At 58.2% G+C, this 42286-nt stretch carries 44 protein-coding genes (1 of these 44 cut by a window edge); 10 read left to right on the top strand and 34 right to left on the bottom strand.

Translation table 11 applies throughout. The annotated features are described in order from the left end of the window. Positions 1-144: 144 nt before the first annotated feature. Genes AAHA39_RS17850 through AAHA39_RS17825 form a run of 6 tightly spaced genes read right to left on the bottom strand, consistent with a single transcriptional unit; the run spans position 145 to position 4975 of the window. Complete coding sequence (locus AAHA39_RS17850) at positions 145-1323, bottom strand: hypothetical protein (RefSeq protein WP_320656724.1); 1179 nt, start codon at positions 1321-1323, stop codon at positions 145-147. Positions 1324-1325: 2 nt separating this feature from the next. Then, positions 1326-1988 (bottom strand): energy transducer TonB, encoded by a 663-nt coding sequence (locus AAHA39_RS17845; protein ID WP_215806402.1) that lies wholly within the window; start codon positions 1986-1988, stop codon positions 1326-1328. Then, a complete protein-coding gene (locus AAHA39_RS17840; RefSeq protein WP_320656725.1) occupies positions 1985-2386 on the bottom strand; it encodes an ExbD/TolR family protein in 402 nt (133 codons plus the stop codon). The genes AAHA39_RS17845 and AAHA39_RS17840 overlap by 4 nt, the downstream gene beginning before the upstream one ends. Next, positions 2383-2913, bottom strand: a complete 531-nt coding sequence (locus AAHA39_RS17835) for a MotA/TolQ/ExbB proton channel family protein (protein WP_320656726.1) — start codon at positions 2911-2913, stop codon at positions 2383-2385. Before AAHA39_RS17835 ends, AAHA39_RS17840 begins: the two co-directional genes overlap by 4 nt. Next, positions 2910-4217, bottom strand: a complete 1308-nt coding sequence (locus AAHA39_RS17830; RefSeq protein WP_320656727.1) for a MotA/TolQ/ExbB proton channel family protein — start codon at positions 4215-4217, stop codon at positions 2910-2912. Before AAHA39_RS17830 ends, AAHA39_RS17835 begins: the two co-directional genes overlap by 4 nt. Further along, the gene (locus tag AAHA39_RS17825) at positions 4214-4975 is read right to left on the bottom strand and encodes a DUF3450 domain-containing protein (protein ID WP_320656728.1); all 762 of its coding nucleotides are present in this window, start codon (positions 4973-4975) and stop codon (positions 4214-4216) included. The genes AAHA39_RS17830 and AAHA39_RS17825 overlap by 4 nt, the downstream gene beginning before the upstream one ends. A gap of 210 nt (positions 4976-5185) precedes the next feature. Here AAHA39_RS17825 and AAHA39_RS17820 point away from each other — a divergent pair, with 210 nt between their 5' ends. Continuing rightward, positions 5186-5962 (top strand): helix-turn-helix transcriptional regulator, encoded by a 777-nt coding sequence (locus AAHA39_RS17820; protein WP_033115220.1) that lies wholly within the window; start codon positions 5186-5188, stop codon positions 5960-5962. A gap of 60 nt (positions 5963-6022) precedes the next feature. Here AAHA39_RS17820 and glmS read toward each other — a convergent pair whose 3' ends face one another. Further along, positions 6023-7855 carry a glutamine--fructose-6-phosphate transaminase (isomerizing) gene (gene glmS / locus AAHA39_RS17815; RefSeq protein ID WP_320656729.1) on the bottom strand — a complete coding sequence of 611 codons (1833 nt, stop codon included), beginning with the start codon at positions 7853-7855 and terminating at the stop codon, positions 6023-6025. A gap of 56 nt (positions 7856-7911) precedes the next feature. Further along, entirely contained in the window at positions 7912-8685 is a 774-nt protein-coding gene (locus AAHA39_RS17810) for a DeoR/GlpR family DNA-binding transcription regulator (protein WP_041210464.1), read from the bottom strand. A gap of 122 nt (positions 8686-8807) precedes the next feature. On the opposite strand from AAHA39_RS17810, the gene blrA reads away from it, so the two are divergent. The 5 genes from blrA to creD all read left to right on the top strand — a co-directional run bounded on the left by blrA (position 8808) and on the right by creD (position 13849). Further along, entirely contained in the window at positions 8808-9479 is a 672-nt protein-coding gene (blrA, locus tag AAHA39_RS17805; protein ID WP_041210465.1) for a beta-lactam response regulator transcription factor BlrA, read from the top strand. Next, positions 9476-10897 (top strand): beta-lactam sensor histidine kinase BlrB, encoded by a 1422-nt coding sequence (gene blrB, locus AAHA39_RS17800; protein WP_320656730.1) that lies wholly within the window; start codon positions 9476-9478, stop codon positions 10895-10897. Before blrA ends, blrB begins: the two co-directional genes overlap by 4 nt. Before the next feature lie 78 nt (positions 10898-10975). Then, complete coding sequence (gene blaOXA / locus AAHA39_RS17795) at positions 10976-11770, top strand: OXA-12 family class D beta-lactamase (RefSeq protein WP_320656731.1); 795 nt, start codon at positions 10976-10978, stop codon at positions 11768-11770. A 112-nt stretch (positions 11771-11882) separates the two neighbouring features. Further along, positions 11883-12362 carry an Lcl C-terminal domain-containing protein gene (locus AAHA39_RS17790; RefSeq protein WP_320656732.1) on the top strand — a complete coding sequence of 160 codons (480 nt, stop codon included), beginning with the start codon at positions 11883-11885 and terminating at the stop codon, positions 12360-12362. Positions 12363-12478: 116 nt separating this feature from the next. Then, entirely contained in the window at positions 12479-13849 is a 1371-nt protein-coding gene (creD, locus tag AAHA39_RS17785) for a cell envelope integrity protein CreD (protein WP_320656733.1), read from the top strand. Between the two features lie 49 nt (positions 13850-13898). Here creD and glmU read toward each other — a convergent pair whose 3' ends face one another. The 23 genes from glmU to AAHA39_RS17670 all read right to left on the bottom strand — a co-directional run bounded on the left by glmU (position 13899) and on the right by AAHA39_RS17670 (position 34377). Next, positions 13899-15260, bottom strand: coding sequence for a bifunctional UDP-N-acetylglucosamine diphosphorylase/glucosamine-1-phosphate N-acetyltransferase GlmU (gene glmU, locus AAHA39_RS17780; RefSeq protein ID WP_041210470.1), 1362 nt, complete (start codon positions 15258-15260; stop codon positions 13899-13901). A gap of 94 nt (positions 15261-15354) precedes the next feature. Next, positions 15355-15783 carry a F0F1 ATP synthase subunit epsilon gene (locus AAHA39_RS17775; RefSeq protein WP_033115239.1) on the bottom strand — a complete coding sequence of 143 codons (429 nt, stop codon included), beginning with the start codon at positions 15781-15783 and terminating at the stop codon, positions 15355-15357. 18 nt (positions 15784-15801) lie between these two features. After that, positions 15802-17190 (bottom strand): F0F1 ATP synthase subunit beta, encoded by a 1389-nt coding sequence (gene atpD, locus AAHA39_RS17770; protein WP_026455856.1) that lies wholly within the window; start codon positions 17188-17190, stop codon positions 15802-15804. A gap of 33 nt (positions 17191-17223) precedes the next feature. Continuing rightward, positions 17224-18090 carry a F0F1 ATP synthase subunit gamma gene (gene atpG / locus AAHA39_RS17765; protein WP_041210471.1) on the bottom strand — a complete coding sequence of 289 codons (867 nt, stop codon included), beginning with the start codon at positions 18088-18090 and terminating at the stop codon, positions 17224-17226. A gap of 42 nt (positions 18091-18132) precedes the next feature. Then, entirely contained in the window at positions 18133-19674 is a 1542-nt protein-coding gene (gene atpA, locus AAHA39_RS17760) for a F0F1 ATP synthase subunit alpha (protein WP_042031086.1), read from the bottom strand. A 15-nt stretch (positions 19675-19689) separates the two neighbouring features. After that, the gene (atpH, locus tag AAHA39_RS17755; RefSeq protein WP_033115241.1) at positions 19690-20223 is read right to left on the bottom strand and encodes a F0F1 ATP synthase subunit delta; all 534 of its coding nucleotides are present in this window, start codon (positions 20221-20223) and stop codon (positions 19690-19692) included. A gap of 13 nt (positions 20224-20236) precedes the next feature. After that, entirely contained in the window at positions 20237-20707 is a 471-nt protein-coding gene (atpF, locus tag AAHA39_RS17750) for a F0F1 ATP synthase subunit B (RefSeq protein WP_005342350.1), read from the bottom strand. Positions 20708-20762: 55 nt separating this feature from the next. Continuing rightward, positions 20763-21005 (bottom strand): F0F1 ATP synthase subunit C, encoded by a 243-nt coding sequence (gene atpE / locus AAHA39_RS17745; RefSeq protein ID WP_005307205.1) that lies wholly within the window; start codon positions 21003-21005, stop codon positions 20763-20765. A 61-nt stretch (positions 21006-21066) separates the two neighbouring features. Next, positions 21067-21846 (bottom strand): F0F1 ATP synthase subunit A, encoded by a 780-nt coding sequence (atpB, locus tag AAHA39_RS17740; RefSeq protein ID WP_033115242.1) that lies wholly within the window; start codon positions 21844-21846, stop codon positions 21067-21069. Between the two features lie 8 nt (positions 21847-21854). Continuing rightward, positions 21855-22265, bottom strand: a complete 411-nt coding sequence (locus AAHA39_RS17735; protein WP_033115243.1) for an ATP synthase subunit I — start codon at positions 22263-22265, stop codon at positions 21855-21857. A 190-nt stretch (positions 22266-22455) separates the two neighbouring features. Beyond that, on the bottom strand, positions 22456-23364 hold the full coding sequence (locus AAHA39_RS17730; RefSeq protein ID WP_042031087.1) for a ParB/RepB/Spo0J family partition protein: 909 nt from the start codon (positions 23362-23364) through the stop codon (positions 22456-22458). Further along, positions 23361-24164 carry a ParA family protein gene (locus AAHA39_RS17725; protein WP_033115245.1) on the bottom strand — a complete coding sequence of 268 codons (804 nt, stop codon included), beginning with the start codon at positions 24162-24164 and terminating at the stop codon, positions 23361-23363. Before AAHA39_RS17725 ends, AAHA39_RS17730 begins: the two co-directional genes overlap by 4 nt. 26 nt (positions 24165-24190) lie before the next feature. Next, entirely contained in the window at positions 24191-24817 is a 627-nt protein-coding gene (gene rsmG, locus AAHA39_RS17720) for a 16S rRNA (guanine(527)-N(7))-methyltransferase RsmG (protein WP_033115246.1), read from the bottom strand. A 21-nt stretch (positions 24818-24838) separates the two neighbouring features. Further along, the gene (gene mnmG / locus AAHA39_RS17715; RefSeq protein WP_071914509.1) at positions 24839-26728 is read right to left on the bottom strand and encodes a tRNA uridine-5-carboxymethylaminomethyl(34) synthesis enzyme MnmG; all 1890 of its coding nucleotides are present in this window, start codon (positions 26726-26728) and stop codon (positions 24839-24841) included. Positions 26729-27236: 508 nt separating this feature from the next. Further along, a complete protein-coding gene (gene mioC, locus AAHA39_RS17710) occupies positions 27237-27686 on the bottom strand; it encodes an FMN-binding protein MioC (RefSeq protein WP_071914511.1) in 450 nt (149 codons plus the stop codon). A gap of 413 nt (positions 27687-28099) precedes the next feature. After that, entirely contained in the window at positions 28100-29461 is a 1362-nt protein-coding gene (gene mnmE, locus AAHA39_RS17705) for a tRNA uridine-5-carboxymethylaminomethyl(34) synthesis GTPase MnmE (RefSeq protein WP_320656734.1), read from the bottom strand. 110 nt (positions 29462-29571) lie between these two features. Then, the gene (gene yidC, locus AAHA39_RS17700) at positions 29572-31218 is read right to left on the bottom strand and encodes a membrane protein insertase YidC (protein WP_041210478.1); all 1647 of its coding nucleotides are present in this window, start codon (positions 31216-31218) and stop codon (positions 29572-29574) included. A 5-nt stretch (positions 31219-31223) separates the two neighbouring features. Then, positions 31224-31472 (bottom strand): membrane protein insertion efficiency factor YidD, encoded by a 249-nt coding sequence (gene yidD, locus AAHA39_RS17695; protein WP_010672280.1) that lies wholly within the window; start codon positions 31470-31472, stop codon positions 31224-31226. Beyond that, a complete protein-coding gene (gene rnpA, locus AAHA39_RS17690; RefSeq protein ID WP_005342318.1) occupies positions 31439-31798 on the bottom strand; it encodes a ribonuclease P protein component in 360 nt (119 codons plus the stop codon). The genes yidD and rnpA overlap by 34 nt, the downstream gene beginning before the upstream one ends. Beyond that, positions 31798-31932: a 50S ribosomal protein L34 gene (gene rpmH / locus AAHA39_RS17685; protein ID WP_005307156.1), complete on the bottom strand. Its 135-nt coding sequence runs from the start codon at positions 31930-31932 to the stop codon at positions 31798-31800. The genes rnpA and rpmH overlap by 1 nt, the downstream gene beginning before the upstream one ends. A gap of 270 nt (positions 31933-32202) precedes the next feature. Next, positions 32203-32937, bottom strand: coding sequence for an amino acid ABC transporter ATP-binding protein (locus tag AAHA39_RS17680; protein WP_320656735.1), 735 nt, complete (start codon positions 32935-32937; stop codon positions 32203-32205). 12 nt (positions 32938-32949) lie between these two features. Beyond that, complete coding sequence (locus AAHA39_RS17675) at positions 32950-33618, bottom strand: amino acid ABC transporter permease (protein WP_320656736.1); 669 nt, start codon at positions 33616-33618, stop codon at positions 32950-32952. Continuing rightward, the gene (locus AAHA39_RS17670) at positions 33619-34377 is read right to left on the bottom strand and encodes an amino acid ABC transporter substrate-binding protein (protein WP_033115252.1); all 759 of its coding nucleotides are present in this window, start codon (positions 34375-34377) and stop codon (positions 33619-33621) included. 311 nt (positions 34378-34688) lie between these two features. Here AAHA39_RS17670 and dnaA point away from each other — a divergent pair, with 311 nt between their 5' ends. From dnaA to gyrB, 4 genes are read left to right on the top strand one after another with little or no spacing between them, the layout of a single operon-like run. Then, entirely contained in the window at positions 34689-36065 is a 1377-nt protein-coding gene (dnaA, locus tag AAHA39_RS17665) for a chromosomal replication initiator protein DnaA (RefSeq protein WP_033115253.1), read from the top strand. 15 nt (positions 36066-36080) lie between these two features. Continuing rightward, on the top strand, positions 36081-37184 hold the full coding sequence (dnaN, locus tag AAHA39_RS17660) for a DNA polymerase III subunit beta (protein ID WP_320656737.1): 1104 nt from the start codon (positions 36081-36083) through the stop codon (positions 37182-37184). A gap of 2 nt (positions 37185-37186) precedes the next feature. Further along, the gene (recF, locus tag AAHA39_RS17655; RefSeq protein WP_320656738.1) at positions 37187-38290 is read left to right on the top strand and encodes a DNA replication/repair protein RecF; all 1104 of its coding nucleotides are present in this window, start codon (positions 37187-37189) and stop codon (positions 38288-38290) included. Then, entirely contained in the window at positions 38287-40698 is a 2412-nt protein-coding gene (gene gyrB / locus AAHA39_RS17650) for a DNA topoisomerase (ATP-hydrolyzing) subunit B (protein WP_042031093.1), read from the top strand. Before recF ends, gyrB begins: the two co-directional genes overlap by 4 nt. 68 nt (positions 40699-40766) lie before the next feature. Here the strand turns inward: gyrB and AAHA39_RS17645 are convergent, their stop codons facing one another. From AAHA39_RS17645 to AAHA39_RS17635, 3 genes are all read right to left on the bottom strand, one after another. Next, positions 40767-41531 (bottom strand): GNAT family N-acetyltransferase, encoded by a 765-nt coding sequence (locus AAHA39_RS17645; protein WP_320656739.1) that lies wholly within the window; start codon positions 41529-41531, stop codon positions 40767-40769. An 80-nt stretch (positions 41532-41611) separates the two neighbouring features. Continuing rightward, complete coding sequence (locus AAHA39_RS17640) at positions 41612-41989, bottom strand: VOC family protein (RefSeq protein ID WP_320656740.1); 378 nt, start codon at positions 41987-41989, stop codon at positions 41612-41614. Positions 41990-42055: 66 nt separating this feature from the next. Continuing rightward, positions 42056-42286, bottom strand: partial view of a helix-turn-helix transcriptional regulator gene (locus tag AAHA39_RS17635; protein ID WP_320656741.1) — the end only. 474 nt of this gene lie beyond the right edge of the window; the window shows 231 of its 705 coding nt (coding positions 475-705); its start codon lies beyond the right edge, outside the window; its stop codon occupies positions 42056-42058.

Below are 42286 nucleotides of genomic sequence, written 5' to 3'. Positions count from 1 at the left end.
GCTCATCAGGTTGGCGTGTTCCGCCGTGCTGGTAGGGGCGCATTATAGGGAGCCGCGCCGCGATGACAAGGGCTTTTTGCAAAAATGCGTTCGTTTGCTGAAAAAGCGAACTAAACGCCCCAAAACAGCCCCTTGGCACCTCTTTTACGCCGCTTTTTTGCTCAACTCTTCGCTTTGTGCCCGGATATAGTTGACCCAGCTGGTTGCCTTCTGTTGCCAGTTATCCTGCTGCTGCAGCTCACGGGCCAGTTCCAGCGCCTGGGCATACTGCTCCTTATTAAGGTGTGCCTGCACCAACAACGCTTTGGCACGATTGCCTTGCTCGCCTTTTACCGACTTGATGGCGGCAAGCTGGGTCATGGCGGCATCTGTCTTGCCCTGTTGCAGCAGCAACTCGGCGGCGCGCATGGCCGCTTTGGGCTGACCGTGCTGGTTGGCCAGCTGTTGCCAGCTATCGACCGCTTGTGACCACTCCCGGGCACCTTCCCACAATTGGGCAAGCAGTTGGCGATTTTCAGCACTTTGCTTCATCTGTCCCTTGGCCATGGCCGCTTCCAGCAGACGGGCCCCACGATAAGGTAGCCCTTGCCAGGCATAGAGGCGGATCAGCTGATTGCGGGCAGACGCGTCATCCATCAGTTTTTTGTCGATGGCGGTCTGCAGCAATGCCAACGCCTGATCGCCCCGTTTGGCGGAGAGGTTGAGCGACACCGCCTGCTGCCACCATTTGCTCTCTGTCGGTTCGTGACGGATCAGCTCGGCCGCCTGATCGGCCGCCACGCCATAACGTTGCTGAGCGGTGAGGGCAGAGAGGCGAATGATGGCAGCCTGCTTCTGCCAACCCTTTTTCAACAACTGTTCGCTCTGGCTGGCGGCGTCACCGTACTGCTTGTTGTGGTAATAGAGGCCAGCCAGACGCAGGCGCAGTGCATCGTCTTGCTTGAGCGCCAGCGCCGCCTTGTAGCTGGCGATGGCACCAGACCAATTGGATTGCTGGGCCTGAATATCGCCGCGCAGTCGCAACAGCTGGAGCTGTTGCTGCTCGGGCCACTCTTTATAGGCAAGGGCCTGTTCGACGTAGCGGCTCGCCTGGGCGGTCTGTTGCAGGTTGGCCGCCAGTGAGGCTTGCAACTGCGCCAGCCAGGCACGCTCGGCATCGCTATTTGGCTTGAGGCCGGATGCCTTGCTCTGGGCCTGTTGCCACTGACCAGACTGATAGAGCTTCATCACGGGTTCAAGCTGACGGGAGAAGTGAGGGCTGACCTCCATCGCCAGACAGGCTTGGCCAACCAGGGCCAGCAGACAGATCCAGATCCGCAACATAGTTATGACTCCAGTTTGAATTTGAGCGTGATGACTTGCACCAGCTTGTCGGTGGCGCCCGGTCTCGGCTGATAGCGCCACTTGTTGATCGCCTGAATGGCCGCCCGCTCGAACTGTCGCTTCGGCTTAGCCTCAATCACCTCGACATCCTGCACACCACCTTCAGCATTCACGCTAAAACGCAGGGTGACGAATCCTTCGATCCCTGACTGCTGGGCACGATAGGGGTAGACCGGCTCGATCCGTTGCAGCGGCATCAGCATGTCACCGACGCCAATGCCCGCCCCCTGCTGCTGGCCGTGGTAGTTGCCACTCAATACCGGCGCGGTACTGGTCGCCACACCGGGGGCATAAACCTGCACAGCGCTGAGGCTGGATACCAGATCCAGACTCGGCTCAACGGCCGCCAAGGGGGCCGCTGCGGGCATCGGCAGCGGTGTCGAGGCCAATGCGGCAGGAGGCTCTGGCAGAGGCTCAGGCTCCTGCGGCACCGGACGCTCGCGCACCTGCACCTCGGTCACCTCGTTCTGCATGTTGATGACGATGGGCTTCTGTTCGCTCGCCACCTTCTCGCCCCGGGGCGGTTCAACCAGGGTGGCCATGAACAGCAGGATCCCCAGACTGAGGGCAATCCCCAGCCCCAGGCTCATCAGCTTGTATTTCATTTCGGCGCCACCGCCACGGCGATATTGGCGATACCCGCCGCCTTGGCCTCATCCATCACCCGCACCACCTTTCCATGGGGCACTCGTTCGTCGGCCTGGATCACCAGGCTGGCATCAGGTTGCTCCGCCAGCAGACGGGCGATGCTGGCCTGTACCAGCTCCACATCGATCTGCTTTCGGTCGAGGAAGATCTGACCCTGAGCCCCGATAGCCAGCATGATGCTGGAGGATTTCTGCGCCTTGGCCTGACTGGCCTGGGGCCTGTGCACCTCGAGCCCGGCTTCACGCACGAAGGAGGTGGTGACAATAAAGAAGATCAGCATGATGAACACGATATCCAGCATGGGGGTCATGTCGATCTGCACTTCGTCACGCTGGCGTTTGGATTGCCGTCTCATTGCATTACCTTCTCTTCTCGCAGGCCGTCCCGGGTCTTGGCCAGCGCACGCTTGGCCTGACTCTCGAGCCGACTGAGTAACAACACGCCGGAGAGCGCCACCACCATGCCTGCCATGGTGGGGATGGTGGCACGAGAGATCCCGCCCGCCATGCTCTCCGGGTTAAAGCGGTTGGCCGCGGCCAACGCATCGAATACGCCTATCATGCCGGTCACAGTACCCAGCAACCCCAGCATGGGACAGAGCACCACCAGGGTGCGGATGAAGATCAGATGACGGTTCAGTTCCAGCTCGGCCTGTGCCAGCCAGCGACTGCGGATCGCCCGGGCGTGCCAGCTGTGGCGCTCGCTGCGAGCCTGCCAGCGGCCGAGCAGCTGTTGCTGCAACGGGCCGAACCCCAGATTGAGGTAGAGCAGCCGCTCGATCATCAAAACCCACATCAGCACCAGCAGGGCCAGAATGACCCAGAGCACCGGACCGCCACGGCCCATGAAGCTCTGCAGCTGTTGCCAGATGTCGAGCATCATGCTGCTCGCTCCATACCGTTGTTATTGCTCTCGGCGCGCTCAGCCAGAATGCCGGCCACCTGCTGCTCCAGTACATTGGAGAGCTCGGTGAAGCGCGATTGCAGCAGGCTGTGGGCCAGGATCAGCGGAATGGCCGCCACCAGACCCTGTACCGTGGTGACCAGCGCCATAGATATGCCGCCCGCCATGATCTTGGGATCGCCGGTGCCAAACTGGGTGATGGCCTGGAAGGTACCGATCATCCCGGTCACGGTACCGAGCAGACCCAGCATGGGGGCGATGGCCGCGATTACCTTGACCATGCCGATGCCGCGCTCCATGCGAGGAGTCTCCTGCAGGATCGCCTCATCAAGACGCAGCTCGAGGGTCTCCATGCTCAGCTCGGGGTGTTTGTCTGCCACCGTCAGCACCCGGCCGAGGGCGTTGTCGGCGTGATACTCGCCGCTCTTGAGCTGGCGGCGCACCCGACCCAGTTCGCGGGAGAGGCTCCACAGCCGTACTGCCGCAATTCCCAAACCTATGGCGGCCAGCAGCACGATAATGGCGCCGACCTGCCCACCTTGCTGTACCTGCTGCCAGAAGGTGGGTGCCTGTGCCAGCATCGCCAGCAGAGTGCCATGAGAAGGATCCAGCGGCAGCGCTTCCCCTTCCTGACCCTGATAAGCCGCAACGGCAGAGAGCACGCTACCGGGCAGACCCAGTACCGGGCTCAAGCCTTCGGCAGTCGGTTGCAGGAAGCCATCGCTCCCCAGCAGAGCAAAGCTGCCAAGCCGGGTCAGCGACTGCTCGCTGGCAGCCCCCTGGGCATCTAGCACCTTGCCGTTGAACCGGGTAATCCGGCCAGATTCGCGGATCTCCTGCAGCAGAGTGGCGGGCAACAGGGCGAGGGCGGCGCGATCCGGCACCTGTTTATCCTGTGCCATGGCTTTCAGCGGAGCGAGACGCTCCGGGTACTGACCCTCGACGGCGGATTCGCTCAGCAACTTGACCGCATCGCTGGCGCCCTGACGGGTGACCGCGAAGATCTCGTTCATATCGCCGGAGGCTTGCTCCCACCGGGCGTTAAGCTCAGTCAGCTGCTTCTCGTTGCTGGCAAACTTGCCGGCCAGCTCCTTGCTCAGGCGCTGGGCCTCGGCCAATTTGGCGCGGGCACTGTTCAGCTCTTTGGAAACAGATGCCAGATCTTGTTGAGCCTGCTGTTCGCGAGCCTGTTCCTGCTGCTGCCACTCATCAGTGGCGACAGCGGCGTTGGCACCGCAGGAGAGGGCAATAAGGAGGGGGAACCACTTCATGGTGACTGTCATGATTGGGCCTCCTGACTGCGGCTGACAGAGAGGGGGAGATTGAGCAACTGGGGAACTTTCTTGTCGGCGGCCACATCCATCGCCTCGGCGATGGGGGAGAGCCACTGGCTGTCGAGGGCTTGCCACTGCTTCGCCTCGGCAGACCAGCGCCATGCCTGACTGCGATCAGCAGTCATCGCCAGCAGGGAGACCCGACCCAGCGCCAGCACATCAACCCGACGCGGGGCACCATCCAGCTCCAGCTCGGCGGAATAGCTATCCATCCGACTGCCATATTCGACTTCGATCTGATAGGCCTGCAGCAACTGGCGGAATTTCTCCGCCTCGCTTACGTCCGCACGGGCCAAGGTCGCTTTCAACTGTTCAACCCGCGCCAGACGATCTTCCTTGCGCAGCGGGATATCGTTTTGCACCAGCTGTTCCAGGTCGGCCTGCATCTGCAGCATCAGCGGGATCAATCCCTGACGGGTCTCTTGCACCGCTTCCAGCTGCTGGCTCAATTTGCCCAGCTCATTTTGCTGATCGGCCACCAGAGATTGCATGTAGCGGTTGTAGGCTTCGAGGTCACGCAGTTGCAGCTGGGCATTTTGCAGCTCCAGTCGTGCGGCAACGGCGGCATCGGCGGCTTTTTCCACCCGCTGCTGGGAAGCTTTCCCGGCGGCTATGCTGTTCTTGAGGGCGGGAGCAACCAGCTCGTCACCGACCGCAGCAAAGTGGACTGACAGTGGCAACAGTGCCACACCCCATAACTTGTTCATGGAATCACGTCTTATTAATGATAACTATTATCATTATCTCAAATGGCGTGCGGGCTGGCAACGAGAGGATTTTCTTGGCCTTTATGCACAAAAACAGGATAATTTTTAGACACGCACGGATAAATGGCATCGAGTGCCATCTCAAAAAAACATAAATAACGAGAAAAATCTTTTCGATCAGTGTGATAGAGATCGAAAAAGGAGAAAGTCATGCTCAACGATGCTATCTGGGAACATATCGACAAGTTCACCAAGGCAACAAAAACCAGCGATATCCAGCAGCTGCTGGAGCGCTTTAGTCATCAAATGGGCTTTGATTACTTCCGGCTGCTGATTATTTTCCCCATCAGCATGCAAAAATCCCACGTGGCACTGTTCAACAACTGTCCGACCAGCTGGTTCGATGCCTACAGCGAAAACCAGTATCTAACCCAGGATCCGGTGGTCTATCTGGGGCTGAAACAGACCCAGCCGATCTTCTGGAACAAACTCGACTGCGACTCGCCCTGGCTGCCCAGCGCCAGCCGCGACGTGATGAATCTGGCTGCCGATTTCGGGGTGCGCAACGGCGTATCCTTCCCGCTCCACACCCCGCAGGGGGAGCACGGAATCCTCTCATTCATCACCAAGGACAAATCCAACACCGATCTGATGTTTGAAAACGTTCCCCTGCTGTCGTTTTGCGCCAGCTACATCTTCAACTCGGCGCTGCAGCTGATCAAAAGCCGCCCCGATTTGATGAGATACCTGACCGAGCTGTCGGATCGGGAGAAGGAGTGCCTGTTCTGGGCCAGCGAGGGCAAAACCTCTTGGGAGATCGCCACCATCCTCGGCATCAGCGAACGGACGGTGAACTTCCATCTCAATCAGGTCACCAACAAGACCGACTCGAAGAACCGCAGTCAGGCCATCGCCAAGGGGATCACCAGCGGCATCATTGTGCCCTCCCTCGACGAGGTGACCATCACCAACCTGCGCCTCTCCTGAACTGGGAGCAGCAACAAAAAGAGCCGCAATTGCGGCTCTTTTTTTATCTCTGACAGCGGCTTACTCGACCGTCACCGATTTTGCCAGGTTGCGCGGTTGATCCACGTCGGTGCCCTTGATGAGGGCAACGTGGTAGGAGAGCAGCTGCAGCGGCACGGTATAGACGATGGGGGCGATCACCTCTTCTACATGGTTGAGGTTCATGACTCGCATGGTCTCGTCGCTCTTGAAGCCGGTATCGGCATCGGCGAAGACGTAGAGGATACCGCCACGGGCGCGCACCTCTTCCACGTTGGACTTCAGCTTCTCCAGCAGATCGTTGTTCGGCGCCACCACAATGATGGGCATCTCGGCATCGATCAACGCCAGTGGGCCGTGCTTCAGTTCGCCAGCGGCATAGGCTTCGGCGTGGATGTAGGAGATCTCTTTGAGCTTGAGCGCACCTTCCATGGCGATGGGGTACTGGCTGCCGCGGCCGAGGAACAGGCTGTGCTGCTTGTCGGCAAACTCTTCGGCCAGCGTCTCGATCTGCTTGGCCAGCGCCAGGCTCTCTTTAATGCGCTGAGGCAGGGCGTGGAGCGCCTTGACCAGCTCGGCTTCGGCAGCCGCACTCAGGTTGCCGCGGCAGTGACCGACAGATGCCACCAGCATCAGCAGGCCAGCCAGCTGGGTGGTGAATGCCTTGGTGGAGGCAACGCCGATCTCGGCACCGGCACGGGTCATAAAGGCCAGCGCCGATTCACGCACCAGCGAGGAGCCCGGTACGTTGCAGATAGCCAGCGAGCTCATATAGCCGGACTCCTTGGCCAGACGCAGGGCGGCCAGGGTATCGGCGGTCTCACCGCTCTGGGAGAGGGTGATCAGCAGGCTGTTGGGGCGCACCACGGATTTGCGATAGCGGAATTCGGAGGCGATCTCCACATCGCAGGAGACGCCGGCGATCTCTTCAAACCAGTAACGGGCGACCATGCCGGAGTGGTAGGAGGTACCGCAGGCGACGATCTGTACGTGCTCCACCTTTTCGAAGATGGCGCGCGCGCCGTTGCCGAACGATTCGACCACCACGTGATCGCTGCCCAGACGCCCTTCCAGAGTGTTGGTGATCGCCTTGGGCTGCTCGTGGATCTCCTTGAGCATGTAGTGGCGATATTCGCCCTTGTCACCGGCATCGTGGGAGATATCGGACTCTTTCTCCTCACGCTCAACCGGATTGCCGCTTACGTCGAAAATGCGCACGTCGCGGCGAGTCACTTCGGCCACATCACCCTCTTCCAGGAAGATGAAGCGACGGGTTACCGGCAGCAGGGCCAGCTGGTCGGAAGCGATAAAGTTCTCGCCGATACCGCGGCCAATCACCAGCGGTGAGCCGGAGCGGGCAACGACCACACGGCTGTCGTCGCGGCTATCCATCACCACGGTACCGTAGGCGCCACGCAGCTGTTTCACCGCCTTTTGCATGGCAGCCAGCAGGGAGTCGGCGGATTTCAGCTCGTGGTGCACCAGATGAGCGATCACCTCGGTATCGGTATCCGAGTTGAACTCGTAGCCCAGCCCCTTGAGGGTTTCACGCAGCTCTTCGTGGTTCTCGATGATGCCGTTGTGTACCACCACGATATGGTCGGAGACGTGGGGGTGGGCATTACGCTCTGAGGGCTCGCCATGGGTGGCCCAGCGGGTGTGGGCGATGCCGGTACCACCGTGGACGGACTGCTCGTCGAGCGCCTTGGCCAGCTCGGCCACCTTGCCCAGACGGCGTACCCGCTGCAGCGGCTGGCTGGCGCTGAACACCGCCACACCGGCCGAGTCGTAACCGCGGTACTCGAGGCGACGCAGCCCCTCTACCAGAATTTCAGCCACATCACGTTGGGCGACGGCCCCGACGATGCCACACATACACTTCTCCTTGAGATGCAAATCGTAAATTCGGTTGGATGGTTCAGAGCTCGATGTCAGCAAGTGACCGGGGCGCAGATAAGCGTCACCCCTTGGGCTTGAATCTGTTCTCTGGCCTCGCTGGCCAGCCCCTCGTCGGTCACCAGGGTGTGGATGCTTGACCAGGGCAGTTCGAGATTGGGGATCTTGCGGCCGATCTTCTCCGACTCGACCATGACGATGACCTCCCGCGACACCTCGGCCATTACCCGCGACAAGCCCACCAGCTCGTTGAAGGTAGTGGTACCGCGATCCGGGTCTATGCCGTCAGCCCCGATAAAGAGCTGGTCGAAATCGTAGGAGCGCAGCACCTGCTCCGCCACCTGACCCTGAAAGGATTCGGAGTGGGGATCCCAGGTACCGCCGGTCATCAGCAGGGTGGGTTCGTTCTCCAGCTCGCGCAGGGCGCCCGCCACGTTTAGGGAGTTGGTCATCACGATGAGGCCGCGCTTGTTGCCAAGCAGCGGGATCATGGCGCTGGTGGTGCTGCCGCTGTCGATGATGACGCGGTTGTGATCACGCAGCCGTTCGGCTGCCGCACGGGCAATCGCTAACTTTCGATTCGAAACTTGTTCGGGGTTCGACTCCACCACCATCTCGGAGGGGAGGGGGACGGCGCCACCGTAGCGACGCAGCAACAGACCACCGGTCTCCAGCACGGCCAGATCTTTACGGATGGTCACTTCAGAGGTAGAAAAGTGTTTGGCGAGGGCATCGACGCTCACTTCCCCCTGCTCTTGTACCAGGGTGACTATGGTGTGACGGCGCTGCTGAGTATTACGTTTGGTCATTTTTAAGTTTCGATTCGAAAGAACATCGAAATGTTAGCGCCTTTTTTGGAAAAATAAAACAGCAAATAGGATCCGTTTTGCTTCAATGCCAGAATGAGGAGCCGATTTGCGACGAGGATGCCATGCAAAAGAGAGTTATCTGGCTGGTGGAAGATGAGGCCAGCATCGCCGATACCCTGATTTATGCCCTGCAGACCGATGGCTTCGAGGTGGAGTGGTTCACTCTGGGCCAACAGCTGCTGAGCCGGTTGGCCCAGAGCCGGCCCGACTTTCTGATCCTCGATGTGGGGCTGCCCGACATCAGCGGCTTCGAGCTCTGCAAGCAGGTCAGAACGCTGACCGACACTCCCCTGATGTTCCTCACTGCCCGCAGCGAGGAGATTGATCGGCTGATCGGGCTGGAGATTGGCGCCGACGACTATGTGGCCAAACCCTTCTCGCCACGGGAGGTGTGTGCCCGGGTGCGGGTCATCCTGCGCCGCAGCCAGCCCTCGGCCCAGCCAGCCCCATTACTGGCACTGGATGAGGAGCGAGCCCGTATTCACTTTCGCGGTCAACCGCTGGCCCTCACCCGTTACGAATATCTGCTGCTCAAGACCCTGATGCAGGCGCCGGGCCGGGTCTACTCCCGCCAGCAGCTGATGGATCTGGTGTGGCAGGATGCCGAAGAGAGTCTGGATCGCACCGTCGATACCCATATCAAGACCATCCGCGCCAAGCTGCGCGAGCATGATCCCGAAGCCAACCTGATCCTCACCCATCGCGGGCTGGGCTATAGCCTGGAGCTGGCATGAGACTCGGGTTGCAACTGCTGTGCGGCCTGCTGCTGATCTTCGCGCTGGCCGCCTGGTTCGTGCTGGAGATCTTCGTCGAGGAGATCAAACCCGGAGTGCGCAGCGCCACCGAGGATACTCTGGTCGACATGACCCAGCTGCTGGCGCCGCTCGCCCTCGATGATCTGCAAGAGGGCAATATGATGAACGGGCGGCTGGCCAGCGCCTTCGCCCGTCTCAACCAGAATCCCATCAATGCGATGATCGACGGCCACCTCAAACAGCAGGCGGAGTACCGCATCTATGTGACGGATCGTCAGGGGATGGTGATTTACGACTCCGACGGCACGGATCTGGGCAAGGATTATTCCCGCTGGAACGATGTCTACCGCACCCTGCGCGGTCAGTATGGCGCCCGCAGCACCCGCACCGATCCCGACGATGCCGCCAGCTCGACCATGTATGTGGCGGCACCGCTGCGGGAGGGGACAGAGATCATCGGCTCCCTCACCGTCGCCAAACCCAATCGCACCCTGATGCCCGCCATCGAGCGGGGTGAACGGGAACTGCTGCAGGCCGCCGGCCAGATGCTGTTCATCTCGCTATTGATCGGCAGTCTGCTGGTTTGGTGGCTCAACCGCTCCATCGGCAAACTGGTGCACTATGCCGAATCGGTCAGCAAGGGGGAGGCGGCACCGCTGCCGCAACTGCACACCGTCGAGCTGGATCGGCTCGGCCACGCCCTCGAAACCATGCGCCACCAGCTCGATGGCAAAAGCTACATCGAAGCCTATGTGCACAGCCTGACCCACGAGCTGAAGAGCCCGCTGGCCGCCATTCGCGGGGCAGGAGAGATCCTGGCCGAAACGCCGCCGCCCGAGGTGGCCAGGCGCTTTATCGGCAACATCAATCAGGAGAGTGCCCGCATGCAGCAGCTGATCGAACGGATGCTGCAACTGGCGCGGCTGGAGTCGGGTCAGGGGCTGGATCGGCAAGCGGTAGATCCAGCCGGGCTCGGCAAGCGGGCGCTCGATGCCCGCCAGATTATCGCCCAGCGCCGGCAGGTAGCGCTGATGGCCGAGCTGGCCAGCGCGCCGAAACAGAAGTGGGACCCGCTGCTGGTGGAGCAGGCCATCGGCAACCTGCTGGACAACGCCATCGACTTTTCACCGGCAGGCGCCAGCGTCACTCTCAGCGGCACTCTTCAGGAGGATGGCTACTGTTTTCGGGTCACCGACAGCGGCCCCGGCATTCCCGACTACGCATTGCCACGGATCTTCGAGCGCTTCTACTCCCTGCCGCGCCCGGACAAGGGCAAGAGCAGTGGTCTCGGGCTCAGTTTCGCCCATGAGGTGGCCCACCAGCATGGCGGCCGTCTGACCCTTGCCAACCGAACGGAAGGTGGCGCCATCGCCGAACTCTGGCTGCCGCTCATCTAGCAACGGCCACTTCACATTCACCACACAGAGCGGCGCTATCCTGCCGCTCTTTCACTTATCAACCCAAGGAATCGCCCCATGTCTCGCCTGCTTCTTTCCGGCCTGCTGGCTACCGGTCTGCTCTGCGCAGGGCCGGCCCCCGCCGCCAGCGGCTGCTTTCTCTATGCCGATGGCAACGGTCAGACCCTCTCCAGCGAAGGTGACTGCTCCAGCCAGCTGCCGCCCGCATCCACCTTCAAGATCCCGCTGGCGCTGATGGGTTATGACAGCGGCTTTCTGGTGGATGAAGAGCATCCGGCGCTGCCCTACAAGCCGAGCTATGACGGCTGGCTGCCCGCCTGGCGCGAAACCACTACCCCGCGCCGCTGGGAAACCTACTCGGTGGTCTGGTTCTCCCAGCAGATCACCGAGTGGCTGGGGATGGAGCGCTTCCAGCAATACGTCGACCGCTTCGACTACGGCAACCGGGATCTCTCTGGCAATCCGGGCAAGCATGACGGCCTGACCCAGGCCTGGCTCAGCTCCAGCCTCGCCATCAGTCCGGAGGAGCAGGCTCGCTTCCTCGGGAAGATGGTGAGCGGCAAGCTGCCGGTCTCGGCGCAGACCCTGCAATACACCGCCAATATCCTCAAGGTGAGCGAGATCGACGGCTGGCAGATCCACGGCAAGACCGGCATGGGCTACCCGAAGAAGCTGGATGGCAGCCTCAACCGCGATCAGCAGATCGGCTGGTTCGTCGGCTGGGCCAGCAAACCGGGCAAGCAGCTCATTTTCGTCCATACCGTGGTGCAGAAACCGGGCAAGCAATTCGCCTCTATCAAGGCGAAAGAAGAGGTGCTGGCCGCCCTGCCGGCGCAACTCAAGAAGCTCTGATCCCCCACATAACCTGACGACAGGGCTGGAGGCCAAAGCTTCGCAGCCCGCTCCGATCATCAGGGTCAGCTCGCCGACACCGGGCTGACCGCCATCCGCACAAGAGACAAAAATGAAATTATTCCTGTGGCTGCTCTGGCTTCCGGCCAGCATGGCGCTGGCCGCCTGCGACCTCTCCGATCGCCTGAGTCGGCAAGGGGGCGTCATCCATGATCGGCTCAACCAGCTCGAATGGCAGGCGTGCAGCCTGGGCAGCGAGTGGCGGGAGAGGGAAGGGTGCGTGGGCACACCGGCCCTGCTGACGCTGCTTGAAGCCAAGGATGAAGCGGCCCGCCTTGGCGAGGGGTGGCGTCTCCCCACCATCGAGGAGCTCTTCACCCTGCTCGACGAAAATTGCCGGGCGCCGATGACAGACCCCAACTTCTTTCCGGACATCCATGACAACGGGGAAAATGCCGCCCCCTACTGGACATCCAGCACCATCGAGGAGATGCCTGAACTGGTCTACTACATCGACTTTATACACGGAGTGATCGATGGCCATACCGATCGCTTCGCGCAAGCCGCCCGGCTGGTGCGCTCCCGCCCCTGAACAATCCCACGGCGCCTGATGGCGCCGTTTTGCTCAGTTCACCGCCACTTCACACAAGCCCATCACCACTTCACGCCGGACTGACAGACTCGCTCCACAGAACAAGGAGACATGTCATGGTCAAACAGATATTCACCCACAAGATCTTTCTGCTGCTGTTGCTCAGCCTGCTGCTGATGGTACCGGTGCAATCCATCATGGAGCTGAACCGGGAGCGGCAGATTTACCGCAATCAGGCGATCCAGAGCATCATGGCCAGCAGCAGTGGCCCGCAACGGCTGATGGGGCCGGTTATCGTGCAGCCCTATACCCGTTCGGTGACGGTCGAGCAAGATGGCAAGCGCTTCGTCCGTCAGGAGCAGACCTATCGCTACCTGCTGCCGGAACAGCTCGACGTGCAGGCCACCATGGAGGTGACCCCGCGCAAGCTCGGTATCTACCAGGCGCAGGTCTATCAGGCCCGGCTCTCCCTCTCCGGCCGTTTGCCGACTGCCGCTCAACTACAAGAGAGCGCGCCGCTCGCCGGGGATAACGAGCTGGTGGCAGGCAAACCCTACCTGAGTCTGGTGCTCTCCGATGCCCGCGGCATCAACAGCGTGCCCGAGCTGCAGCTCGGCAAGCTGCGCACCCCCTTTGCTCCGGGTGCCCGCCTCGGCAGCACCCTGGCCGGGATCCATGCTCCTCTCGACAGCCTGCCGCAGCAGGATGGCACCTTCCATCTGGAGCTCAATCTGCAGGGGATGAACGAGCTGGAAGTGGTGCCGCTCGGCCGGGAGAGCAAGTTGCAGCTGGCCGGCAACTGGCCCCACCCCAACTTTATCGGCGACTTCCTGCCGGCCAGTCGCAGCCTCAATCAGGAGGGGTTCAGCGCCAGCTGGCAGACCAGCTGGTTCGCCACCGATATGGAGAGCCGCTTCAACCGGGCGATGAACGGCGGGGAGGGTGTGTTGCCGACCTTCAGCGTCAGTCTGGTGCAACCGGTGGATCACTATCAGCTCAACGAACGGGCGGCCAAGTATGCCCTGCTCTTCATCGGTCTCACCTTTCTCAGCTTCTTCATGTTCGAGCTGCTCAAGGGGCTGCGGGTTCACCCGATCCAGTACGCGCTGGTAGGCATGGGGCTGGCCATCTTCTATCTGGTGCTACTGGCCCTGACCGAACACCTCGGCTTTGGCTGGGCCTATCTGGTGGCCGCGCTGGCCAGCGTGCTGCTCAACAGCTTCTACCTCAGTCATGTGCTGGGCGGCCCGAAGCAGGGGATCGGCTTTGCTGCGCTGCTCGGGCTGGTCTATGCCATTCTCTACAGCCTGCTGCAGGCCGAAGAGATAGCTCTGCTGCTCGGCGCCCTGCTGCTGTTCGCCACCCTGGCGCTGATCATGCTGCTGACCCGCAAGCTCGACTGGTATCAGGTGATGGACTACAGCGCCCCCGCCACCACATGGACAGCTCCCCAACCATCGAGCAGTGACACCGAGCATCAGTTATAAGCAAAAAAACCGGCGCCATCAGGCGCCGGTTCTATTTTTTGATCGAGTATCACTTCTTCTTGACCGGACGAGCCCAGTTCTTGATGTGACGCTGGGGTACCCGGGTTATCACGAGTTCATTTTCACCCACGTCCTTGGTAATAGTAGAGCCGGCACCCAGGGTGGCCCCCTTGCCGATGCGAACAGGCGCTACCAGTTGGGTATCAGAACCGACGAACACATCGTCCTCGATGATGGTCTGGAATTTGTTGACCCCGTCGTAGTTGCAGGTGATGGTACCGGCACCGATATTCACCCCGGCTCCGATCTCGGCATCACCCAGATAGGTCAGATGACCGCACTTGGAACCAACCCCAAGGCGGGCCTTCTTCATCTCGACGAAGTTGCCAACGTGCGCATCCTGCTCCAGAACCGCCCCCGGACGCAAGCGGGTAAACGGACCCACTGAGCACTGATCTGCCACCTGTGCCCCCTCGATAACCGAGTAGGGTTTCACCTCGGTGTGATCGCCAATGACGCAATCTTTCAGTACGCAACCGGCTCCGATACGAACGTGATTGCCGAGAGTCACCTTGCCCTCAATGATGACGTTTGCATCAATAACGACCTCTTCACCAATTTCCAAAACCCCACGCAAATCAAAGCGTGCGGGGTCGATCATGGTTGCACCTGCAATCATCAACTTCTCGGCCTGCATCTGCTGATAGCTGCGTTCAAGTTGGGCCAATTGAACCCTATTATTGGCCCCTTCCACTTCAGCAGCGCGCTCCGGATGAACAGCGGCAATCGGGCAATTATCGCCGTGAGCCATCGCGATCACATCGGTCAGATAGAACTCGCCCTGGGCGTTTTTGTTGTCGAGACGAGACAACCATTGACGCAACTGGCCCCCATTGGCCACCAGCACGCCGGTGTTTACCTCACGGATCGCCAGCTGCTCGGCATTGGCATCTTTCTGCTCGACGATGCCGACCACCTGACCATTTTCACGGACGATGCGGCCATAGCCGGTGGGGTTGTCCAGCACCACGGTCAGCAGTGCCATCCCGTTTTCCGCTTTGGCGGCGAGCAAGCGCTGCAGGGTCTCTGGCTGGATCAGCGGGGTATCGCCGTAGAGCACCAGCACGTCGTCCTCATCCTTCCAGAACGGGATGGCCTGGGCGACGGCGTGACCGGTTCCCAGCTGCTGGGCTTGCAGCACCCAGTTGACATCAGCCGCCACGATCCGCTCTTTCAGCAGCTCGGCACCGTGACCATAAACCAGATGCAGCTGCTCGGCGCCGACCTGACGGGCGGTATCGATCACATGGGAGACCATGGGTTTGTTGGCAACCGGGTGCAGTACCTTGGGCAGGGAAGAGCGCATGCGGGTGCCTTTACCCGCAGCCAGGATCACGACGTTGAGGGACATAAATTGACCTTTGGAACATGAAGAAATACTCGGCGGAGTCTATCCAACGGGCAAAAAAAAAGCGACCCGAAGGTCGCTTTTTACATCACCGTTATTAGCGGTAATTCTTTTTGACGATATCGATGACTCGCAGTTGAGCCATCGCCTTGGCCAGCTCGGTAGCGGCCTGGGCGTAGTCCATATCGCCATGGGAGCTGTGGATCCGCTCTTCGGCTGCGCGCTTGGCTTCCTGGGCTTTCGCCTCATCCAAGTCGTCGGCACGAATCGCGGTGTCCGCCAGCACGGTCACGGCTTCGGGTTGTACTTCCAGCATACCGCCGGAGATGTACAGCACCTCTTCAGTTCCATTCTGCTTCACCAAGCGGACCAGGCCCGGCTTGATGGCAGTCAGCAACGGAGCATGACCGTGGCGGAGACCCAACTCACCTTCGGAGCCTGATACCTGAGCGGATTGCACGCGACCGGAAAACAGTTTTCCTTCGGCGCTCACCACGTCCAGGTGAAAGGAGATCATCTCAGCCATGGGCCCTCCAGTAGAGGCTTACAGTTTCTTGGATTTCTCGACGACTTCGTCGATACCGCCAACCATGTAGAACGCCTGCTCGGGCAGATCGTCATACTCGCCTTTCAGGATGCCCTGGAAACCACGGATGGTCTCTTTCAGCGGCACGTATTTACCCGGAGAACCGGTAAACACTTCTGCTACGAAGAACGGCTGGGACAGGAAACGCTCAATCTTACGGGCACGGGCTACGGTCAGTTTGTCTTCTTCTGACAGTTCATCCATACCCAGGATGGCGATGATGTCCTTCAGCTCTTTGTAGCGCTGCAGTACGGTCTGAACGCCACGAGCGGTCTCGTAGTGCTCTTTGCCAACTACCAGCGGGTCCAGCTGACGAGAGGTAGAGTCCAGCGGGTCAACGGCCGGGTAGATACCCAGTGCCGCGATCTGACGGGACAGTACGACGGTCGCATCCAGGTGGGCGAAGGTGGTCGCCGGAGACGGGTCAGTCAAGTCATCCGCAGGAACGTAAACGGCCTGTACGGAGGTGATAGAACCGGTCTTGGTGGAGGTGATACGTTCTTGCAGAACACCCATCTCCTCGGCCAGAGTCGGCTGATAACCTACTGCGGAAGGCATACGGCCCAGCAGTGCGGATACTTCAGTACCGGCCAGGGTGTAACGGTAGATGTTGTCTACGAAGAACAGCACGTCACGACCTTCGTCACGGAACTTCTCGGCCATGGTCAGGCCGGTCAGCGCTACGCGCAGACGGTTTCCGGGCGGCTCGTTCATCTGACCGTAAACCAGAGATACTTTGTCCAGTACGTTGGACTCCATCATCTCGTGGTAGAAGTCGTTACCCTCACGGGTACGCTCACCTACACCCGCGAACACGGAGTAACCGCTGTGCTCGATCGCGATGTTACGGATCAGCTCCATCATGTTTACGGTTTTGCCTACACCGGCACCACCGAACAGACCCACTTTACCACCCTTGGCAAACGGACATACCAGGTCGATAACCTTGATGCCGGTCTCCAGCAGCTCGGTGCTGTTGGACTGATCTTCGTAGCTGGGGGCTTCACGGTGGATTGACCAGCTCTCTTCTTCACCGATCGGGCCTTTCTCGTCGATTGGCTCGCCCAGTACGTTCATGATCCGACCCAGAGTCGCAGTACCGACCGGAACCTGGATGGATTTACCGCTATTCATTACTTCCAACCCACGACGCAGACCGTCGGAGGAACCCATGGTGATGCAACGAACGACACCGCCACCGATCTGTTGCTGAACTTCCAGCACCAGACCCTGGCCTTGACCTTCGCTAACGACCTTCAGTGCATCGTACACCTGGGGCACGGCATTCTGCGGGAACTCGATGTCCACTACAGCGCCGATGATTTGGACGATGAAACCGTTACTCATGTCAAATCCTCTAAACCTTTGATAACCCTTGCCTTACACCGCAGCAGCACCGGATACGATCTCTGTCAGCTCCTGGGTAATACTGGCCTGACGGGCCTTGTTGTATACCAGTTGCAGATCGTTAATCAGGTTACCGGCGTTGTCAGTCGCGGCTTGCATAGCAACCATTCGGGCTGCCTGTTCACTGGCCAAGTTTTCCACTACACCCTGGTAAACCTGAGATTCGACATAGCGAACCAGCAGGGTATCCAGCAGCTTCTTGGGATCCGGCTCATAGAGGTAATCCCAGTGGTGTTTCTTGGCGAGCTTGCTGTCTTCAGTTACGGGCAAAGGCAGCAGTTGATCGACCCGTGGTTGCTGCACCATGGTGTTGACGAACTTGTTGTACACCAGATACAGCTTGTCAATCTCACCGTTGTCGTAAGCCTTCAGCATGACCTTGACTGAACCAATCAGGTCATTGACGCTCGGGTTATCGCCCAGTCCTGCGACGTGAGCTTTCACCTTGGCGCCGTGCCGTTCAAAGAAGTTGGAGGCTTTGTTGCCGATCAGAGCCAGGTCAACCTTGGCACCTTTCGCGCTCCATTGCTTCATATCATTGAGGGCAGCCTTGAACAGGTTGATGTTCAGACCACCACACAGGCCACGGTCGGTGGAGACGACGATGTAACCCACTCGCTTGACCTCACGTTCGATGAGGTAGGGGTGCTTGTATTCCAGGTTCCCCTGAGCGATATGGCCGATCACCTTGCGCATGGTTTCAGCGTACGGACGGCTGGCAGACATGCGATCCTGCGCACGGCGCATCTTGCTTGCTGCCACCATTTCCATAGCGCTGGTGATCTTCTGAGTGTTTTTCACACTCCCGATCTTGTTACGTATCTCTTTTGCGCCGGCCATCTCTTCTCTCCATCAGGTGGCAGCTTGCGCTGCCACACACGCTTACCAGGTCTGGGTTGCCTTGAAGTTGTCCAGCAACGCAGTCAGCTTGCCAACGATCGCGTCGTTGTAGTCAGCCTTGGCATTGATTTCAGCCATCAGCTCGGCATGCTGGGTATCGGCGAAAGAGAGCAGAGCGGCTTCGAAATCGAGGATCTTGTTCAGCTCGACATCGGAGAGATAGCCTTTTTCCGCGGCGAACAGCACCAGAGACTGGTGAGCAACGCTCATCGGAGAGTACTGCTTCTGCTTCATCAGCTCGGTCACTTTCTGACCGTGGTCCAGCTGCTTGCGAGTCGCATCGTCCAGGTCGGAAGAGAACTGGGCAAACGCAGCAAGTTCGCGGTACTGAGCCAGCGCGGTACGGATACCACCGGACAGCTTCTTGACGATCTTGGTCTGGGCGGCACCACCCACACGGGATACGGAGATACCCGGATCAACCGCAGGACGAATACCGGCGTTGAAAGACTGGGAAGTCAGGAAGATCTGACCATCGGTAATGGAGATCACGTTGGTCGGAACGAACGCGGATACGTCACCAGCCTGGGTTTCGATGATCGGCAGCGCGGTCAGAGAACCGGTTTTGCCCTTCACTTCACCCTTGGTGAACTTCTCTACGTACTCGTCGTTGACGCGAGCAGCACGCTCCAGCAGACGGGAGTGCAGATAGAATACGTCGCCCGGGAATGCTTCACGTCCTGGCGGACGGCGCAGCAGCAGGGAGATCTGACGATATGCAACAGCCTGCTTGGACAGGTCATCATAAATGATCAGGGCATCTTCACCGCGGTCACGGAAGTACTCACCCATGGAGCAACCGGAGTACGGAGCCAGATACTGCAGGGCAGCAGCTTCGGAAGCAGAGGCAACCACCACGATGGTGTTGGCCAGAGCACCGTGCTCTTCCAGCTTGCGCACCACGTTGGCGATGGTGGAGGCCTTCTGGCCAATCGCAACGTAGACACACTTAATGCCGGAGTCTTTCTGGTTGATGATGGTGTCGATCGCGATGGCAGTTTTACCTACCTGGCGGTCACCGATGATCAGCTCACGCTGGCCACGACCGATAGGGATCATGGCGTCGATGGCTTTCAGACCGGTCTGGACAGGCTGGTCAACAGACTTACGCTCGATAACGCCCGGGGCAATCACTTCTACCGGAGAGAAGCCATCGTGCTCGACCGGACCTTTACCGTCGATAGGCTGACCCAGGGTGTTGACCACCCGGCCCAACAGACCACGACCAACCGGCACTTCCAGAATGCGGCCAGTACCTTTTACTTTCATCCCTTCGGCCAGATCGGCATAGGGACCCATTACTACGGCACCAACGGAGTCACGCTCCAGGTTCAATGCCAGAGCGTAGCGGTTGCCCGGCAGCTCGATCATCTCACCCTGCATGGCATCGGCCAGGCCGTGGACACGAATGATACCGTCGCTTACAGAGACGATGGTACCTTCGTTACGCGCTTCGCTCTTTACATCAAACTGCGCAATGCGCTGCTTGATCAGCTCGGCGATTTCAGTGGAATTCAGTTGCATGCTCTAATACCCCAATCAAGATTGCAGCGCGTCAGCCATGCGATCCAGCTTACCGCGGACAGTTCCGTCGATAACCAGATCACCGGCCTTGATGAGCACCCCGGCCATCAAGGACGCATCGATGCTGCAATTCAGCTTCACTTTGCGCGCGAGACGTTGTTCCAGAGAAGCCTGAATATTGGCTTTCTGCTGGTCGGTCAGTGCAATCGCCGATGTCACGTCAGCCTGAACTTCTTTATCCAGTTCAGCCTTGAACACCACAAATTCGGCAACGACCGCCGGCAGCACACCCAAGCGACCATTCTCAGCCATTACCCGGATCAGGTTCTGGCCATGCTCGTCGAGTTGCTCACCGCAGATGCTGACAAACAGTTTTGCCAGCTCTTCGGCAGCCACAGAGCCGTTTACCAGGGAGTGGATGGTCTCGTTCTTCGCTACTTCCGCAGCGAAGCTGAGCATCCCCAGCCACTGATCAACCGCCTTGTGCTCAACGGCAAACTCGAAAGCAGCCTTGGCGTAGGGGCGAGCGATTGTAGTCAGTTCAGACATAGCCCCGTTCCCGTTACAGTTCTGCTACCAGTTTGTCGACGATGTCGCTGTTGGCAGCCTGGTCGATTTGGCGCGCCAGGATCTTCTCTGCACCAGCAATGGCAAGAGCAGCAACCTGCTTGCGCAGTTCTTCTTTGGCACGATGACGTTCAGCTTCAATCTCGGCGCGGCCTTGAGCCAGGATTTTTTCCCGCTCAGACTGGGCTCCGACAGTTGCCTCATCAATGATCTGGGCCTTGCGTTTGTTGGCCTGTTCAATGATTTCAGCAGCCTGGAGCTTGGCTTCTTTCAGCTGATCGACGGCGTTGGCCTTGGCCAAATCCAGATCTTTCTTGGCACGCTCAGCAGAAGAGAGACCATCAGCAATAGCTTTCTGACGGGCTTCGATGGCAGCAATCAACGGCGGCCATACGTACTTCATGCAAAACACTACGAAGAAGAAAAAAGCAATTGCTTGGCCGAGGAGGGTGGCGTTGATATTCACAGCCGATGTCCTCTTTAGTTAGTTAATGGGTTATGCCTGGAGATGTCTTAACGACTTAGCCAGCAACCGCAAACATCACGTACAGACCCAGACCAACGGCGATCATCGGGATCGCATCGACCAGACCCATTACGATGAAGAACTGGGTACGCAGAACAGGGATCAGGTCAGGTTGACGAGCAGCACCTTCCAGGAATTTACCACCCAGAATACCGATACCGATGGAAGCGCCGATAGCAGCCAGACCCATCATCATTGCAGCAGCGATGTACAGCAGGTCCATGTTCAAGTTTTCCATGAGGATCTCCATTTATTTAGATGTAATTGATTGTATAAAAAGGATTATTTGAGTCGCATCATCAATGGTCTTCCTGCGCCATCGACAGATAGACGATGGTCAGAACCATGAAGATGAATGCCTGCAAAGTGATGATCAGGATGTGGAAAATTGCCCAAGGCACGGACAGAATCCACTGTGACCACCAGGGTAGCAAACCCGCAATCAGGATAAAGATCAGTTCGCCAGCATACATGTTGCCGAACAGTCGAAGACCCAGAGAGACCGGTTTGGATACCAGCGTAACAGTTTCCAGGATGAGGTTAACCGGGATGGCAGCCGGGTGATTGAAAGGCTGAAGAGTCAGCTCCTTCACAAACCCGCCGATACCCTTGACCTTGATGCTGTAGTACAGGATCAAGAAGAACACGCCCAAAGCCATGGACATGGTGATGTTAACGTCAGCGGAGGGAACCACACGCAGATAGGGAATACCCATCAATTGTGCAGCGTGAGGGATAAAGTCAACAGGGATCAGATCCATCAGGTTCATCAGGAAGATCCAGACAAACACCGTCAGCCCCAAAGGTGCGATGACCTTGTTGCGACCGTGAAAGATGTCTTTGACGTTACCATTCACAAACTCGACCAGCATCTCCACAAAGCACTGCAGCTTACCCGGCACCCCGCTGGTAGCGTTGACGGCTACTTTGCGGAACAACAGGATAAACAGGGCGCCTAGCACGACGGAAAATACCATTGAGTCGATATTGACCGTCCAGAACCCGGACCCGACTTGCAGGTGGGTCAGGTGGTGGGAGATATATCCCTGAGGAGTCAGGACTTCTCCGGTTGCAGACATGAGTTTTCCTAATAGTGGTTGTTAAGCGTGAATGAGACTATCCACTGTACAACGAGGGCGAGGATATAAGTGGCGAAAAACGAGACGGTAACGACCTCGACTCCCGCACCAAACATCAGGGCGAATAGACCTGTTGTAGTAATGAGCTTAATCCCTGCCCCACCATAAAAGTCCCGCAGAACCAGACCCACACTCTCGGCCGTTACCTTGCGGCGCAGTACCCAGAGAGTGAACAAGGCCTGAGGAACCCAGTACATCCCCCCTCCGTAAAGGGCGGAATAACCAGCGCTGGCACCAGTCAGGTAATACCAGACGGCACTCATCGCCAGGATCAGGACCAGCTGACAAACGAGCATAACCAAGGCCAGTGTCAAACCTTCCAAGGCTATTTTCTGCTTCACCAACCTACCCCTGAACATTACAGAACTGTAAAAAATCGGGATCCGAAGACCCCATGTTAACAGCTCTAAAAGCCGGTCAAATTATACCCTTGAGGGCCACTATTGCAATATGACAAAAATCCTTAATTTTTGCGGCTTTCAGCGCAAAATCAGGGTTATGCCCATATCAAAAGGAATGGATGTTTTATTACTACAAAAAGCGTAAAAATCACGATTCCGACACGCCAAAATAGCCCAATATGCGGTCCAAATCGGACAAGTTCTCGTAACTAATTACTAACTTTCCGCTATCCCGCTTGCCAGGCTGAAGTTGTACCTGATTGCCAATTTTTTCAGCCAACTGGCGCTCCAGGTAACCGAACTGGGGATCGCGGACCGGTTCGACCCTGGCTTTTGCCGGCTCCAGCGCCTTTTGCACCAGCTTTTCGGTATCACGCACAGTCAGCCCTTTCTGGGCAACCAGCTTGGCCAGTTCGGACTGGGCCTGGCCACTCAGGGCCAACAAGGCACGGGCATGGCCCATGTCGAGATCGCCATGCTCGACGAAACGCTTCACGTCATCGTTGAGCTGGTTGAGACGCAACAGGTTGGTCACCGTGGTGCGGGACTTGCCCACCGCCTCGGCCACCTGCTGGTGGGTGAGTTCAAATTCGGTCAGCAGTCGCTGCAGGGCGACCGCCTCTTCGATGGCGTTGAGATCTTCGCGCTGGATGTTCTCAATCAGCGCGATGGCCACCGCAGCTTCGTCAGGTACATCCTTGACGATGCAGGGTACCACTTCAAGCCGGGCCAGCTGGGACGCGCGCCAGCGCCTCTCGCCAGCGATGATTTCAAAAGAGTGTTCGGCGACCGGGCGCACCACGATGGGCTGGATCACCCCCTGGGCGCGAATGGAGTTGGCCAGCTCTTCCAGCGCATCCTGCGACATGTCCTTGCGCGGCTGGTACTTGCCCGAGTGCAGCCACTCGACCGGCAGCTTGCGCAGCTCACCCTGGTTGGTGGGGGCCATGGCCTGCTCGGTACGTTGATCGCTCATCACCTGTTTCTGGCGGGCAGCCGTGCTGGTACTGAGCAGAGCATCCAGCCCCTTGCCCAGTCCACGTTTTTTCGGAGTCATACGCTCTCTCGGTCTGCGATGGTCGCCTGACGTTCCTGCTCCTGGCGGCGCAGGATCTCGCCAGCCAGAGCCAGGTAGGCCTTGGCGCCCACCGATGATTTGTCATAGTGCATGGCCGGCGCACCGAAACTCGGCGCCTCCGCCAGTCTGACGTTGCGGGGAATGATGGTGCGGTAGACCTTGTCGCCGAAGTGCTGTTTTAGCTGATCGGACACATCATTGGCCAGCCGGTTGCGGTGATCGTACATGGTACGCAGCACCCCTTCGATCTTGAGATCGGGATTGACCACGGCGGCCAGCTTGCTGATGGTGTCGACCAGGGCGGTGAGCCCTTCCAGCGCATAGTATTCGCACTGCATGGGCACCAGCACGGAGTCGGCGGCGGCCATGGCATTCACGGTCAGCATGTTGAGGGAAGGGGGACAGTCGATGAAGACGTAGTCGTACTTGTCCCGCACCGAGGCCAGCGCATTGCGCAGGCGGATCTCGCGGGCGAAAAACTCCATCAGGCGGATTTCGGCCGCGGTCACGTCGGCGTTGGCGGCGATCAGGTGATAGCCACCGGAAGTTTCGGGGATGATCACCTCGCTGATGGGGGCATCTTCGATCAGCAGCTCATAGGCGGTGCGCTCGACTTCGTACTTGTCGACGCCGCTGCCCATGGTGGCATTGCCCTGCGGATCCAGATCGATCACCAGCACCTTGCGCCGGGTGGCGGCCATGGAGGCGGCCAGGTTCACACAGGTGGTGGTTTTACCCACTCCACCCTTCTGGTTGGCTATGGCAATGACTTTTCCCACACTATCCCCTAAATGAAACTGCGACCCTATTCGGGCTGGATATGTTTGAATTCCAGCAGATGACGTTCGCCTTCCAGCTCCGGCACCCGCAACTCATGACAGGCTACCAGACGGATATTGGCAGGCAACTGGGCCAGCTCCTCTGCGGGATATTGTCCCTTGAGCGCGAGGAAGCTGCCCTGTTCTGACGGCAGGTGGTGACACCAGCTCAGCATGTCCTCCAGCGAAGCGAACGCTCTGCTGAGTACACCATCAAACCCGACTTCGGGTTGATACTCTTCCACCCGGGATTTGATCGGCGTCACATTGGTCAACCCCAGCTCCAGAATGACCTGGCGGATGAAGTTGATCCGTTTGCCCAGACTGTCCAGCAGAACGAACTGCTTGTCCGGGTTGATGATGGCCAGCGGCAGTCCAGGCAAGCCGGGACCGGTCCCCACATCGATGAAGCGCTCCCCGTGCAAGTGGGGGCTTACCACCAGACTGTCGAGGATATGCTTGACCAGCATGGCGTCCGGATCACGAACCGAGGTGAGATTGTAAGCCTTGTTCCACTTGTGCAGCAACTCGACCAGCTGCACCAGTTGGCTCTTTTGGGTATCAGTGATAACAATTCCGGCCTGCATGAGCAGGCCGTTCAATCTTTCCAGCATATTTTCCAACGGTAAGAATCCTCAGGCGGTTTTACGCAGCAGGCCGTGTTTTTTCAGGTGCACCAGCAAAATGGAGATGGCCGCCGGGGTGATGCCGGAGATGCGGGAAGCCTGACCGATGGTCTGCGGCTTGGCATCGTTGAGCTTGGCTTTCACCTCGTTGGAGAGGCCATTTACATCGCGATAGTCGAGATCCAGCGGCAACAGGGTGTTCTCGTTGCGCAGCTGCTTCTCCACTTCGTCCTGCTGACGATCGATGTAACCGGCGTACTTGATCTGGATTTCCACCTGCTCGGCAGCGGCAGGATCCGCTACGGCGGGGCCGATCCCTTCGATGGTCATCAGGGCATCGTAGGTCACTTCCGGACGGCGCAGCAGCTCTTCCAGGCTCTGTTCGCGGGTCAGCGGGGTATTGACCAGGGCGTTGACCGCCTCCAGTGACGGATGCTGCGGGTGGATCCAGGTCGAGCGCATGCGCTGACGCTCCAGCTCAACCTGTTCCATCTTGGCGTTGAACTTGCTCCAGCGCTCGTCATCCACCAGACCCAGCTCGCGACCAATGGTGGTCAGGCGGATATCGGCGTTGTCTTCACGCAGCAGCAGGCGATATTCGGCACGACTGGTGAACATGCGATAGGGCTCGCGGGTTCCCAGGGTGGAGAGATCGTCCATCATCACGCCCATGTAGGCCTGATCCCGACGCGGATTCCAGGGATCCTTGTCCTGCGCACGCAGGGCCGCGTTCAGACCAGCCATCAGGCCTTGTGCCGCCGCCTCTTCGTAACCGGTCGTCCCGTTGATCTGGCCAGCGAAGAACAGGTTTGGAATGCACTTGCTCTCCATGTTGGCCTTGAGATCCCGCGGATCGAAGAAATCGTACTCGATGGCATAACCCGGGCGGGTGATGTGGGCATTCTCGAAGCCACGCACGGAGCGAACGATCTGCACCTGCACGTCAAACGGCAAGCTGGTGGAGATCCCGTTCGGGTAAAGCTCGTGGGTGGTCAGGCCTTCCGGCTCGACGAAGATCTGGTGCGCAGTCTTGTCGGCAAAGCGGGTGATCTTGTCCTCGATCGACGGGCAGTAGCGCGGGCCGATCCCTTCGATCACCCCGGCGTACATGGGGCTGCGATCCAGGTTATTGCGGATCACATCGTGGGTGCGCTCGTTGGTATGGGTAACGTAGCAAGGCACCTGACGGGGATGCTGGCTGGCATCACCGATGAAAGAGAATACCGGACGCGGATCGTCACCGTGCTGCTCCTGCATTACGGAGAAATCGACGCTGCGGGCATCGATGCGGGGCGGTGTGCCGGTCTTGAGGCGATCGATGCGCAGCGGCAGTTCGCGCAGGCGCTGAGCGAGGGCGATCGAGGGAGGATCCCCGGCACGGCCGCCCTTGTAGTTCTCCATCCCGATATGGATCAAACCATTCAGGAAGGTGCCTACGGTCAACACCACCGTCTTGCCGCTAATGCGGATCCCGCTCTGGGTCACCACACCGGCAACACGATCCCCGTCCATGATGAGATCGTCACAGGCCTGCTGGAAGATCTTCAGGTTGGGGTAGTTCTCCAGCATCTGGCGCACGACAGCCTTGTAAAGCAGGCGATCCGCCTGAGCGCGGGTAGCGCGTACTGCCGGCCCTTTGGATGAGTTGAGAGTGCGGAACTGGATCCCGCCAAGATCGATGGCACGCGCCATGATCCCGCCGAGAGCGTCAACTTCCTTGACCAGGTGTCCCTTGCCGATCCCGCCGATCGCCGGGTTGCAGGACATATGCCCCAGCGTATCGATATTGTGGGTCAGCAACAGGGTATTCATGCCCATACGGGCTGCCGCTGTTGCTGCTTCGGTTCCGGCATGACCGCCACCGACGACGATCACATCAAATTGTTCATGGTATTGCATTGGGATCACCTTGATCTGCACGCCTGAAGATCTGTATTTGCCTGGGCTAAAAGGCGGAACATTCTATCTGTTTCACGCCCTGAGGGGAACGTCTACTTAACGTTCAGTATGAAGAGAGGATCCACTAAATAGATCTTAAGGATCTTTAGATCGATCTTTTACTGGATTTTTTATTAGGATCAGCCAGATCTGTTGATAAGCACTTTTTGATCATAAAGATCATTCAGTTAAAGGCGATCCCAGCTTGTGGAAAAGCTTGGATCCTGGCTCCTTGAACCGTGGGACAACCCTGACTTTTATGCACAGTGCAAACCTGCACAAGATCTCATTCATAGGATAACTATAGGTTTTACAGAGGTTAAACCTGTAGTTATGCACATTTATATGGATTGCTGTGGGTAACCGTGTAGAACAACTTGGCAAGATCCAGCTGTTAATAACCTGGTGGATAGCCGATCTGGGGATAAGTCGGGAGATCGCACTTTTATTGCGGATCTCCCGTGAGTGATCAGGCGATCATGGTCATCCAGTTATGGATCCAGGCTTCTGCTGCATCTTCCGGTATCTCGTAACGGGTTACATCGATGTCGAGCCGTTCGCCGATCCGGCTGGCACCACACTCGGCCAGCAGCCGATCCACTGTCTTGCCGCCCTGACAGAAGGTGTCATAACTGCTGTCACCAAGGGCGATCACTCCATATTTCAGTGAGTTAAGATCCGGATGCTGCTCGGCAAGATCCTTGGCGAAGGGCTGCAGGTTGTCGGGCACATCCCCTGCACCATGGGTGGAGGTAACCACCAGCAGGATGGATCCGGGCTCATCCAGTACCTCGGTCAGCGACGCTGGGTTGTGGATCCGGGTCTGGTGACCCGCCTGTTCCAGCAGATTGGCCACATGATCGGCGACATATTCGGCGGCCCCCAGCATGGAACCGACGACGATATTGAGTTTTGCCATGGAATGGATCCTGATTCAGAGAAAAGAGGCGAAGCCGGATTCTAACTCCAAAGGATGTGGATAAATATGGATAAAGCTTGGGGATAATGGATCCACTCAGAGATAGCTGTGGATCTTGTCTCTGTAAGATTCGCCGGGTGGCGTTGTTGAGCGGATGAAATAAAATAGGCTTGTCAGGAGCCTTGGGGGTCATTTCCCGATGGCATCTTAAGGCTGCTGGGCTCTTTCTACTTCCTTTTCAGCAAATGCTTGAGCATGTGAAATGGTGCGGATTTCCCTTTATTGCACGATATAAAGCGGCGGTAAGGAGGTGCTTACTTCATGTAGTATCTGCACTGCCTCGATGTTTATGGACAAAAAACCACAAAAAAGCCCGGGATGAACCCGGGCTTTTTGTTGTCTGCGGTACCGGCTTATTTGCCGATGCAGAAGCTGGAGAAGATGCGGCCCAGCAGATCGTCGGAGCTGAATTCGCCGGTGATCTCGGAGAGGGACTCTTGCGCCAGGCGCAACTCTTCGGCCACCAGCTCGCCAGCCACGAACACTTCCAGCTGCTCCTTGGCCACCTGCAGGCGCTCAGCGGCGCGCTCCAGTGCATCCAGATGGCGGCGGCGGGCCATAAAGCCCCCTTCGGTGTTGCCCTGGAAGCCCATGCAGGCTTTCAGGTGTTCTCGCAGTGCAGGCAGCCCCAGCTCGGTCTTGGCGGAGATACGGTAGACGGCGTGGCCCTGCTCCTGGCTCGGTGCCAGATCTTCGCCAGTCAGGTCAGCTTTGTTGCGAATGACTGTGAGGCCGATGTTTTTTGGCAACCGATCAACAAATTCCGGCCAGATTTCGCGCGGGTCGACTGCGTCTGTGGTGGTGCCATCCACCATAAACAGCACCCGATCGGCCTGCTCGATCTCGGCCCAGGCGCGCTCGATACCGATCTGCTCCACCTTGTCCTGGGTGTCGCGCAGGCCGGCGGTGTCGATGATATGCAGTGGCATGCCATCGAGATGGATGTGCTCGCGCAACACGTCGCGGGTGGTACCGGCAATCTCGGTAACGATGGCTGACTCACGGCCTGCCAGGGCGTTGAGCAGGCTCGATTTGCCGGCGTTGGGACGACCGGCGATCACCACCTTCATCCCTTCCCGCAGCAGGGCGCCCTGCTTGGCTTCACCGCGCACGTCGTCCAGCTCGGACATGATGGCGTAGAGGTCGCCCGCCACCTTGCCATCGGAGAGGAAATCGATCTCCTCGTCCGGGAAGTCGATGGCCGCTTCCACATAGATACGCAGCCGGGTCAGGTTTTCCACCAGCTGCTGGATCATGCTGGAGAACTGCCCCTGCAGGGAGTGCATGGCGCTGCGGGCAGCCTGTTCGCTGGAGGCTTCGATAAGGTCGGCAATCGCCTCGGCCTGGGCCAGATCCAGCTTGTCGTTGATGAAGGCACGCTCGCTAAACTCGCCGGGGCGGGCAGGGCGGATCCCTTCAATTTGCAGAATCCGGCGGATCAGCATGTCCATGATGACGGGGCCGCCGTGGCCCTGCAGCTCCAGCACATCTTCGCCGGTAAAGCTGTTGGGGGCCTTGAACAGTAGGGCTATGCCCTGATCCAGTACTTCGCCTTGCTCATCCCTGAACGGCAGATATTCGGCGTAGCGTACCCGCGGGCACTTGCCGAGCACTATCTCGGCAACCTGTTCGGCGGCGGGGCCGGATACCCGGACTATGCCGACGCCACCACGGCCGGGGGCGGTGGCCTGGGCCACGATCGTATCTGTAGTCATCTTGCTTGGCTCGTTTGTTCGCTGATAGGAAAACGTAGTGGGAGACATTGTAATAAAAAAGGCAGCCCGAAGGCCGCCTCTTTTGTCATCACGGGAAGATTAGCTGCGCATCAGTTACGAGTGTGCAGGCCTTTCTTCTCCAGCTGACGATAGATGATGGTCTGCTGGGTGATGGAGATAACGTTGCTCACCAGCCAGTAGAGAGTCAGGCCAGCCGGGAACCAGAGGAACATGAAAGTGAAGATGATCGGCATGAACTGCATCACTTTCTGCTGCATCGGGTCGGTCACGGTGGTCGGGCTCATCTTCTGCAGATACCACATGGAGGCACCCATGAGGATTGGCAGCACGAAGAAGGGGTCCTTCACTGACAGGTCGGTGATCCACAGGGCGAACGGCGCGTGGCGCAGCTCAACAGACTCCATCAGTGCCCAGTAGAGGGCAATGAAGATGGGCATCTGGACCAGGATCGGCAGACAGCCACCCAGCGGGTTGACCTTTTCCTTCTTGTACAGCTCCATCATGCCTTGAGACATCTTCTGGCGATCGTCGCCGAAGCGCTCGCGCAGGGCCGCAATCTTGGGTTGCAGCATGCGCATCTTGGCCATGGAGGTGTACTGGGCCTTGGTCAGCGGGAACATGATGCCGCGCACCAGCAGGGTCAGCATGATGATGGCGACACCCCAGTTCTGGACGAAACCGTGGAACACGGTCAGCAACCAGTGCAGCGGTTGGGCGATGAACCACAGCCAGCCGTAATCGACGGTCAGGTCGAGGTGGTTTGCCACCTTGGCCATCTGGTCTTGCAGCTTGGGACCAACCCACAGTTTGCTGGTGACTTCGGCCTGTTGACCGGCGGCCACGTCAACCATCGGCGCCTTGTAACCGATGATGGCCTGGCCTTTGCCCGGGATCACACGGCTGTAGAAGCTGTTGGTATCGTTTGCGTTCGGAGCCCAAGCAGAGACGAAGTAGTGTTGGAGCATGGCGACCCAACCACCCTTGGTGGTCTTGCTCAGGTCGGCATCCTTCATCTCGTCGAAGGTGTACTTCTTGTAGCGGGTATCTTCAGTGGAGAAGGCACCGCCGCGGTAAGCACTGGCTACCATGGCATGGCCTTGCTGGTCTTTCGGAGTCGCCACGGTCTGCTTCAGCTGACCGTAGAACTGCACCTGTACCGGCTCGGCGGATTTGTTGTCGATCTTGTAGTCGACGCCAACGGCATAGTCACCACGCTTGAGGATGAACTCCTTGGTGAAGACAACGCCCTTGCTGTCGGTCCAGGTCATCGGTACGACGACTTGATCCTGACCATCAGCCAGCTGGTAGCTGGTCTGGGCGGCTTCATAGGTGGGACGACCCTGGGCCTGGCTGTCAGGACCATCGCGACCAACCAGACCGCTCTGGGCAACATAAAGATGCTCAGGTTGGCTGGTCAGCAGTACGAACGGTTGATCCTTGCCTTCTTCCAGCTTGTGGGCCAGCAGTTCAGCAGAGACGATGTCGCCACCCTGGGTATCCAGAGTCAGCTTGAGCACGTCGGAGGAGACGGTGATCAGCTTGCGTGCGGCAGTCGCATTGGCTTGCTCGGAAACCTGAGGAATATCACCGGATTGACCGGCTTCAGGTACGAAATGTTCGGTTTGGGCCACGGTAGTCGGGGCCGGCTTGGGAGCCTTGTCGGACTCCCACTGTTGCCAGAGCAAAAAGCTCACGAACAGCAAACCGATCAGGAGTAGATTGCGTTGTGATTCCATAGTCTTCAGTTTCTTCGCTTTGGTTGCGGAACCGGGTCATAACCACCCTCGGATAAGGGATGGCATTTTAATAGACGTTTGCTGGCTAACCAAACGCCTTTTATGAAACCGTGAAGTCGGATTGCTTCTATCGCAAATTGGGAACAAGTTGGGGTAAAACGGCAGCGCGGCCCCAGCAGGGGACTAATGATTAGCTGATACAGACGTATCAGTTTGATAGCTACCCATTGCAACGGCGTGACAGAGTGCGCCATAGCTTTTCCAGTAACTTGAACAGTTCCTCGTTATCCATCTCTTTCACACCGGCCTTGGCGATTACCACGATGTCGATAGCGGGCAGCTGATGTTGTTTGAGGCGGAAACTTTCCCGAACCACCCGTTTGACACGGTTACGCCAAACGGCACGCTTGAGTGCTTTTTTGGGCACAGCGAGACCAAGACGAGGGTGTTCGAGCGAATTGGGAGAGGCGAGAAGAGTAATCTGCGGAGAGGCGGCCCGGACAGGCTCGGCGAAAACGCGTTTGAAGTGTTCGGGAGTTAACAGACGTAACTCCCGAGAGAAGGTGTGCTGGGTAGGCATTAGACTACCAGGCGGGCACGACCCTTGGCACGACGAGCGGCCAGAACTTTACGACCGTTGGCAGTTGCCATGCGGGCGCGGAAACCGTGAGAGCGCTTGCGCTTCAGGTTGGACGGTTGAAAAGTACGTTTCATGATTCGATTCCGTATTACTGTACAGTTTTGATTGTCACACTTAGCCGACGCGCCAGCTATAGCGTGTGACGACTAGCAAAAGAGGCCGAATTCTAAACAGAGTTCGGCTTTTAGTCAATCCGCCGTTCCCTCTCATCCTGCGGTGGTCTTGAAAAGGCCGCTGCCGAGTGTGAGGATCCAGAGGATCGAGGGCTCCGGATTATACTGGCAACCCGGTGTTAAACAAGGGATCCCTCAATAAAAAAGGCGGCCAGGCCGCCAAAGAGAGAGCTATTTAAGGACTTTCCGCAAGAACTCCCGGGTACGGGGATCCTTGGGATCGACCAATATCTGATCCGGCGGGCCCTGCTCGACGATCCGGCCACCTTCCATGAAGATCACCCTATCGGCCACATCCCGTGCGAATTCAATCTCGTGGGTCACCACCATCATGGTCTGGTGCTGGCTAGCCAGCTTTTTCATCAGCCCGAGCACTTCATCGACCCATTCCGGATCGAGTGCCGAAGTGGGCTCGTCAAACAGGATTACCTTGGAGTGGGCCGCCATGGCCCTACCGATGCCGACCCGTTGCTGCTGGCCGCCGGAGAGGGAGGCCGGATAGGCGTCCCGCTTGTCGGCAAGACCTATATCCTCAAGGATGCCGAGGGCGGTAGCACGGGCTTCCGCTTTTGGCTGTTTCCAGACAGTGATCAGCCCTTCGGCGATGTTGTCCAGCGCCGTCTTGTTGGCAAACAGGGCGTAGTTCTGGAACACGAAGGAGGCGCGCTTGCGCAGTTCGATGGCCTGCTGCTCGCTGGCATTTGCCAGATTGAGCTGCAGATCGTCGATGGCAAGCGAACCCGCATCCGGTGTCTCCAGCAGGTTCAGGCAGCGCAGCAGGGTCGACTTGCCGGTGCCGGAGGGGCCGATAATGACCACTATCTCCCCCTTCTTTACCTCCAGATCGATGCCGTTGAGCACCTGATTGCCCTGATATGCCTTGGAGAGGCCGGTTAGCTTGATCATGAGAGCCCTCCTTTAATAGGCACGGTTGAGACGAATTTCCAGCAGGTGCTGCAAGCGGGTAAAGAAGATGACCACCACCCAGTAGATAAGCGCCACCGCCATAAAGCTCTCGAAGAACTTGAAGGAGGAGGAGGCTTCCATCTGCGCCTTGCCCATGATCTCGGCCACACCGAGAGTAAAGGCCAGCGAGGTGCTCTTGATCATGTCGATGAAGTAGTTCATCAGCGACGGAGTGGCGATGCGTGCTGCCTGCGGCAGAATGATCCGCTGCATCGCCTGCAGCCGGCTCATGCCGATGCTGAGCGCCGCCTCCATCTGGCTTTTGTGGATACCCAGGATCGACGCTCTGATCGACTCGGCCATGTAGGCGGCAAAGTGGAGGGTCAGACCTATGATGGCGGCGGTAAAGGCATCCATCCCGGAAAAAACGTGGAACAGTTGTGGCAGCCCGTAATAGAGCAGGAACAGCTGGACGAGCAGCGGTGTACCCCGAAAGAACGAGATATAGAGCATCGCCAGCCAGTGGATCACGGGGATGCGAAAGACCCGTACTATCGCCAGGGCCAGCGACAGTACGAGTGCCAACACGAATCCCCACAGGGCCATCTCCATCGTGGTGCCCAGATATTTGAGCAGGATGGGAAACAGCCCCAGGGTGTACTCGATATCGAAGTGCATCATTTATTTGTCAGTGATGTCGGACGCGAACCATTTCTCGGAGATTTGACGCAGGGAGCCATCCTTGCGCATGGCGGTCAGAGCTTCATCGACCTTCTTCAGCAGCGCCTGCTTCTCTGGAGTCTTCAGGAAGGGCAGGGCGTTCTCGATGGTTTCGAACGGTGCGCCAGCCTGTTGCAGCGGCAGCTTGGACTCCTTGATCAGCTGGGCGGTGGAGACGCGGTCCATCACGAAGGCGTCGATGCGGCCCAGTGCGACATCCTGTTCGAAGGCGGAGTCATAGGTGCGGATATCGATCTTGTGGTTCGGATCGTTCTTGCGCAGCAGCTCTTCAAAGTTGGAGCCAAGGTTGACCGCGACCTTCTTGCCTTCCAGATCCTTGATGCCGTGGATGGTGTTGTTGCCCTGACGGACCACGATCTGGGCGCCGTCATAGACGTAGGGCTGGGAGAAGTCGTACTTCGCCTTGCGCTCGTCAGTGATGGTGATCTGGTTTGAGATGGTATCGACACGGCCGGTTTCCAGCATGCCGAACAGGCCGGAGAAGCTGGCGGTCACGAACTCGACCTTGTAGCCGGTACGCTCGCCGATCTGGTTCCACATATCCACTTCAAAGCCCTGCAGCTTGTCCTGCTTGACGAAAGTGAACGGGAAATACTTGCCGGACATACCGACCTTGATGGTCTCCTGGGCGATGGCCTGACCAGACAGGGTAGCCAACAGGATGGCTGCGCCGGAAATAAGCTTGATGGAAGTTTTCATGGGGTTTCTCTCTCTAAATGTCTTGTATTTGTAGTTGTAATAACTGCTTTGGCGCTGATGTTATTGGAATAAAATTTAAAAAATAAATGACATTTGGTTATATGAAATAACAGGAGTGCAGCACGAGATCCGCCAGTTGCAGCAGTGGATCAAGCTGTGGGTAACTTTGGGGATGAAAGATGATCCGGAGGCGCTGGATCCTTGAAAGTCAAGGATCTTATTTGCTGGATCCGCGGGGTCACGGCTGGAGATCCGGCGGCTAAAAACGTAGAATAGCCGGTCTTTAGTTAATCAATCGACAGGAGTTTAGAGTGACTGCTTCGCTATGGCAGCAGTGCCTTAACCGGCTGCAAGATGAGTTGCCCTCGGCAGAATTCAGCATGTGGATCCGGCCGCTTCAAGCGGAGTTGAGTGACAATACTCTGACCCTGTATGCACCGAATCGCTTCGTTCTGGACTGGGTACGAGACAAGTACCTCATCCGGGTGAACGGCATCATTAACGAACTTTGCGGGGTCGATGGCCCCGCCCTGCGTTTTGATATTGGCAATCGTCCCCACCCCGTCACCGTCGCTGCAAGCAGAGCGCCGGCGCAGGGTGCTGCGCCTGTGAATAACTTGCAGAAGAGCTGGGAAAGCAAGCCCGAAACCAAGCCCGAGCCAAACCACAAGAGCAACACCAACGTGAACTATACCTTCGAGAATTTCGTCGAGGGTAAGTCCAACCAGTTGGCTCGTGCGGCGGCCCGTCAGGTGGCGGATAATCCGGGTGGTGCTTACAACCCTCTGTTCCTCTATGGCGGTACCGGTTTGGGTAAAACCCACCTGCTGCACGCCGTTGGCAATGCCATCAAGGAGAGCAAAAAAGATGCGAAAGTCATCTATATGCACTCCGAGCGGTTCGTGCAGGACATGGTGAAAGCGCTGCAAAACAACGCCATTGAAGAGTTCAAGCGTTACTACCGCAGCGTCGATGCCCTGCTCATCGATGACATCCAGTTCTTCGCCAACAAGGAGCGCTCCCAGGAGGAGTTCTTCCATACCTTCAACGCTTTGCTCGAAGGCAACCAGCAGATCATCCTCACCTCGGATCGCTATCCGAAAGAGATCAACGGTGTCGAGGATCGCCTCAAGTCCCGCTTCGGCTGGGGCCTGACCGTGGCGATCGAGCCGCCTGAGCTGGAGACTCGCGTCGCCATCCTGATGCGCAAGGCGGACGAGAACCAGATCCACCTGCCGGACGAAGTGGCTTTCTTCATTGCCAAACGGCTGCGTTCCAACGTCCGTGAACTGGAAGGGGCCCTCAACCGGGTGATCGCCAACGCCAACTTTACCGGTCGCGCCATCAACATCGACTTCGTACGCGAAGCGCTGCGCGATCTGCTGGCGTTGCAGGAGAAGCTGGTCACCATCGACAATATCCAGAAGACGGTGGCGGAGTACTACAAGATCAAGCTTGCGGATCTGCTCTCCAAGCGCCGTTCCCGCTCCGTGGCCCGCCCGCGCCAGCTGGCGATGGCACTGGCCAAGGAGCTGACCAACCACAGTTTGCCGGAGATAGGTGATGCCTTTGGTGGCCGTGACCATACCACCGTTCTTCATGCCTGCCGCAAGATCGAGCAGCTGAAGGAGGAGAGTCACGACATCAAGGAGGACTACTCCAACCTGATCCGTACCCTTTCTTCCTGATAACGGAGAGCACAGATGCAGCTCGAAATTAGCCGTGAGGCCCTGTTACGTCCTCTGCAACTGGTGTCCGGTGCCCTGGGTGGCCGACCGACCCTGCCGATCCTCGGCAACGTGCTGCTTGATGTCAGCAACGGTCTGCTGTCGCTGACCGGTACCGATCTCGAAGTAGAGATGATCGGTCAGGTCTATCTGAATGATGCCAGTGAAGATGGCCGCACCACTGTGCCGGCGCGCAAGCTGCTGGACATCTGCCGTGGTCTGCCGGAAGGCGCCGAGATCCGCCTCAATACCGAAGGCGATCGCCTGATCATCCGTTCCGGCCGTTCCCGTTTCAATCTGTCGACCCTGCCGGCGACCGAGTATCCGAACATCGAGGATTGGGAGTCCGTGCTCGAGTTCGATATCAGCCAGCTGGAGCTGAAAAAGCTGATCGACGCTACCCAGTTCTCCATGGCCAGCCAGGATGTGCGTTACTACCTGAACGGCATGCTGTTCGAGAGTGAAGGTCACGGTCTGCGTACCGTAGCGACCGACGGTCACCGTCTGGCCACCTGCCGCCGCGAGGTTGTGGGGGAATCGCTGCCCGATCATCAGGTTATCCTGCCACGCAAAGGGGTGCTGGAGCTGGTGCGTCTGCTGGAAGCGGAAGACAAGCCGGTGCGACTGCAGATCGGTCGCAGCAACCTGCGTGCCGCCCTCGACGGCTTCATCTTCACCTCCAAGCTGGTGGATGGCCGTTTCCCAGACTGGCGCCGGGTCATTCCGCGCAACAGCGACAAGGCCCTGATCGCCGGCCGTGAGGATCTGCGTCAGGCGTTTGCCCGCGCGGCGATCCTCTCCAACGAAAAATTCCGTGGGGTGCGTCTCAATCTGCAGGAAAACCTGCTGCGCATCACCGCCAACAACCCGGAACAGGAAGAAGCGGAAGAGCTGCTTGACGTACAATACGCTGCTGGCGAGATGGAGATCGGATTCAACGTCTCTTATGTGCTGGACGTGCTGAATACGTTAAAATGTGAGCAAATCCGGGTTAGCCTGAGCGATTCCGTCAGCAGCGCCATTATTGAGGATTTTGAAAATCAGGATGCTCAGTACGTGGTAATGCCGATGCGGATCTAGTCGTGTCTCTGGTCAAACTCCAGCTCAGCGACTTTCGCAATATCCAGCAAGCCAGTCTCGCGTTGTCACCCGGCCTCAATATTCTGGTCGGGTGCAATGGCAGCGGCAAGACCAGCGTGCTGGAAGCCATTCACTACCTTGGTCTGGGGCGCTCCTTTCGCACTCATCTGACCGGGCGGGTTATCCGCCAGGGGGAGAGGGCGTTTACCCTGTTTGCCCAGTGCGAACTGGATGGGCGTCAGGTGCCAATCGGTCTTGCCAAGGACAAGAGTGGCGAGACCCAGCTCAAGATTGCCGGAGCACAGGCGCAGCGATTGGCCGATCTGGCCGAACTGCTGCCGGTGCAACTCATCCATCCGGATGGCTTCAATCTGTTGACCGGGGGGCCGCAGGCTCGTCGGGCCTGGCTCGATTGGGGGGTGTTTCATCAGGAACCCACCTTCTTCGCTCTGTGGGGGCGGGTGCGGCGGCTGCTGAAACAGCGTAATGCGCTGCTGCGCCAGAGCACCCAATATCGCCAGCTGGCGTTCTGGGATCAGGAGCTGGTGCGGCTGGGTGGTGAACTGGCAGGCTTTCGCGCCAGTTATTGTCAGGCCATTACGCCCCTGATCAAGGAGATGACGGCGGATTTTCTGCCGGAATTCGATATCAGTCTTGGTTTTTACCGGGGCTGGGAGAAAGATACCCCCCTCAACGAACTGCTGGAGGCGGGGTTTGAGCGGGATCGGGCGCTGGGCTACACCGGTGTCGGTCCGCAGAAAGCCGATGTGCGCCTCAAGGCGAACGGGGTGCCTGCGCAGGATATTTTGTCCCGGGGTCAGCTCAAGCTGCTGGTTTGTGCCATGCGCTTGGCCCAAGGGCTCTATTTGAATCAACATAGCAGCCGTGGCTGTATTTTTTTAATTGACGATTTTGCCTCTGAACTGGATGTCGAGAAGCGTCGCCTCCTGGCCGCAAGGCTGAAGCAGTGCGCGTCCCAGGTGTTTATCACCGCCATCGATATCGGTCAGCTCGCAGACATGATGGATGCGAATGACTGCAAGTTGTTCCACGTGGAACAAGGCAAGATCTCCGAAACGTTAGAGAAGGCAGAGAGTAAGCTATGAGTGAAAATACTTACGACTCCTCGAATATCAAGGTGCTGAAGGGCCTGGATGCGGTCCGCAAGCGCCCGGGGATGTATATCGGCGATACGGATGATGGCTCGGGTCTGCACCACATGGTGTTCGAAGTCGTCGATAACTCCATTGACGAGGCGCTCGCTGGCTACTGCTCCGATATTCAGGTCAAGATCCATTCCGATGGCTCCGTCTCCGTGCGCGATAACGGCCGTGGTATTCCGGTCGATATTCACCCGGAAGAGGGCCGCTCCGCTGCCGAAGTCATCATGACCGTGCTGCACGCTGGCGGTAAGTTCGATGACAACTCCTACAAGGTTTCCGGTGGTCTGCACGGCGTTGGTGTCTCCGTTGTTAACGCGCTCTCTGACAAGCTGCTGCTGACCATTCGTCGTAACGGCCACGTCTACGAACAGACCTATCATCTGGGTGAGCCGCAGGCTCCGCTCAAGCAGATCGGCGACAGCACTGGCACCGGGACCGAAGTTCGCTTCTGGCCGAGCCCGACCATCTTCAGCGACACCCTGTTTCACTACGAGATCCTGGCCAAGCGTCTGCGCGAACTCTCTTTCCTCAACTCCGGCGTTTCCATTCGTCTGATGGATGAGCGTGATGGCCGCGAGGCGCACTTCTGCTACGAAGGCGGCATCAAGGCGTTCGTTGAGTACCTGAACCAGAACAAAACCCCGATCCACCCGAAGGTGTTCCACTTCACCACTGAACAGGATGGCATCGGTGTGGAAGTAGCGATGCAGTGGAATGACGCCTATCAGGAAGGGGTCTACTGCTTCACCAACAACATTCCGCAGCGCGATGGTGGTACCCACCTCGTTGGTTTCCGTACCGCGCTGACTCGTACCCTCAACTCCTACATGGAGAAAGAGGACTACAGCAAGAAGGCCAAATCTGCCGCCAGCGGTGATGACGTGCGTGAAGGTCTGATTGCCGTTATCTCCGTCAAGGTGCCGGATCCCAAGTTCTCATCCCAGACCAAGGACAAGCTGGTCTCTTCCGAAGTGAAGACCGCCGTTGAACAGGCGATGGGTGAGAAGCTGGCTGACTTCCTGCTGGAAAACCCGGGCGATGCCAAGATCGTGGTCAACAAGATCATCGATGCGGCCCGTGCCCGTGAAGCGGCCCGCAAGGCCCGTGAGCTGACCCGCCGCAAAGGCGCGCTGGATATCGCCGGTCTGCCCGGCAAGCTGGCTGACTGTCAGGAAAAAGACCCGGCTCTCTCCGAACTCTACATAGTGGAAGGGGACTCTGCTGGCGGTTCCGCCAAGCAGGGTCGCAACCGGAAGAACCAGGCCATTCTGCCGCTCAAGGGCAAGATCCTGAACGTGGAGAAGGCCCGTTTCGACAAGATGATCTCCTCACAAGAGGTCGGTACCCTGATCACCGCACTGGGTTGCGGTATCGGTCGCGACGAGTACAACCCGGACAAGCTGCGTTATCACAACATCATCATCATGACCGATGCGGACGTCGATGGTGCGCACATCCGAACCCTGCTGCTGACCTTCTTCTATCGTCAGATGCCGGAAATCATCGAGCGTGGCTATGTCTACATTGCCCAGCCGCCGCTTTACAAGGTGAAGAAGGGCAAGCAGGAGCAGTATCTGAAAGACGAAGATGCGCTGCTGCAGTACCAGACCGCCATGGCGCTGGATGGTGCGACCCTGCACGTCAACGAGTCTGCCCCGGCCATCGGTGGCGAGGCGCTGGAGCGTCTGGTCAACCAGCATCGCTCGGTGACTCACCTGATCACCCGCATGTCTCGTCGTGCGCCGGAAGCGGTACTGACCCAGCTGATCTATCAGCCGGAGCTGAACGAAGCGCTGCTGAACAGCGAGAGCGATCTGCTGGCCTGGTGTCAGGGTATGGAAGCCGTGCTCAACGAGAGCAACCAGGGTATCCAGTACCAGATGCAGGTTCGTCGCGATGAAGAGCGCCGCCTGTTCGTGCCGCACGCCGTGGTACGTCAGCACGGTGTCGACCGCGAATACCCGATCAGCTACGACTTCCTGCAATCCTCCGAGTACCGTCAGCTGGTCTCGCTGGGCAAGGAGATCGCCAACCTGATCGAGGAAGGTGGTTACATCAAGCGTGGCGAGAAGGTGAAGCCGGTCTCCAGCTTCGTCGAAGCGGTCGAGTGGCTGATGGGCGAAGGCAAACGCGGCATCTACATCCAGCGCTATAAAGGGCTGGGCGAAATGAACCCGGACCAGCTGTGGGAAACCACCATGGATCCGGAAGCCCGCCGCATGCTGCGAGTCACCATCGACGACGCCGTCGGTGCCGACCAGCTATTCTCCACCCTGATGGGTGATGCTGTAGAGCCGCGTCGCGACTTTATCGAGACCAACGCCCTGCGCGTAGCCAACCTCGACGTCTAATCAGACTCGCTGATTGCAATAAAAAGCCGCTCACAAGAGCGGCTTTTTTACATCTGCAGTCTGCTTTATCAGAGCATTTTGCTCATGATGACCAAGTTGTGAGGTAGCACAGCGCCATCGCTAGCCGTGCGATGACGCAACGCTGGCACTATGTGGTGGATGACCCTGAACCCCAGCTTGGTATAGAAAGGCTCGGCGGTCTGGGTACCGAGATTGACCTCGTAAACCCCTTGCTGCGTCAGGTACTCCAGCACGGTATTGGCGAGCAGGGTGCCGGTTCCTGCGGGCTGCCCCGGTTGCACCACCACAGTGCCGATATAGGCGTATCGCCGATTGTCTGTGGAGTAGATAGACCCGGACATACCTCCCTGCAGTTCACCATTCTCATCATGCAGCATCAAGACAAAGGTCGGCCGGATTTTGGGATCCTGCTCGTTGACGGCTTCGATGTAGAGGGTTTTGCCTGCTGGCTGAGAACCGCAATGCACTCTGAAGATTGCTGTGTGATCCGGGCCTGCTGGCATATGAACGGCTTCGTGCAGATAACCGTTTTGAGTGAGAGGGGAATAGAGCTCCTGATACGTGGTGAGTATCACCACCTCATTGATGAGGTGGCCCTGCTGCCGTTGTTCATCGATCAGCTGATCCAGATAATCGAGCGGAGTACCGAGAAAGCTGGCTTCCGGGTAGTGGACGATGACGTTGGGGTTGAAGCCAAACTCCTGCTCACGCAGTTGCAGCAGGGCAAAAAGTGCCAACTGCTTCTCGCTCAGTTCATCGGCTGTGCAGTTCTCTGGCTGATACAGTTTGAGTGGATTATGTCGAGTGGTCATTGTTTATCCATAAAATGATGCGCGCAGATGATAACACAGCCGATGGGACGGGCACGTTCCACGTGGAACATTGAACCGGATTACCTCAGCTCAGGTGCCGGGCAGTAGAGGCGCAGACGATGGCCATCCGGATCGAGGGCCATGCAGGTGTAGCCAAACTCCATCTTGGTCGGCGCCTGGATCAGGGTGAGCCCGCGCGCCAGCCACTCGGCAGACAGGCGATCGACGGCATCATCATCGGGGAGGGCGAAGGCCAGCTCCATCGCTCCGGCCGTTTGGATCACGGCAGGTTCAACTGTGGCGCTGGACCAGAGTGCCAGTCTGGCGCCCGATTCGAACACGAACATGGCAAAGGTAGGTGACTCCTCCACCGGCTGGCGACCGAACAACTCGCGGTAGAAGAGCGCGCTGCGGGTCGGATTGGCAACGTAGAGGATGGTGAACTGGGGGACTAACATGGTGATGCTCCTTGCTGATGAGATGGCGCATCGGCGCCGACCCCGTCAGCATGGCGCTACCTGCTGTCAGTTTCTGTCAGCAATGAATTTCGGCTGCGGGATCTGCTGGGTGGCGCGCCACTCCTTCAGCAGACTCTCTCTGCTTTTTGGATAGCGGCAATCTTGCTGCTGCATCCGGGTGATGCGATCGACCCGAAAGTGGCGAAAGCCCTGACGCAGTTCGCACCAGGCCACCAGTACCCGTACCTGTTCGAAGTAGCCGAGGGCAAAGGGCCAGACGGTACGCTCAGAGGCCTC

Origin of the sequence: Aeromonas sp. SE22 (assembly GCF_038739755.1) — a bacterium.
GTDB classification, from domain to species: Bacteria; Pseudomonadota; Gammaproteobacteria; order Enterobacterales; family Aeromonadaceae; genus Aeromonas; species Aeromonas jandaei.
This window is presented reverse-complemented; position numbering and strand designations above follow the sequence as displayed.

Excerpts from the sequence above, each read along its gene's own strand:
- glmU (WP_041210470.1), bottom strand. The coding sequence starts at position 15,260 with ATGTCCCTCAACGTCGTGATCCTGGCTGCGGGTAAAGGCACCCGCATG.
- mioC (WP_071914511.1), bottom strand. The coding sequence starts at position 27,686 with ATGGCAAAACTCAATATCGTCGTCGGTTCCATGCTGGGGGCCGCCGAA.
- AAHA39_RS17845 (WP_215806402.1), bottom strand. The coding sequence starts at position 1,988 with ATGAAATACAAGCTGATGAGCCTGGGGCTGGGGATTGCCCTCAGTCTG.
- rnpA (WP_005342318.1), bottom strand. The coding sequence starts at position 31,798 with ATGCCTACCCAGCACACCTTCTCTCGGGAGTTACGTCTGTTAACTCCC.
- blrB (WP_320656730.1), top strand. The coding sequence starts at position 9,476 with ATGAGACTCGGGTTGCAACTGCTGTGCGGCCTGCTGCTGATCTTCGCG.
- AAHA39_RS17850 (WP_320656724.1), bottom strand. The coding sequence starts at position 1,323 with ATGTTGCGGATCTGGATCTGTCTGCTGGCCCTGGTTGGCCAAGCCTGT.
- AAHA39_RS17835 (WP_320656726.1), bottom strand. The coding sequence starts at position 2,913 with ATGATGCTCGACATCTGGCAACAGCTGCAGAGCTTCATGGGCCGTGGC.
- AAHA39_RS17640 (WP_320656740.1), bottom strand. The coding sequence starts at position 41,989 with ATGTTAGTCCCCCAGTTCACCATCCTCTACGTTGCCAATCCGACCCGC.
- AAHA39_RS17775 (WP_033115239.1), bottom strand. The coding sequence starts at position 15,783 with ATGGCTGAGATGATCTCCTTTCACCTGGACGTGGTGAGCGCCGAAGGA.
- mnmG (WP_071914509.1), bottom strand. The coding sequence starts at position 26,728 with ATGCAATACCATGAACAATTTGATGTGATCGTCGTCGGTGGCGGTCAT.
- AAHA39_RS17730 (WP_042031087.1), bottom strand. The coding sequence starts at position 23,364 with ATGACTCCGAAAAAACGTGGACTGGGCAAGGGGCTGGATGCTCTGCTC.
- rpmH (WP_005307156.1), bottom strand. The coding sequence starts at position 31,932 with ATGAAACGTACTTTTCAACCGTCCAACCTGAAGCGCAAGCGCTCTCAC.
- rsmG (WP_033115246.1), bottom strand. The coding sequence starts at position 24,817 with ATGCTGGAAAGATTGAACGGCCTGCTCATGCAGGCCGGAATTGTTATC.
- atpD (WP_026455856.1), bottom strand. The coding sequence starts at position 17,190 with ATGAGTAACGGTTTCATCGTCCAAATCATCGGCGCTGTAGTGGACATC.
- AAHA39_RS17645 (WP_320656739.1), bottom strand. The coding sequence starts at position 41,531 with ATGACCACTCGACATAATCCACTCAAACTGTATCAGCCAGAGAACTGC.
- AAHA39_RS17840 (WP_320656725.1), bottom strand. The coding sequence starts at position 2,386 with ATGAGACGGCAATCCAAACGCCAGCGTGACGAAGTGCAGATCGACATG.
- atpE (WP_005307205.1), bottom strand. The coding sequence starts at position 21,005 with ATGGAAAACTTGAACATGGACCTGCTGTACATCGCTGCTGCAATGATG.
- AAHA39_RS17790 (WP_320656732.1), top strand. The coding sequence starts at position 11,883 with ATGAAATTATTCCTGTGGCTGCTCTGGCTTCCGGCCAGCATGGCGCTG.
- yidD (WP_010672280.1), bottom strand. The coding sequence starts at position 31,472 with ATGGCGCACTCTGTCACGCCGTTGCAATGGGTAGCTATCAAACTGATA.
- AAHA39_RS17680 (WP_320656735.1), bottom strand. The coding sequence starts at position 32,937 with ATGATCAAGCTAACCGGCCTCTCCAAGGCATATCAGGGCAATCAGGTG.
- AAHA39_RS17670 (WP_033115252.1), bottom strand. The coding sequence starts at position 34,377 with ATGAAAACTTCCATCAAGCTTATTTCCGGCGCAGCCATCCTGTTGGCT.
- AAHA39_RS17820 (WP_033115220.1), top strand. The coding sequence starts at position 5,186 with ATGCTCAACGATGCTATCTGGGAACATATCGACAAGTTCACCAAGGCA.
- creD (WP_320656733.1), top strand. The coding sequence starts at position 12,479 with ATGGTCAAACAGATATTCACCCACAAGATCTTTCTGCTGCTGTTGCTC.
- AAHA39_RS17735 (WP_033115243.1), bottom strand. The coding sequence starts at position 22,265 with ATGTTCAGGGGTAGGTTGGTGAAGCAGAAAATAGCCTTGGAAGGTTTG.
- yidC (WP_041210478.1), bottom strand. The coding sequence starts at position 31,218 with ATGGAATCACAACGCAATCTACTCCTGATCGGTTTGCTGTTCGTGAGC.
- gyrB (WP_042031093.1), top strand. The coding sequence starts at position 38,287 with ATGAGTGAAAATACTTACGACTCCTCGAATATCAAGGTGCTGAAGGGC.
- atpG (WP_041210471.1), bottom strand. The coding sequence starts at position 18,090 with ATGGCCGGCGCAAAAGAGATACGTAACAAGATCGGGAGTGTGAAAAAC.
- blrA (WP_041210465.1), top strand. The coding sequence starts at position 8,808 with ATGCAAAAGAGAGTTATCTGGCTGGTGGAAGATGAGGCCAGCATCGCC.
- AAHA39_RS17830 (WP_320656727.1), bottom strand. The coding sequence starts at position 4,217 with ATGACAGTCACCATGAAGTGGTTCCCCCTCCTTATTGCCCTCTCCTGC.
- AAHA39_RS17825 (WP_320656728.1), bottom strand. The coding sequence starts at position 4,975 with ATGAACAAGTTATGGGGTGTGGCACTGTTGCCACTGTCAGTCCACTTT.
- blaOXA (WP_320656731.1), top strand. The coding sequence starts at position 10,976 with ATGTCTCGCCTGCTTCTTTCCGGCCTGCTGGCTACCGGTCTGCTCTGC.
- atpB (WP_033115242.1), bottom strand. The coding sequence starts at position 21,846 with ATGTCTGCAACCGGAGAAGTCCTGACTCCTCAGGGATATATCTCCCAC.
- AAHA39_RS17810 (WP_041210464.1), bottom strand. The coding sequence starts at position 8,685 with ATGACCAAACGTAATACTCAGCAGCGCCGTCACACCATAGTCACCCTG.
- AAHA39_RS17675 (WP_320656736.1), bottom strand. The coding sequence starts at position 33,618 with ATGATGCACTTCGATATCGAGTACACCCTGGGGCTGTTTCCCATCCTG.
- atpH (WP_033115241.1), bottom strand. The coding sequence starts at position 20,223 with ATGTCTGAACTGACTACAATCGCTCGCCCCTACGCCAAGGCTGCTTTC.
- atpA (WP_042031086.1), bottom strand. The coding sequence starts at position 19,674 with ATGCAACTGAATTCCACTGAAATCGCCGAGCTGATCAAGCAGCGCATT.
- mnmE (WP_320656734.1), bottom strand. The coding sequence starts at position 29,461 with ATGACTACAGATACGATCGTGGCCCAGGCCACCGCCCCCGGCCGTGGT.
- dnaN (WP_320656737.1), top strand. The coding sequence starts at position 36,081 with ATGCAGCTCGAAATTAGCCGTGAGGCCCTGTTACGTCCTCTGCAACTG.
- glmS (WP_320656729.1), bottom strand. The coding sequence starts at position 7,855 with ATGTGTGGCATCGTCGGGGCCGTCGCCCAACGTGATGTGGCTGAAATT.